Genomic DNA, 57,671 nt, shown 5'->3' with positions numbered 1-57,671 from the left:
GCGCGACTACTACCGCTGGCTGGTCAGCGACGCCACGGCGCGCGCCCAGTTCGGCGCCGCCATCCGGGATGTCGCGAACGCCACCGGGGCGGTGCTGTTCCACTGCACCGCGGGCAAAGACCGGACCGGCTGGATGACCGCGATCCTGATGACGGCACTCGGCGTCCCGAAGGGCCAGGTGTACAAGGACTACCTGGAGTCCGACGACAATCTGGCCGCGGGTAACAAGGCGCTGATGGACGGGTTGGTGGCCAAGGGGCTGGTCACCGACCCCGCACTGTTCGATCCGATCCTCGGTGTGCAGCGCGACTTCCTCGACGCCGCGTTCGACCAGGCCGGTGCGTCCTTCGGGTCGTTCGAGCGGTTCGTCTCCGAGGGCCTCGGCATCGACGGGCCGACGCTGGAGGCGCTGAAAACCAAACTGCTGCCACGGTAGTCGCGAGTAGTCGCGAGGTGAGAGCGGGCCGGGGGGTTCATCACCCACCGGCCCGCTCACTCGTCTCAGCCACCGGGAGTATGTGGCGTTCGCAGGGGTTGCCGGGATGAGCGGAAGTGGATCGGTACCGCGGTGAGCCTCGCATGATCGAGTCGACACCGTCTTCAGGACGCAGTTCGCTTCCCCAGATTCGCGGATTCCGCACCGATCACGTAATCGTGGTAGCCGAACCACTCACACTTCCATGGTGCCGTAGGTGAGGGTGTGGCCGGTACGTCAGCCGCGATCAGGCCGAACGTCCATGTGACGCTCGGCCCGAAGCCGTCGCGGTATCAATCGCACTTGCCAGGATTTTCGGTCATCCGTGGATCACTATTCCGGTGCGATCAGCACTTCCCGTAGTCGCGCCAGTTCCGTGGGGGTCGACCCGCTGGTCAGCAACCATTCGGCCGCGCCGCCGTGGTCGGCGGACAGGTTCGCGAGGAAACGCCGCATCACCTCGGCCTCGACCCCGAGGATGCCGGTGCTGACCGGGGGCAGTCCCGCGTAGGACGGCAGCGTGTCGAGCCGGTCGCGGACCCGGTGCATACGTTCACCGGTCAGCGCGTAATCGGCCGCGATCGCCTCCGGCGGCACACCGACCGCGTCCAGGAGCACCGCGGTGAGGATGCCGGTGCGGTCCTTGCCCGCAGCGCAGTGGAACAGCACCGAATGACGGCCCGCGTCGACGACGAGGCGCACGGCCGCGACGATGGAGTCGGCGCTGCCCGCCAGCAGTTTGTCGTACAGGTCCACCAGATCGACCCGGCTGGAGTCCGGGACCAGATCTCGTGCCGCCAGCGAGGATTGCGGCGACTTGCGCACCGGCAGGCAGACCCGCCGCAGGTCGGCGGTGGTCAGCAGTCCGTAGCCCTCGCGCTCCACTTCGTCGGGCAGCCGCAGATCGATCAGGGTGCGCAGGCCGATCGGCCCGAGCAGTTTCGCCATATCGGCTTCGGTGAGGTTCTGCGGCGTGCTGGAACGGTAGACCACCCCGAAACGGGTAGTCCCTCCGTCTTGCACAGGTAGCCCGCCCAGGTCGCGCACGTTATCGATCTGGGCGAACTCGACCCACCGGTCACCGGGCACGGTGGATTCGCCCGCGAGGTCAGTGGGCACGGCCGGCCGCCGCCTCGTCGGCGCGGCTCAGGCCGCACAGTCCGATCAAGTCCTCGTGCAACTCGAACCACACGGTGTGGTAGCTGTCCAGTACGGGTCGGGCGACCCAAGCGTGATCGCCTGCCGCGATCCGTTCGATCGCCTGCGCGAAACGGCCGCGATAGCGCGCGAGCCGGGGAGCTACCGCACCGATTCGCCGCAGCAACGGTTGCACCGCGCTATGCAGTTCGGTCAGCCGGGTCAACACCGCACCGTCGTACTCGGCATCGGCGTGATCGTTGACAAGGGCCGGATCCTTCATCTGCCAGGCGGTCACGATCTCTTTGAGAGTTCCGTTGAACGCACAGAATTCGGCGTAGACGGAGGCGATCGCGGCACGGTCGACGTCCCGTCGTTCGGTCGCCAGCAGGCCGTCGAGGTGCTGTCTGCCCTCGGGGGTGAGACGCACACCGATCGGTGTCGCCGCGCACCAACCCTCGGCCCCCAACTCCTCGCATCGGGCGGCGACGGCCTCGGCTGACGCGCCTGTGCCTGCGGCGAGCGCGTCGTGGGCGGCGCGGCCTTTGATCCCGATCAGCCGCAGCAGGTCGAGGTCGGGAACTTCCGTCAAGACGGCCGGGGGTGCCGCGTCCGACTTCGCCGAGGCGTCGGTCACCCGCGTGTCCAACCACGCCGCCAATCCGTCGGCGTCGGTGCCCGCCCAGTCGGCCAATCGGGCGACGTCCGCGAGAGTGCTCGCGTCAACAGATTTGCCTTCGACGCGGCCAGGCCATACCGTGCCCGCGCCGCCGTCCACGGTCACCACTTCGCCGGCCAGCGCAGCGACGACATCGGGACCGCAGCCGACCACGCACGGTCTGCCGATCTCACGGCTGACCAGCGCGGCGTGCGAGGTGACGCCGCCCAGTCCGGTGACGATCGCCCGCGCGGCGATCATGCCGTGCAGGTCATCGGGGCTGGTGGTCGGGCGTACCAGAATCACGTCCTCGCCTGCCTCCGCGCGGCGTTCCGCCTCATGCGGATCGATGACGACGACGCCCCACGCCAGTCCGGGACAGGCGGCTTCGCCGCGGGCCAGGGGCGTCCCCGTGTACTCGCTGGTCGCCGGCCGCAGTACGGCACGCACTTGGTCGGCGGTGATTCGGCGCAGCGCCTCCTCGATGCCGATCAGTCCCTCCTCGGCCATCGCCACCGCGGCGCGCACAGCCGCCCGCGCCGAGCGCTTCGCGGGGCGGGACTGCAACAGCCACAGGGCGCCGGATTCGACGGTGAATTCGATGTCCTGCATATCCCGGCCATCGCGTTCCAGCAGGTCCGCCGCCGCGACGAGTTGGCCGTGCACCTGCGGCAACAGGGTGGCCAGCTCGTCGAGCGGTCGCGGGGTGGTCCGGCCGGACACCACGTCCTCACCTTGACCGCCGACCAGCCATTCGCCGAAGATCGCGCGCTCGCCCGTGTTGGGGTCGCGGCTGAACAGCACACCGGTGCCGGACTTCTCGTCGAGATTGCCGAAGACCATGGCTTGCACCGTCACGGCGGTGCCCAGAATTCCGGACACGCCGCGATTACGCCGATACGTCCGCGCGCGAGGCGAATCCCAGGACCGGAACACCGCGCTGATGGCCGCCCGCAACTGCTCCCAGGGATCCTCGGGCACCGCACCGGCCGGATCCCCCAGCACGGTTTCGCGATACTGCGCCCGGAACCGCTCGCGGGTGTCGACCGCATAGTCGTGGTTGTCGGTCTCCGCCGCGAGCGCCCGCGCGACCGCCCCGTTCATGCCGAGGTTGAGCACCGTGTCCATCATTCCCGGCATGCTCACGGCGGCGCCCGAGCGGACCGACACCAGCAGCGGGCGGTCGCCGGATCCGAAGAACCGTCCGGTGCCGCGCTCCAGGGCGGTGATGCCCGCCTGGACCGCGCGCCAGATGTCCTCGCCGATCACCCCGCGCGCCGAGAAGTCGGCCCAGGCCTCGATGGTGATCACGAACGCGGGCGGCACGGCGAGACCGAGCGCGCGCATGCGATTGACGCTCCACGCTTTCCCGCCGATACTTTCCCGGGACAGCGAACAAGCGCCGTCGAGTTCGACGACCGGCGCGGCGCCCGCTGCCTCGTCGTTTCGCTCCACTAGCTCTGCTCCGGCGGTCATATCACTCCTTGGCAATCGCTGATCATTCCGCACCCCAGTGCGATTCGGACCTCGTGCACCCGGCCGGGCCCGAACCGCGGCGCGCACACGTGTGCCTCGTTTCGAGCCTGCCGCGCCACCCGTCACCGGCCGTACCCGTGGTCCCGCTGAGCAGGATCGAAACCCGTCGGAGCGCGGCGTCCACGGCGGGGTGCGGTCGCTGCACGAGAAGACGTTCCCGGTGAGCGGGATATATAGCGGTGATCGGACCGGATGGAGCCTCGGGTGCGGCACTATCGCGGCATGGATCGACGGCGCGCAGCGACCGGTGCACCCGCGACGGTTCCTGCGCTGCTGGCCGACCGGGCACGACGCCACGGCGCGCCGGTAGCGGTGGCGGCGCCGGAGCGCCCGCTCACGTACGCCGAACTCGCCACGGCTGCACGTCACGCAGGCGGTGATAGCGCGATCGGTGGCACCCGGGGATCGAGTGGCGATATGGGCACCCGAGACCGCGCGATGGGTGGTCGCCGCGCTCGGGGCGGGCGCGACGCTCGTACCGGTCAGCACTCGACTACGCGGTCCCGAAGCAGCCGACATCCTCGCTCGCAGCCGGTGCCGCATGCTGCTCACCGTAGGCGATTTCCTCGGCACCGACTACGTGGGGATGCTGCGGCAGACCCGACGCACGCTGCCGAAGTTACAAACCACCGTAGTGCTGGATCGGGCCCTGCGGCCGCAGCCGAACTTCGCGGACTCTCGCTGGAGATCGGTCAAGCGACCTCGTTCTTCATCTGAGCGGTGAGGATCTTCTGGTAGCCAGCGCCGAAAATTCTCGGCAGCCAATCGATCACGTGCGCGTCCGTGCCGATCAAGATCTTCGCTTTGTTCTTGCGGATGCCGTGCACGATGACCCGGGCGGCGTGTTCGGGGGTGGTCTTGGCCAGGCGGTCGAAGTTGGCGGCCAGGGCGTCGCGGTCGCGTTCGCCGCCCGCCCGCGCTTTCCAGGCGATCTCGGTCTTGATCATGCCGGGGTGCACGCTGCTGACGCCTACCGGGTGCCCGGCGATGTTCATCTCCTGTCGCAGCGCGTCGGTGAAGGCTCGGATGGCGAATTTCGTGGCGCTGTAGGCGCCTTGGCTGGGGCAGGCGGCCAGGCCGAACATGCTGGATACGTTCGCGATATGCCCATCACCGGAGGCGATGACGTGGGGCAGGAATGCTTTGGTGCCGTAGGCGACACCCCAGAAATTGATGCCGACGATCCATTCGAAGTCCGCCCAGCCGAGTTCTTCCACGTTCGCGGTCAACGAGACTCCTGCGTTGTTGACGACCAGGTTGATCCGGCCGAAGTCCTCGGCCACCTCGTCGGCGTGGCGATAGACCGCGTCCCGGTCGGTCACGTCCAGCTTGTAGGCGCGAGCCAGCGCGCCCTCCTTACCGCACAGCGCCGCGGTCTCGGCGACGTTCTCCATGTTGCGGCCCGACAGCGCCAGGTCGGCGCCGCGGCGGGCGAGTTCGATCGCCAATGCCCGGCCGATGCCCGCGCCCGCGCCGGTGATGACGGCGGTCCTGCCCTCGAAGTTCTTCACGGTTGATTTCCTTGTCTCGCTCGACGGAGCGTCCGCCGGGTTGCCCTGCCGGACGTCCGTCACAGGGACGTGTAGCCGCCGTCGGCCACGAATTCCGAGCCGGTGCTGAAGCTGGACTCATCGCTGATCAGGAACAGCACCAAATTCGCCAGTTCCTCCGGTCGCCCGGGCCTGCGGATCGGCTGGTTGCCCGACATGCCCTGGGAGCGCGCCGAATCGGCGGTCATCTCCGTGGCCACGACACCGGGGTGCACCGAGTTGACCCGGATGTCGTCGGCGGCGAACTCCTGCGCGGCGGTCTTGGTCATGCCACGCACGGCCCATTTGGACGCGGTGTAGCCGAGGATGTCGGAGAAGGCGATGATGCCGCCGATCGACGAGATATTCACGATGGAGCCGCCGCCGGCCCGGCGCATCGATCCCAGCACCGCCTTCATGCCGAGGAACACCCCGACCTGGTTGACATCGATCACCTTGCGGAAGTCGGCTTCCGACAGCTGTTCGATCGGATCGACGTGCACGATGCCCGCGTTGTTGACCAGACCCGAAACCGGCCCGAAAACCTTTTCGGTGTAGTCGATCACGTCGTTCCACGCCGACTCGTCGGTGACGTCCAGCGGCAGGAAGGTCGAGGCGTCGCCCAGCTCGGACGCCAGCGCCACGCCTTCGTCCACCAGGACATCGGTGATCACCACCGTGGCGCCCTCGGCGACCAGTCGCCGCGCGAAGGCCGCGCCCATCCCCCGGGCGCCGCCGGTCACGATGACGTTCTTACCGTCGATCCGTCCCATCACCGTGCTCCTTCGGTTCGTGCGTTCGCGCGGCGCGCCGGATTCTTCGCCGCCTCGTCCGGCGGATTGTCGGCGAGGTGACCGGCCGCGATGTAGCCGAACACCATGGCGGGACCGATGGTCGCCCCTGCGCCCGCGTAGTCGTTGCCCATCACCGAGGCGGAGTTGTTCCCCGCCGCGTACAGGCCCGGGATCGGCCGGTCGTCGGAGTCGAGAACGCGAGCGTGCTCGTCGGTGACCAGACCGCCTTTGGTGCCCAGATCGCCCGGCACCATCTCGACGGCGTAGAAGGGGCCCTGCTCGATCGGGGCCAGACACGGATTCGGCCGCACGGTCGGGTCGCCGTAGTAGCGGTCGTACGCGGATTCCCCACGCCGGAAGTCTTCGTCGCGACCTGCGCGGGCGAAGCGGTTGAAACGCTCTACCGTCGCGGTCAGCGCCGCAGGCGGCACACCGATCTTCGCCGCGAGTTCGGCCAAGGTCTCGGCCTGTTCGATGATCCCGGCATCCGAGTATTTCTGCGGGAGGGGACGCTTCGGGAAGTTCCCGAGGAACAGATACCGGTTTCGGAAGCGCTGGTCCATGATGAAGTACGCCGGAATATGCCCGACGCCCGTCGCCTCCCGCTCGTACATCGTGTGCACCACGTTCACGTACGGGGCCGATTCGTTGACGAACCGTTCGCCCGCGTGGTTCACCATGATGCCGCCGGGCTGGGAACGCTCGGCCAGGCAGAAGAACGGCGGCCCGTCGGGGTTGCGCACAGACGGGCCCCACCAGGCGTCATCCATGAGATCGACCGCGCCACCGGCCTTCTGGCCCGCGACGATGCCCTCGCCGACATTTTCGACGGCGCCCACCGTCCACTCGGTGGACTGGGGACCGCGCATGTACTGCTCGCGCATCTCCAGGTTGTGTTCGAAGCCGCCCGCCGCCAGCACCACGCCGCGGCGCGCCTTGATCACCACCGGCGTCCCGTCGTGTTCGGCGCGCACGCCGACCACGGCGTTCGCCTCGGTGATCAGTTCGGTCAGCGGCGTGTTCAGCCACACCGGCACCCCCGCGTCACGCAGCGACAGCCACAGCCGAGCCGCGAGCGCCTTGCCCAGGCTCAGCGGCAGCCGTCCGCGCAGCTTGTTCCCCACCGCCTGCATACCGACCTTGATCGCGGTGCGCTTGCCCGCCCAGGTGCGGGCGATCATGTTCAGGTCGTGGAAGTCGCTGACGGTGAACGCGATTCCCTTGGGCCCGGACATAGTGGGCTGATTGATCTTGTGCAGGTCGCCGCCGAGCAGTCGTCCGTCCAGCGGCGCGGGCTCGATGCTGCGGCCCTGAGCCAGACCGCCCGGAAATTCCGGGTGGTAGTCGGAGTAGCCGCGGTCGTAGACGAACTCCCAGAATCTGCTGCGAGTGCCGAGGTAGCGCATCATCTCCGGACCGCGGTCGAGGAACGCGCGCTGCCTGGATTCGGGAACCTGTTCGCCGACAACTGCTTGTAGGTAGGTACGAGCCAGCTCCGGACTGTCGGGCACGCCTTCGCGTTGCAGCACCGGGTTGTTGGGGATCCAGATACCACCGCCCGACCGTGCCGTGGAACCGCCGAAGGATCGGCTCTTCTCGATCACCGTCACCGACAGTCCGCGGTAGGCGGCCGTCAGAGCGGCGGTCATGCCCGCGGCGCCGGAACCGACGATCACCACATCGAATTCGAATTCCTGAGTCATCGCATCGCTTCCGTCAGTAGCCGCAACCGGTCAGCATGCCGCCGTCGACGACGAATTCGCCTCCGGTGCAGTAACCGGCGGCGTCCGAGGCAAGGAACACCGCCACGTGGGAGACCTCGACGGGCTGCCCCCAGCGCGGGATCGGCAGGCTCGCGAAGAAGCCGTCGCCGTCGACGCCGGAGGCTCCGGACACCGCCGCGGTCATGGGCGTGGCGATACCACCCGGGTGCAGCGAGTTGACCCGGATGCCCAAATGCCCCAGCTCGCGAGCGGCCGACTTGGTGATACCGCGGATGGCGAACTTGCTCGCGCTGTAGGCGGACAGGCCGGCCGCGCCGACGAACCCTTCCACCGAGGAGACGTTCACGACCGATCCGCCTCCGGTCTCGGCCAGCGCCGGTGCGGCGGTCTTGATGCCGAGCCAGGTGCCGGTCACGTTGACGTTCATGATCGTCGTGAAGTCCGCCAGGGCCATCTCGGCGATCGGGACGAACCGCAGGATGCCCGCGTTGTTGACCACCACGTCCAACCGTCCGTAGCGGGTGACCGCTTCGGACACCGCGGCGGACCAATCGGCTTCACTGGTCACGTCGTGGTGCACGTATCGCGCGGCGGCACCCAGTTCCGCGGCCAGCGCGGATCCCTCGTGGTCGAGCACGTCGCCGAACACCACACGCGCGCCTTCGGCCACGAACTGCCGCACGTGCTCGGCGCCCATTCCGCGCGCCCCTCCGGTGACCAGCGCCACCTTCCCGTCGAGTTGTCCCACCGATTTCCGTCCTCTCCGACCCGTCGCTTGCTCACCGACGCTAAGTCGCCCATCGGGGGCGCGGCACCGGACGGTCCCGGCCACCGGGACTAGGTCCTGACCTGAGAAGTTGCACCGGCCATATTTCGATTAGGCATACAGCTTCCGGCTGCCCCGCACCGGACGAGCCACCCCGACGAACCGGACACGCCCGATCGGGCGATCGATAAGGAGACCGGATGAAATTCTCGATGATCTTCGAAGCCCAGATGGCCGACCCGTCGCGCGAGCACGAGCACCAGGTGCTGCGCGATTGTGTCGAGCAGGCGGTGCTCGCCGACCGGATGGGGTTCGACACAGTCTGGGCGGTCGAACACCACGGACTGAAGTGGTACGCGCACATGAGCGCCCCGGAGGTCTTCCTGACCTGGGTGGCCGCCAAGACCGAGCGAATCCGGATCGGGCACGGCGTGGTGTGCATGCCGTTCAATTTCAACCACCCCGTGCGGGCGGCCGAACGCGCCGCGATGCTCGACGTGCTCTCCGGCGGCCGGCTCGATCTCGGTGCGGGCCGCGGCGCCACGCCGGTGGAGACCTCCATGTGCGGTGTCGACCCCGAGCGCACCTACCAGGAGGTCGAGGAGTCGCTGCGGATGATCGGCAAGGCGTGGCAGGATCCGGAAGCCGAATTCGAGTACAACGGCGAGCTTTTGCAGGTCTCGCCGCATTCCCTGCTGCCGCGGCCGGAGCAGTTGCCCCATCCGCCGCTGTTCATGGCCTGCACCAAGAAGGACACGCTGAAGATGGCCGCCGATTACGGAATCGGCGCGCTGGTGCTGGGTTTCGCGGGCGTGGAGGAGATCGCGGAACTGCGGCGCACCTACGACGAGGCGATTGCCGCGCGCACGGGTGAGCGTTTCGTGTCGACCGTGGTGAACGATCATTTCGCGGCGCTGTGCCCGACCATCGTTCTCGACGACCGGGAGAAGGCCCAGCAGATCGGCGCCCGCGGGCAGCGCTTCTTCGCGCAATCCATCAAGCACTACTACGGCGCGGGCCCGGCGCCCGACGAGGCCGTCGACCCTCATGCGGACGAGGTCGCCGCGATCAAGCAGGCCGCCGACGACCACGTGGCCTACCTGCACGAGGCCAAGATTCCGGTGAAGACCGGCGCCACCTCGGTCTTCAATGTCGAGCACGCCTACGGCAGCCCCGAGGACGCCATCGCTTACGTCGAGCGTCTGCAGGCCGCGGGCGCGGACGAGATCCTCTGCCTGATCCAGATGGGCACCGTGCCGCAGGAGGCCTGCCTGGAGACCATCCGGCACTGGGGCGAAAAGGTCATTCCCCATTTCCGCGCCAACTGATCCCGGCGATCGCCGACGACATCGAGGAGTTCGACATGGTTGACCTGAGCGGGAAGGTCGCCCTGATCACCGGCGCGGCCCGGGGGCAGGGCGCCGCCGAGGCACGGCTGTTCGTGCAGCGCGGCGCCCGCGTGGTGATCACCGACGTTCTGGAAGAGGAAGGCACGCGGCTGGCTGAATCACTGGGTGCCGCAGCACGTTTCGTGCGGCACGACGTCGGCCGCGACGAAGACTGGGAAGTGGCCGTGGCCGAGACGGTTTCGGCGTTCGGCAAGCTGGACGTCCTGGTGAACAACGCCGCCGTCTACACCGCGAAGCCGCTGACCGAGACAGCGCCGGAGGAATTCGAGCGCATTCTGCGGGTGAATCTGATCGGCGCGTTCCGCGGCATCCGGGCAGCGGTCGGGCCGATGACACGGGCGGGCGGCGGCTCGATCGTCAACATCTCCTCGCAAGCGGGCCTGGAAGGGTTGATGGGTCACGCCGCCTACGGCTCCTCGAAATGGGGCCTGCGCGGCCTGACCAAGACCGCCGCGCTCGAGCTGGGCCCGGCCGGAATCCGGGTCAACTCGGTGCACCCCGGGCCGATCGCGACGCCGATGGTCCCGTACCTGACCACCGGACCGGGCAGCTTCCCGTCCTTGCCGCTGCAACGCACCGGCGTGCCGGAAGAGGTCGCCGAACTGGTCACGTTCCTGGCCTCCGACGCCTCGGCCTATATCACCGGCGCCGAGGTCACCATCGATGGCGGCTTGGCGGCGGGCAAGTTCCTGCCGCCGGACGCCCAGCAGTAGCCGAAGGAGCGAGCCGGATGCCGCTGACACCCGAAGCGCAGATGATCGTCGATGCCGCAAGCGCCGCGTTTCCCGCGTTGGGCACCGACGTGCTCCACGCCACCGAGGCGCGGCGGCTGCTCGCCGCGCGTGCCGCGCCCGCCGTCGAGCCGATCCCCGTCGCGGAGGTGCGGGAGCGGCGGGTCCCCGGTCCACCAGGCGCACCCGAGGTCAGGGTCCGGATCTATCGGCCCGAAAGCGCCGTGGCAGCGGCCCCGACGGTGGTCTTCTGCCATGGTGGTGGGTTCGTGCTCTGCAGCCTCGACAGCCACGATCGGTTCTGCCGGGCCATGGCCGTCGGGGCGGAGGCGATCGTGGTGTCGGTGGACTACCGGCAGGCGCCCGAACACCGGTTCCCCGCGGCGGCCGAGGACGCGTACGCGGCGCTGTGCTGGGTCGCCGACCATGCCGCATCGCTGGGCGGCGATCCCGCCCGCCTCGTCGTGGCCGGGGACAGCGCGGGCGGCAACCTCGCCGCCGTGACGGCGTTGCTGGCACGGGATCGTGGCGGCCCCGAGATCGCCCGGCAGTTGCTGCTATACCCCATGCTCGACCCGGCCTGCGCCACCGAGTCCTACCGGCAGAACGCCGACGGCTATTTCACCACCGCCGCGCACCTGCGCTGGTATTGGCGGCAGTACCTGGGGTCGCACGACGGTGCCGGCCCGTACGCCAACCCGCTCGACGCCGACCTGTCCGGACTCCCGGCCGCGCACATCGTCACCGCCGAATTCGACCCACTGCGCGACGAGGGCGAAGACTACGGGCAGCGACTGCGACAAGCGGGCGTCGCGGCCGAGATCCAGCGATACGACGGCATGTTCCATGGCTTCATGAGCATGGCCGACCACTTGCCCGAGGCGGTACGGGCGAATACCGCCGCCTACGCGGCCGTTCGCACCGCGTCCGCCGAGCGCCGCCCCACACGAGCCCGCACCCGCGCTGTTACGGAGCACTGATGACGATCCAGCGAATCGGCCCCGCCTACCCCACCGACGACTTGCCCGCCACCGTGGCACTGCTGACCGCCGTCTTCGGCGCCGGGCCCACCCTCGTCGACGGCGACCGCTGGGCCCAGTTCGACAGCAACGGCGTCCGCGTCGTGCTCGCGGGCACCGACCGCGACGACGACACGTCGTTCCTCGCGATCAAGGTGGACGACCTGGATCTCGCGCTGAACCGGCTGCGCACCAGAGGTTTCGAGGTGGCGCAGCCGGTTACCGGACCGCACGAACGCCGCGCCGTCATACGGCCGACACCCGATTCTGTCTGGCACATCGCGCTTTACGAACCGATCACTCCGTAGCCGTGACGCGACCGAGCCGACGCGTGCGCCGAAGTAGCGGCGCGAGCGCGACTCGGCCGAGCCCGCTATTCGGCGCGCACCGTCGGTTCCTCGGACTGCACCGGCGGCGCGGATTTCTTCGTCCGTTTCCCGCGTTTCGGATGCTTCCGGTCCGGCGTCGCCGGATCGGATGGGACGAAGCGGAACGATTCGGACGGCGGTCGCCGCAATGCGCGGTCGAAAGTACGGGCCGAGGCCGGCCATGGGTTGGTGACGCGCCCGCTGTCGTGCTTGTACCAACTCGTGCCCACGGCGGGCCACACCGTCTTCGCGACAGCCCGCTCGATCCACTGCTGGTGTGTCCGCATCGCGGACGCTCGCACTTCGATCGTGGACGCGCCGATCCGGTCACGCCAGCGCAGGCAACGAACGATGTAGTCGATCTGGCATTCCTTCATCGCCGGGTTACTTCCCGCGGGATTGAAGCTGTTCGGCCCGGCGATCAGGAAGGCGTTCGGAAACCCGGGAACCGCCACGCCCAGGAGCGCTGTCGCGCCCGAGCGCCATTGCTCGTGCAGGCATTCTCCCCCGCGTCCGCGCACGGTGATCGGAACCAGGAATTCCGGGGCGCGGAAGCCGGTGGCGTAGATGATCACGTCGGCCCGATGGTGCGCGCCGTCGGCGGTGAGCAGTCCGTCGCAGGTGATCCGGGTGATGGGGGCGGTGATCAGCTCGACGTTCTCCCGGGTCAAGGTCGAGTAGTAGTCGCTGTCGAAGATGATGCGCTTGCCCCCCAGCGGATAGTCGGGTGTGAGCTTCGCGCGCAATTGCGGGTCCTCGATCCGGCTGCGCAGATACCGTCGGGCAGCCCACTCGGCTGGACGCGCCGACCAACCCCGGCGCATGATCGGCGCGAGCACGACGTCGGCACCGTAGTACAGGGCTCGGCGGTAGAGGCGGTGGGCGCCGGGCAGCCGCAGCCCCGCGCGGGAGAGCGGTCCGAAATCGGCGGCCGGTTTGGGCAGTACCCAGTGCGGCGTGCGCTGGAAGACGCGGACGCGGCGGGCGGTCGCGGCCAAGGTCGGCAGCATCTGAGCCGCGCTCGAGCCCGTGCCGATCACGGCCACCTCCACCCCGCGTAGGTCCTGGCGGTGGTCCCACCGCGCGGAATGAAAGGAGGGCCCGGCGAATTCCGCCCGCCCGGCGATATCGGGAACGTTCGGCCGGTGCAGCTGTCCCACGGCGAAGATCACCACGTCGGCGAATACACGCTGCCCGTCGGAGGTGGTCAGTTCCCACCTGCCCTCGTCTTCCAGATAGGTGGCCTCGTCGACCGCGGTCCCCAATCTCAAATGCGGTGCCAAGCCGTGGTCGGCGGCGACTTGGCGCAGATATTCCAGGATCTCCGCTTGGCGCGGAAACCGGGTGCGCCGACTGCGGTAGGGGGCGAACGAGAACGAGTACAGGTGGGACGGCACATCACAGGAGCACCCTGGATAGGTGTTGTCCCGCCAGACCCCGCCCACGTCATCGCCCCGGTCGAAGATCACGAAATCGGTGATCCCGGCCCGCCGCAACCCGACTCCCATCCCGATGCCGCCGAACCCCGCACCGACGACGGCCACCTCACAGGTCATCGCGTTCACCACCCCTCCTCCTTCACAGCGCATAGTCAACATTGAGCTACCTGAACTCTTCGTTGGCTGAAGCTCTGTGGATGGCAAGATCGTCGAGCCGCGTACCGAGTCGGCGGTATCAAGCCAGAAGTGCGCGGCCCCATGGTAAAACGCTTCGTGACGCGGTCAGCGGGACGATGTCCGGCGACCCGTCCGCAGCCGCTCGGCTACCCACGGCGCGACGTTCGCCTCCCCCTGCATAAGCAGAACAGCACACTTTTCGCTATTCGGCAGGAGCGGGTAGATGCGCATCGTTCCAGGCCGGAGGAGGTATCGGCATCACAACGGATCGCGAACGATGCTCCCGGCCCCGGCTACCCACGCCATACCGGAACGCTCCGCCGCAGAGGGCGCGATCGCGAGTACGGGTTCGTCGGGGCGCTCAGCAACGGCACATCACAGGACGCGGTCGGAGTGATGGATCCCACCCCGGCCGAGTCCGAAATACGCTGAACCACACCGACAAGACGAAACCGTGACCGACCGGGGACTCGGGCTGGGCGCACGGTGGCGACGCCGCGGGTGCGCAGAAGAAGCCGGCTCCACCCTCGGCGGCCCGAGCAGCGCCGGGTACGCTTTTCGCGTACCCGTGGCCCGGAGTGGGAGAGGCGCAACGGAATTCACTGGCTCACAATCGGGTCCGGAACGGCTGGTCGAAGGTGTGCCGCCGGGAGTGCAGACCGTCCGAACCCGGTCCGACAGCCCCGATCCGGTCCTCACGCCGTGGTGCGAGCGGTCAGGTCGTCGAGCAGAATCATGAGCTCCCCTTCCCGCTTCACCACCTCGCCGAGCCGGATCGTCAAAGCGACGAGGTCGCCGTCGTCCACCGGGTCGGCCGGTTCGTGTTCGAGACGCTGCCATTCTCCGGCCGCGGAGACGCTGCCCAGAATAAAATCGCGCTCGCCTTGTCCGGCGCTGTGCAGTCGCGCGGACACCCGGATCGACGCGTGCGGCGAACGCACCCACAGGCGCAGGGCCGTCAGTCGTCCGGCGATCGAGAACGCCTGCCCGGGCCTGGCCACGAGGTCGACCTCGAGATCGTCGGTCGCCGACCGGATCAGCAGCACGAGCGCCCGATGGTCGGCACCGGCGACACCGTCGGCGTACACGCCGGGCCGCTTGCTCGGCGCGCCTTCGGCGAACGTCGTGAGATGCGTCCGGTCCGCACCGGCCCCGCCGATCTCCCACTTGTCCTTGCTCTCGAAGTCGTCCAGGAGCACCTCGACCGAAGCGTCCGACATCCCCGCCGTCCCTTCCCGCGCGCCGGACATCTTTCCGGCCCCGCCCAAACCCTACAAGTCACCGAATGTGGTTGCCGGGCAGCCTGCTACCACCGGCACCAGGTACGTGCGCGCGAAATCGCCCAGCTGCTCGTCGGTTCGCAGTTCGGTGAGTCCGTGCGGCGCGAGGATCAGCGAGTGGACGATCCGGCACACGATCTCCGCACGAGTGGTCAGATCCGGTGCGGGCAAGAGGATCCCCCGCTCGACGGCGCGCTGTAGCGCGGCGTCGGTGGTGTGCACGGACATCGCGAACGGGCCCGCGCCCTCGACGGTGAGTTTCAGGACCACGCGCGCCGGTTCCAGCGCCAGCATGCGTTCGACCAGTGGATTCGTACGCCAGCGGGTGATGACGGTGACGAAGATGTCGGCGACGAGATCGCCCAGGTCGTCGTGGCGGTCGGCGATCTCGGTGATCTCGGCGAGCACCGCGGCCACCTCGCGGCTGATCACGGCTTGCACCAGGTCGTCGCGACCGCCGACGTGGCGATAGACCGTCACCCGGTCCACGCCCGCCTTTCGCGCCACTTCCTCGATCGTCGTCTTCTTGACACCGACTTGCTCGAAGAGCACCAGGGCCGCGTCCAAGATCCGGGTGACCGGAGTACCGGCGACGTTCTCGCTGCTCGCGGTGGCTTTCGACGCGGTGGGCATAAGGCAACGCTAGCAAGAACGCACCCTCCTGCAACATCCAGACCGCATTGTTGCTGCAACATTGCAATACGATTTGTAGCTATGTATGGTCGGGTCATGGCTGAGCAGGCAGGCGCGACGCAGCGCCGGTATCGAGACGAAGCGCATGCCATCCATGCGCGCGACGTCCATTTCGATTTCGATTCGGTGCCCATGCACTACGTGCCGGGCGAGGCGTTGGCCACCCACATCGTCAATGTGATGCACCTGGTTCTGCCCGAAGGTGAACGAGCCATGGCACAGGCGTTGACCGAGGCCCTCCCCCACATCGACGACGAGCGGCTGCGGGAGGAGGTGACGGGGTTCATCGGTCAGGAGACCATGCACGCGAACAGTCATGAGGCCGCGCGCAGGCATCTGCAATCCATCGGCCTGGATGTCGACTCGTACGTCAACAAGATCGCCTGGCTCGTCGATCGCATCCTCGGTGACCACGGCCTGACCGGGCGCGCCCGGGAGGAGTGGCTCAAGGAACGGCTCGGCCTGTTCGCGGGCATGGAGCACTACACCGCGGTACTCGGGGAATGGCTGCTCAACGCCGACATCCTCGAAGCGAAGGGCATGCACCCGGCGATGCTGGACCTGGTCCGGTGGCACGGCGCCGAAGAGGTGGAGCATCGCAGCGTCGTCTACGACGCGTTCATGCATCTCGACGGCAGCTACGCGCGCAAGGCCCGCACGGCGATCCTGGCCGGCGCCACGTTGCTGCCGCTGTTCATCGTCTCGACCGCCTACCTGTACCGGAAGGACCCGTCGCCGCGGAAGGGCCGGTTCTGGGCGCTCCAGTTCTGGAGCGCGACCCGGCGCGGAGTCATCCCGAAGTGGACGGTCTTCTTCACCGAGATGCCGCGATACCTGCGGCCGGGCTTCCACCCGTCCCAACTGGGGCCGATGGACACCGCCCTGCGCTACCTGGCGCACTCGCCTGCCGCGCGGGCGGCGCACCGATGAGCGGATCGTCTGCCGTGACCGACCGCCCCGCGCCAGCGGGACTGCGTCTGATCGGCGATGTCATGGACATCTATCGGAAGGTGTTCGTCACCGGACGCGCCGCGCCGCTCCTGTCGCGCCCGAACATGGTGCACGGCACGGGATTCGACATCGACACCACGATCGCCGCGATCGATCGCGCGGCCGCCGACGTGGTGAGCTTGACGCTGCGCGCCGCCGATGGCGGTCCGCTGCCCGCATGGCGGCCGGGCGCTCACGTGGACGTCTTCCTGCCGTCGGGACGCCGGCGCCAGTACTCCTTGTGCGGCGATCCGAGCGACCGGTTCCGGTATCGCATCGCGGTGCGGCTCATCCCGGAAGGCGGGGGCGGATCCCGCGAAATCCACCGATCGCTGCGAGTCGGCGACCGTCTGCGGATTCGGGGGCCACGCAACGCGTTCACCCTCGTCGACGCACCGTCGTATCTGTTCCTGGCCGGTGGCATCGGCATCACGCCGATCATGCCGATGGTCGAGGCCGCGGGTGCCCGTGGACGCCTGGTGTATGTGGGCCGCTCGCGCGCGACCATGCCGTTCCTCGCCGACCTACCCGATGCCGAGATCAGGCCGGACGACGAATTCGGCCCACCGGATGTCGCCGCCCTGCTGTCGCGCGCCGAACCCGGCGCCGCGGTGTACGTGTGCGGGCCGCCGCCGATGCTGGAGGCGGCGCAGCGGTGCATGTTCGAGCTCAACCCGACCGGCTCGCTGCACACCGAACGGTTCTCCGCGCTCCCGGTCGCCGACGGCGCGGAATTCGACCTCACCCTGGCCCGCACCGGCACCACCGTCCGGGTCGCGGCCGACGAGACGGCGCTCACGGCGATTCACCGCGCGTTGCCGGACACCCCCTACTCCTGCCGCCAAGGTTTCTGCGGCACCTGCAAGGTCGCGGTCGTCTCCGGCGCCGTCGACCACCGTGACCGCTTGCTCACCGCGGCCGAACGCGAGAACCGGATGCTGGTCTGCGTCTCGCGCGCCGCGGGCGAACACCTCGTGGTCGACCTCTGAGACCGTCGTACGAAAGGGACAGCGTTGTCTATCCGTTGCCGATCCGGCGAGACGACCCGATGAGCGTCTCGACCGAGGACCCCGCACAGTCCGCGGTCTCGACCTTCGACGTGCACGACCCTGCCACCGGCGCGGTGGTCGGCACCTACCCGGTCCACGACCGCCATGCCGTCGATGCCGCCGTCGCCACCGCCCACCGCGCCGCGGCCTGGTGGCGCGGCCTCGGCTTCGCTCGGCGCGCTCGGTACCTGGATGCATGGCGCGCCGAGATCGCCTCGGGCCGTGCGGAACTGGCCGAGGTGATCCACCGGGAGATGGGCAAGCCGATCTCCGACGCCAAGCTCGAGATCGCCATGGCGCTCGAACACTTGCGGTGGGCGGCGCGCAACGCCGAGAAGGTCCTCGGGCGCCGTGGCGTGCCGTCGAGCCTGCTGACGTTCAACCAGGCGGCCACGGTCGAATACCGTCCCCTCGGGGTGGTCGGCGTCATCGGCCCGTGGAACTACCCGGTGTTCACTCCGCTCGGTTCCATCTCCTTCGCGTTGGCCGCCGGGAACGCCGTGGTGTTCAAACCCAGCGAGTACACCCCGGGCGTCGGACTGTGGCTCGCGGAGACGTTCGCCCGCACCGCCCCCGCCGAGCCGGTGCTGCAGGTGATCACCGGCCTCGGCGACACCGGGAACGCGCTGTGCCGCAGCGATGTCGGCAAGATCGGGTTCACCGGTTCCACCGCCACCGGCAAGCTGGTGATGGCGGCGTGCGCGGAGAATCTCACGCCGGTGCTGATGGAGTGCGGCGGCAAGGACGCATTGATCGTGGACGCCGATGCCGACCTGATCGCCGCCGCCGACGCGGCGGTGTGGGGCGGGTTGTCCAACGCGGGGCAGACCTGCCTGGCCGTGGAGCGCGTGTACGTCCATGCCGACGTCTACGCGGAGTTCCTCGCCGAGCTGGTGGCGGCAGCGGCCGAGATCGAGGCAGGCGGGGAGGGGTCGAAGATCGGACCCATCACCATGCCCAAACAGCTCTCGATCATCCGCCACCACATCGAGGACGCCATCGCGCGCGGCGCCCGGGCCGTGCTCGGCGGCCCGGACGCGATCGATCGCCAGTTCGTCCAGCCGACCATCCTGGTCGACGTCCCGGAGGACGCGGCAGCGGTGACGGAAGAAACGTTCGGTCCCACGCTGACGGTCACCAAGGTCCGGGACATGGACGAGGCCGTCGAACTGGTCAACCGCGGCGCGTACGGGCTGGGCGGCACCGTCTTCGCCCGCCGCCGCGGACGTGAGATCGCCGACCGCATCCGTGCGGGCGGCATTTCGATCAACGCGTTCGTCGCGCACGCCACCATCCCGGCTCTGCCGCTCGGCGGTGTGGGCGCTTCGGGCTTCGGCCGGGTCCACGGCCCGGACGGCTTGCGGGAATTCACCTACGCCAAAGCCACCACGCGCCTGCGCTTCCCGTCCCCGCTGCCGCTCACCTCGTTCCGGCGCGACCGTCGCGCGGACACGATCGCCGACCTCCTCGTCGGAATCCTGCACGGAAGGAAGCACCAGTGACATCCGACCCGATCGAGCACATACCCGTAGCGATCGTCGGCGCGGGACTGGGCGGCATCGGCCTGGCGATCAAGCTGCGCGAGGCCGGATTCGACGACCTGGTCATCCTCGAACGAGCCGACGATCTCGGCGGCACGTGGCGCGCCAACACCTATCCCGGTTGTGCCTGTGATGTGCCGTCCCACCTCTACAGCTACTCCTTCGCGCCCAATCCCGACTGGTCGCGCACCTACGGGCGGCAGGGCGAGATCCTCGACTACATCCGCGCGGTGGCCGTCGAACACGATGTCGTGCGGCACATCAGGTTCGGCGCCGAACTGCTGGATGCCCGGTGGGATGAGGGGCAATCGCTCTGGCGGATCGAGACCTCGCGCGGAACGCTCACCGCGAACTTCCTGCTCTCCGCCACCGGGCTCTTCGCGGAGGCGAAGTATCCGCAGTTGCCCGGTATCGAGTCGTTCGCGGGCACGTCATTCCACTCCCTGCACTGGGATCACGACCACGATCTCACCGGCGAGCGGGTCGCGGTGATCGGCACCGGCGCCTCGGCGGTGCAGTTCGTCCCGGAGATCCAGCCGAAGGTGGCTCAGCTGCTGCTGTTCCAGCGATCGGCCCCCTGGATCGTCCCGCGCATGGACCGCCGCACCCGCGACCTGGAACGGCGGCTGCTCCGGCGTATTCCGCTGGCGCAACGCGCGATCCGCGGCGGGTTCTACGCGGCGATCGAGACGTTCGGGCTCATCTCGCTGGTCGATCAACGCTTCCGGCACCCCTACGAAGCACTCGGCCGGTTGCAGCTGCTGCGTCAGGTGCGCGATCGGGATCTGCGCGAGAAGCTCACACCCGACTACGTCATCGGGTGCAAACGCGCCATCTTCTCCGACACCTACCTACCGGCACTCGACCAGCCGAACGTCGACGTCGTCACCCAGCCCATCGCCGAGATCCGGCCGCACTCGATCCTGCTGCGCGACGGCAGCGAGCACCCGGTGGACACCATCATCTTCGGCACCGGCTTCACCTCGATCCCGACCGCCTACGAACGCTACGCCGGACGCGACGGGCAGACACTCGCACAGCTCTACCGCCGGCGACCGCAGAGCTACCTCGGTGTGGCGGTGGCCGGGTTCCCCAACTTCTTCTGCACGCTCGGCCCCTTCGGCGCCGCAGGCAACCAGTCCGCGATCTACATGATCGAATCCCAGATCGCGTATATCGTCGACGCCTTGCGCAACGCACGGTCCTCCGGCGCGCGGCGTGTCGAGGTGCGCCCGGCGGCGCAGGCGGCTTTCGTCGCGGAGATGGCGCGCCGTAGTTCGTCGACGGTATGGCTGACCGGCGGATGCCAGAGCTACTACCAGACGCCGGACGGGCTCAATGCCGGTCTGTATCCGAACTGGAGTTTCGAATACCGGCAACGCACCAGCCGGTTCGACGCCGGAGCCTACGAGGTGAGCCGATGATCCACGACATCTTCTCGATCGGCCGAGGGCGCCGCGGCTGTTCGGTCCAGGGCCGGGTCGCACTCATCACGGGCGCGGGCCGCGGTATCGGGCGCGAATTGGCGGAGGTACTGCACCGCAGGCGGGCTTCGGTCGTCCTCGTCGACGTCGAGCAGGACGCGGTCGACGCCGCAGCCGCGGCGCTGGGCGAGCGCGCCCTGGCCATCACCGCCGACGTCACCGACCGCTCGGCGATGCGCGCAGCGATCGAGCAGGCCACCGACCATTTCGGCCGCTTGGACGTGGTGGTGGCGAACGCCGGCGTGGTACCTCGCCCGGCGACGGTGCGCACGCTCGACGGGCGGGACTTCGATCGCGTCATGGACATCAACCTCACCGGTGTGTTCAACACGGTGCGCCCCGCGCTCGACCACATCGTCACCGCGGGCGGTCACGTCGTCGTGGTGTCGTCGTGCGCGGCGTTCGCCCCCGGCATGGCGGGAGCCCCGTACATGATCAGCAAAGCGGCGGTCGAACAACTCGGGCGGGCACTGCGCGTGGAACTGGCGCCCTTCGGCGCTTCGGCCGGCATCGCCTACTTCGGCATCGTGGACACCCGGATGACGCACGACACCCTCGATCACGACGAGCTCGGCCGGGAACTGGACGATCTGCTGCCGTGGCCGTTGAACGTGCGGATCTCCGCCGCGCAGGCGGCCCGTACCATCGCCGACGGAATCGAGCGGCGTGCGGCGCGCACCATCGCACCGGCGGGCTGGGAGCCCTACGCACTGCTGCGCGGGGCGGTCAACGTCGTACTCGACAGCGCACTCGCACGCGACACCCGCGTACACGACCTACTGCGCAGGGTCGAAGCCCGCGCGATCCCGTCGTAACGACCGAGCCCGTGTCATCTCGCACGCGGTCGCCGTACTCCGGTCACGGCGGCTCGCGGCCTTCCATCTCGGCGCCGCTCGGCATGATCCGGCCGCAGCCCGCGTCACTCCACCCGAAGGAATTCAACCCGTGAGCACCCGACGCTTCGACACACTCCCCGCGGCCTTCCAGCACAACGCGACCGTCGATCCCGACGCGGTCGCACTCCGCATCCCCGGGGACGCCGCCACCCTCACTTGGCGTGAGTACGCGGCGCAGGTCCGGCGAGTCGCCGCCGGACTGTCGGCGCTGGGAGTGCGGCGCGGCGACACCGTGGCCTCGATGATGTCCAATCGCATCGATTTCTACCCCCTGGAAGTCGGGGCTCAGCATCTCGGCGCCACCAGTTTCTCGGTGTACAACACCGCCGCACCGGAGCAGATCGCGTACGTGCTCGGCAATGCCGGTGCGCGACTGGTGATGTGCGAGCCTCGGTATGTCGAGCTGATCCGCGCGAGCGGAGTGGAACTCGACCACATCATCTGCGTCGACGACGCACCCGAGGGCACCTTGCCGGTCGCCGGCGTGATCGCCGCGGGCGAAGAGAACTTCGACTTCGACGCCGCTTGGCGCGCGGTCCGGCCGGATGACATCGCCACGCTGATCTATACGTCGGGGACCACCGGGAACCCCAAGGGGGTAGAGACGACGCACGCGAACCTGATGTTCGAGTGCTACGCCGTCGATCAGGTGCTGGGAATCCGCTTCGGCGACACGATCACGTCCTATATGCCGACCGCGCACATCGCGGACCGGCTGACCGCGCTCTACTTCCAGGAGGTCTTCGGCACCCAGGTGACCTGTGTCGCCGACCCCACCGGGATCGGTGCCGCGTTGGCCGACCTGCACCCCACGATCTGGGGTGCCGTGCCTCGCGTATGGGAAAAGCTGAAGGCGGCAATCGAATTCGCCGTCGCCAACGAACCGGCCGAGGACCGCCGGGCCGCACTGCACTGGGCCTTGGCGGTCGCCGCCCGCCGCAGTGCGCACCAATCGAGCGGGGAGCCGGTCCCGGAAGCGGTCGCCGCCGAGTGGGCACGCGCCGACCGGCTCGTCCTGTCCGGGCTGCGCGCGAAACTAGGTCTCGACCGGGTTCGCTGGGCGATATCCGGCGCGGCGCCCATCCCAGCCGAAACGCTCGGCTTCTTCGCCGGACTCGGGATCCCGATCGCCGAGATCTGGGGCATGTCCGAACTCACCTGCATCTGCAGCGTCAGCCATCCCGGGGAAGCCAGACTGGGCACCGTGGGCAAGCTGCTGCCGGGCATGCGGGCCAGGCTCGCCGACGACGGCGAACTGCACGTGCGCGGACCGCTGGTGATGAAGGGGTATCGCGGAGAGCCCGGCAAAACCGCCGAGGCTGTCGACTCCGAGGGCTGGCTGAGTACGGGCGATGTGATCACCATCGATGATGACGGCTACCTCCGGGTCGTGGACCGCAAGAAGGAGTTGATCATCAACTCCGCCGGGAAGAACATGTCTCCCACCAACATCGAGAACGCGATCAAAGCGGCGACACCGCTGATCGGGGCCATCGCCGTGATCGGCGACGGCCGCCCGTACAACACGGCGCTGGTCGTACTCGACGCCGAATCCGCCGGACCGTACGCCGCGCGCAACCATCTGCCCGATCCGTCGGCGGCGGCCTTGTCGGCCGACGCCGGTGTCATCGAGCGGATCGCCGCGGGTATCGCCGCGGGCAACGCTCGACTCTCGCGGGTGGAGCAGGTCAAGCGGTTCCGCCTCTTGCCCACCTTCTGGGAGGCAGGCGGCGACGAAGTCACCCTCACCATGAAACTCAAGCGGCGAGTGATCGCCGAGAAGTACGCCACCGAAATCGCCGAACTCTACGACGCCGACCGCGGCGCCGCTGTCCACGAACCGAGCGCACCTGTCGCCACCGCGACGGATTCAGCGCTGACAAGGAGTTGAGACCGGGTGGGTGATCACCGCTGCATGACCCAGTACATCCCACGCCCGGACTCCGCGGGCGCGCGTCTCTCGCGTGGCTCGATTCGATCCAGCCGGTAGCCGAGCCGCCGGGCGACCGCGGCACTGCGCACATTGGCCTCGTCGCAATGGATCTCGGCACGGTCGACACCGGGTAGTGCCAGCACGATACGGGTCAAGGCGGCCGCGCTGCGGGTGATCACCCCCTTGCCGGAGTGCGCGGTGTGACACCAGTAGCCGATCTCCACGGCTCCGGAACCGAGTCGGTCGTGCAGACCGATCGCGCCGAGCACGTTGCCATCGGCGTCGAAGATGCCGAAGTTGAAGCTTCCGGCGGCGCTGGGCCAGCTCTCGTCCGTTTCCCGGCTGAACGCACGTTGACCGTCGAGTGTCGCCGGTTCGGCGAGCCAGTCCATCCAGGGGTGGATCTCGTCGAACGACGCGTTGATCGCCTCGAGTCGCGGCAGCAGATCCGCCGGCAGCCAGCGCCGCAACAGCAGATCTCCGACTTCGATTCGTTGCGGTGGCCCCACACCTGGTGCGAGTGCGTAGCGCGGTTCGATGTCCATGCCGATATATGGTGCTCATTCGGCGCACGGCCGGGCAAACCAATATTTCGAGTGCGGCCGAGTCGTCTACCGAGTATCCGCGCTGGTCAACTGCGCGCTGAGCGGCCGGAGACGCCGATCTTCGCGGCCTTGCCCGGGCATCACGCGATCGAGCCGCGGTTTCGGCGGGTGGACGACCGATCGTTTCGGCACATCTCCGAAACATGCCCTCGCAGAGGCGCCCAGCGGCAGCCCGTCGACTGTCCGCCCTGCCCGCCGATGCGCTTCAGGCACCGCGGAGGCGGACCTCGGCGTCCAACTCGGCGGCGGCCGTGGCCAGTGCCGCGGCGTCCGGATCGGCTCCCAGCCGGTCGGCCAGGTCGGCTCGCGAGAGGATGAGCATTCCGCGCGGTTCGGACCCGCAACCGCGTTCGATCCTGATCTGTCCCTCTTCCAGGACCAGGCGCGCGTCCGGTTCGTCGCCGGCCAGTAGCCGGCGCAAGTCGTCGGGCGTGACTCGGCCGGAACCTTGTGCGCTGCTCGGCGTCGTGTCTGCTGTCTGCGCCGGTCGGCTCGTGTTATCGGCATCCATGGTGACCGATTGCCCTGGCGATCCCATGGGAAACCGGCCGGCCACAGGTGTGACCAGCGGGCGAGTCTCGGCCACATCTGCGGACCGCGGCGATTCGGCATGGCGTGCCGACCCCCGCGGCCCGATACTGAGTGCAGTTGGACCGATTCCGAGGTGGATGATGAATGTAATCGGGGTGGGCTCGGACGGCCTTGTCGCAGCCGGTGATACCTGGGGGATCTCCGGGCCGCAGTTCTTGGCCATCTACTTGCCGCTGGTGCTGGTGGCGGTGATCGCCGGGATCTGGCTGCGGTCACGGGTCACCGGCGCCGATCCGGACGCCGACGCGGTCACCGTGCCGGGCGCGGAGTTGACCTCGCCCGAGGTGGGGCTGCTGTTCGGCGACCAGAACGCCGCATTGGCGGCAATGGCGCGGCTGCGGGCGCTCGAGGCGATCGACTCGGCGGCCGCGCCGGTTCGCGCCCTCACGGCGCAGGAGCGTGGACAGCTGGATCCGTTCACCGTGTCGGTGTACGACCGGCTTGCCACAGGTCAGCGCAAGAGCGTCAATGCGATTGTGGGCGGATCACCCGCCGCCCTCGAGGCGCTGCGCGCCAGGATGGTGGATCTCGGGTACTTCCCCGGTCCCGGCATGCGGCACGGTCTGCGCGACGCGGGTATGCCGATCCTGGTCACCGGCGCGCTCGGCCTGGTGCGGGTCATCGCGGGCGCTTCGCACGGAAACCCGGTGGGTGTTCTGGTGGTGCTGGTGATCGCGCAGGCGTTCGGCTACTGGCTGGTGGTACGCAAGCCTCGGCTGACCGCGCTCGGTGTCCGTGCCCGGGACGCCGCGACCGAGCGCAATCGGCATCTCGGGCCGAGCTATTCACCGTCCTACGCGACCTATGGCGCCGAGAGCGCGGCGCTCGCGGCCGCCGTTTTCGGTATCGGCGCGCTGATCGCGCTGGATCCCGGCCTTGCCCAGGCAGTCGTGCCGCCGAGTGCGTCGAGCGGCGGCGGGGGTGGGGACAGCGGTGGCGGAGACGGGGGCGGCTGCGGCGGGGGCGGGGGCTGCGGCGGTTGCGGTGGATGAGCCCGGGCCGCTGCCGCCGGGGGCGCTCGGTATCGGCTGGCGGCCCGAGATCTGCGGGCTCATAGCCGCCTTGCCGGGGCTCGGGTTCTGCGAGGTCATCGCCGAGTCGCTGCCCCCGGATCGTCAGCGCGCCGGGCAGCTCGCCGTGCCCGAGGAGCTGGCCGCACTGCGCGCTCGAGGCGTCGCCGTGGTGCCGCACGGCATTTCGCTGTCGCTCGGCGGTGCCGAGCCGGTGGCAGGCCACCGCGTCGAGCACTTGGCGGCCTGTGCGGCTGCCGTCGCCGCTCCGCTGGTGAGTGAGCACATCGCTTTCGTCCGGGCGGGCGGTCTGGAAGCCGGCCATCTTCTGCCGGTACCGCGTACCCGGGAAGCGCTCGACGCCCTCACCGGCAACATCACCCGCACCCGCGCGGCACTGGATGTTCCCCTCGCCGTGGAGAACATCGCCACGCTGTTCGACTGGCCCGACGACGAGTACACCGAAGCGGAATTCCTGGCCGAACTCGTCGACCGGACCGGTGTGTCGCTGCTGCTGGATCTCGCCAATGTCTACGCGAACGCCCGCAACCGGGGTCGCGACCCCCTCACCGAGCTCCTGCGCCTGCCCGCCGAACACGTGGCCTACTGCCACGTCGCGGGCGGTCACGAATCCGGCGGCCGCTACCACGACACCCACACCGACCCGCTGCCCCCCGAGGTACTCGCACTGGTCGCGGAATTCACCGCCCGGCATCCGGCGCCGATGATGCTGGAGCGCGACGGCAACTATCCGCCCGCGCCCGAGTTGCTCGCCGAGCTGGACGCCATCGCCGCCGCCGCCGGCCGCCGGCCGATCACAAGCGGCGCCAGGGCGGTACCCGCATGAGTTCCCCGTCCGGCCGGGCGCGGGCAACGGACCGCCCGACATTGGCCGAGCGGCAAGCGGCGCTGGTGCGGGCACTCGTCGCGGGGGGCGCGGTGCCCGCGGGATTCGATGCGGACGCCGTCGGCGCGGCAGCGGACGCATTGCTCTCCAAGCGGGCCGAGGAGGTGGCGCGTCGCTTTCCGCTGCTGGTGCACGCGTGTGACGGCGACTTCACCGCACGCTTCACCGCCTGGGCTCGCGCGCACCCGAAGACGACGACCTCCGCTGACGCGGCCGCCTTCGCGGCTGCCGCGGGTATCGACTGGCGCGCCGCGCCTCGACCCCGGGAAAGGCCGCGCTGGTCGCGCCGCCTCCGCAGCTGAACGCCCGACGCCTACGACCGGCGCGCTTCGACAGGCACTACGGCCTCGCCGGCGTCGCGACGCTCCTCGAGCCACACGCTGACCGCCACCGTCGCATACGCAGCGACAGTCGCCATCCCCGGCAGCATGAGCATCAGCACGAGAAACGAAAGCATCGAAGACACAAGCCCTCCCGGACAACGCGATGGAAACTGTCGCACCGGTGCGCCGCGCTGCGTCACCGTCACGCCCGGCATACCCACACTCGGACGTCCAATCTCGCCGGGACCGCCGAGTAGATGTGATAGATATCACTCGGAGAACGCGTCACCCGACCCGCGGATCGACCGGGATAATGCGCCGCCGATGAAACCGCTCGTACGCGAGTCGGCTGATCCGATTCCCGGCGTGGTACACCGGTCATCATGCGGTTGCTCATCATCTCCGATACGCACGTGCCCAAGCGCGCGCGGGATCTGCCGGAGACGCTCTGGCGCGAGGTCGAGGCGGCGGACGTGATCGTGCACGCGGGCGATTGGGTAGAAGTGGCCCTGCTGGATCGGCTCGAAGCGCGCAGCGCACGCCTCATCGGCGTCTACGGCAACAATGACGGGCCGGAATTGCGCGCACGGTTGCCCGAGATCGCCCATGCCGAAGTCGGGGGACTTCGGCTGGCGGTGGTGCACGAGACCGGCCCCGCGAAGGGCCGGGAAGCACGCTGCGCCCGAGACTTTCCCGACACCGATGTGCTCGTCTTCGGGCACAGCCACATCCCCTGGGACAGCGTCACCGGCACCGGGCTGCGCTTGCTCAATCCCGGCTCGCCGACGGATCGGCACAGGCAACCCGAGCACACCTACCTCACGGCACGAATACTGTCCGGTCGATTGGGCCAGGTGATTCTGCATACCCTTCCGCAGCACTGACCCGCAGCGCGGCCCCCTCGATCACTCCAGACTGTGCGGCAACCCGCTACCGGCGACCGCCGCACCCGCCGCCAACGCTTGGTGGCGGTCAGCACTTCCAGGGTGACGGGTTCGGCGAAGCATCCGTCCGAGTCGATCGCGAGCAACGCCTCGGTGACCGCTTGTTCGAAGGCGGACCGCCGGTCACCGAGCAGCCGGTGTAGCGGCAACGAGGTCGAGTACAGGTAATCGATCGCCTGCTGCGGCGGTCTTATGTGGAGCTGTCCGACGGGTCAGTCACCGAAACCGTCGCCGCGGTCGCCCGCCAGCGCCAAGTGGCGGTCACCGGTGGCGGAGTCGGTGATCGCGGTGGAGATCTTCGGCAGGGCGTGAGGGTGGTTGCGACCGAGCCAGTCCAGCATTTCCTCGCGGACCGCGCAGCGCAGGTTCCACACGTCGTCGGCATCGGCCGCCGACATCGTCGCGCGCACCACGATATTCGTCGGCGTGCTGTCGGTGACCTGCAAACTCCAGTCGCGACCGTCCCAGTCCGCGCGGGTGCGCAGATACTCCTGCAGATGCTCACGCAGCAGCGGCACCGGTGTGCTGTGATCGAGGTACAAGTAGACCGTGCCGGTGATCTGCGGCCCGCCGCGCGACCAGTTCTCGTACGGCTTGTTGTTGAAGTAGGAGACCGGCATGGTCAGCCTCCGGTCGTCCCAGATCCGCACGGTGAGAAAAGCGAGGGTGATCTCCTCGACGATGCCCCACTCCCCCTCGACGACGACGGTGTCCCCGATCTTGACCGAGTCGCCGAAGGCGATCTGCAATCCGGCGATCAGGTTGCTCAAGGTCGACTGCGCGGCGACACCGGCGATGATGCCGATCACCCCCGCCGAGGCCAGCAGTGAGGTGCCCAGCGTCCGCAGACTCGGCACCAGCAGCAGGATCGTCACGGCGGCGGTGGTGACCACCAGAACCGAGGTGACGATCCGGCGTACCAAGCCGAGTTGGGTACGCAGTTGCCGCACCCGCGTGATGTCCTGGGTACGCCGCGCATAGGAACGCAGCAGGTTCTCCGCGACCGCGTCGGCGGCACGGATGACGACCCAGGCCGCCGCAATGATCGCCCCGGCGGCCAGGACGGTCCGGATCATCGTGTCCTGGCGCAGATCGAGGTGTGCCAGCGGGTAGGTGGCGTGCAACGCCACCGCGCCGAACAACACCTGCACCGGCAGTTGCACCCGGCGCAACAGTGTGGGTAGTTGGGTATCCGGACGTCTGCCTGCGATGTAACGCAACAATCGGTCGATCAGCAGCCCGGCCGTCACGGTCAGCGCGACCGTGCCGAACACGACGATGAGCGGCCGTAGTACTTCCTCCAACAGAACGAACTCCTTCTCCTCGTCCACCCGATACCGTTGCGCCGCCGAGTTTCGGTGTCTAGCAACGGGATGCGAGGAACGGTGAGCACGATGCTGCTCAGCTCCTGTACACGTGAGTGGAATGCTTGCGGCCCGGCTGCGCGCATCGGCTTTCGAGCCGTTGCGGGGTTCCGGCCGGGCCTTCCTCGGCCGAGGCGGTGTTCTTACAGCAACGCCAGCGCGATACTCAGCACTGCCACCACGAGAACCCATGCCGCGACGGTGTATTCGAAGGGGAATTCGGTGCCGGGATAACCGCTGTCACTGCGTCGGGCGCGATACTGCGAGCGTGAGGCCGAAATGGACATGACATCCTCCTTCGGTCGGTTGCGTCATCCAGGCGCATACCCGCTTTCGCCGCCCATCGTCGCCACATCACTGTGGCGAATACCACCCCATCCATCTGGCTGCGAGCGCTGGCAGCGGTGCCCCGGCGCACCGCTGCGAGGGTCAGCGTCGGCCGGAGTGGCTGTGGTGGTGCAGGTCGTCCAGGGAAAGGGGCGGAACGAAGCGGCTCACCAGCGTGCGATGCCACCACGCTCGGGTGTCAGCCAATTCCCGCGGCGTGGTGAAGCGATACAGATACAGTTGCGCCCGGACGAAACGCGGCGCGACGTCGGGGAACGGATTGCCCCGCAGCAGACGCAGGGTGGCCGGGTCATTTTCCAGCAATCGCGCCAGGAAGGCCCCCAGCCACGACTGCGCGTACCGCGGGGAGGCCGCGGCGAACCACATGAGCCAGTCCAGGCGCAGGTGATAGGGGGCCCATTGGCGGGGCAGCCGCCGCGGATCGCCGGGTTTGCCCTTGAACTCGTATTCCTTCCACTGCGTCCGGTCGGTGACGGTGGGTTCCTCGGTGCCTTCGATGACCACCTCGTATCGGGTGCGGCCGATGCTTCCGAAGGCTCCGTAGGTGTTGACCAAGTGATAAGGGTCGAACGATCGGTTCATGGCCTGGTGACTGGAGATCAGGTTGCGAGCGGGCCGGTAGCTCAGAACGACCACCAGCACGGTGAACGCGATGACCAGGCCCGCGAACCACAGCGGCGGTCCCGGCAGCGGTGGTGGGGCGGGTACCGGCAGCACCGCCGCCACCGTGGACCCGCTGATGGCGCCGCACGCGAGGATGATGGTCAGCCAGTTCAGCCAGGCGAAATTGCCCGACACCACCAGCCACAGCTGCGTGATCACGATGACGGCCGCGGCGATGCTCGCCACCGGCTGCGGCGCGAACAACCCGAAGGGCACCACGAGCTGCGCGACGTGGTTGCCCACCACCTCGGCCCGGTGCAGCGGCTTGGGCAGGTGATGGAAGAACCAGCTCAGCGGTCCGGGCATCGGCTGCGTCTCATGGTGGTAGTACAGGCAGGTCAGATCGCGCCAGCACCGGTCACCGCGCAGTTTGATCAGTCCTGCGCCGAACTCCACCCGGAACGCCAACCAGCGGGCGAGCAGGAGCACCAGTATCGGCGGCGCGGTGCGGTCGTTGCCGAGGAAGATCACCAGGAACCCGCATTCCAGCAGCAGGGACTCCCAGCCGAACGCATACCATTCCTGCCCCACGTTGACGATCGACAAGTAGAGCACCCACAACGTCGCCCACAACAGCATCGCCGCCCATAACGGCACCAGATCGGCCGCGCCGGCGACCAGCGCCGCGGACAGCGCCACACCGAACCAGGAGACGGCCGCGAAGAAACGATCGGAATAGTGGAAATGGAAGATGCTCGGCGCCTGCCGGAAGGACCGCCGGGCCAGCAAGCGCGGCACCGGCAGCATGCCGTGCGCACCGATCAGCGCCCGGAACTGCCGGGCGGCGGCCAGGAAGGCGATCAGGTAGACGGCCGCGACGCCGCGGGTCAGCACCTGCCTGCTCAACCAGTATTCGGATGCGGTGAACCAGTCCATGCCCGCAACTCCTCCGACCGCGGACCTCCGTCCCCACACCGCCGCATACCCAGCCGGAGGGCGGGAAAACCGGCACTACATCGGGTACAGGCTGTGCTTGCGCGGGAGGTACTCGCGGGCCCAGTCGAACGCTTCCTGTTCGGTCGCGGTGACGTGGTGGATCGTGCCGTTGCGGGCCTGCACATGAGCGCCGCCCGATTCCTCCGCCGTCACGTCTTCGCCGCGATCTCGACGAACGTTGGTCCGGCCGTCGACCGCGCACCGAGAGTTCCATTCCGGCCTGGAAAGATTCGGTGCATGAGTTTCACCGGGGACGATGTCCGGTCCGTCGCGCTGTCACTTCCGGAGACATCCGAACAGTTCACCTGGGGGATGCCGACCTTCCGGGTCGCGGGCAAGCTGTTTCTCACCCTCCCGGATGCGGAGACCTCGATGGCGATCCGCTGTCCCATCGCCGATCGCGACGAACTCGTCGTCGCCGAACCGGGCAAGTTCTGGATCGCCGGGCACGAAGCCAACAACGCCTGGGTCCGCGCGCGCCTGATCGCCCTCGACGACCGGGACGAACTGGAAGCCATCGTGCTCGACTCGTGGCGGCAGGCCGCACCCCGGCATCTCCTCGACGACGCCGGGTGACCTGCTCTCCGTCGTCGACGTCAGCGGGCGCGGCGGCGGCGCGGCCGGGGCGCGAGTTTCAGGCCGAAGAGCAGATCGGTATTGCGGACCGGCGCCGGTTGTTCGGACATCCGGAGGAGTCCGGCGTGGCGGATCCAACTGTGGTGCCAGTGGTACAGGTCCGGAAGGGTCACCTCGCATGCCGCGGCGAGCCTGCGCAGGCGGAAGCCCGCGCCGCCGATGGCCCCGGTGAACAGCTTGCTGTTCGGCGTGGGACGCGATTCCTGGTTGACGCGGGCGTCGTAGAGCAGAGTTCGCGCCGGCGGCGGTATCACCCACACGTACAGATCGGGCGCGTGGGTGTAGCCGATCGGGCCGTTGAAGATCAGCGCGTCGGTGGTGAGCGCGACACAGGGAATCGCGTTGAGTTCCATCGCGGTGGCGCCGGTGAAGAGCGCGGTGACGATCGCCGCCGCGTCCACCGGATCGGTGGTCCGGGCGCGGACACGGGCGATCACATCGTGGTCGATCGGGACCGTGGTCAGCCCGGGTCCGACCGAATAGGCCAGATCCGGCGGCAGATCCAATCGCAGACCGTGCAGCAGGAACGCGGCCTGGGCGCCGCGCAGGCGCGTGATGGTGTGCCCGCGACTGGGGCTGTCGGCCGCCAAGCTGCCGAGGAACCGGTACAGGCTCAGAATGTCGTTCCACTCGTCCACCACACCGGCCCCGGCGCCGGGGTGGAAGCGATTCGGTGAGCTGAGCCGAGGTTGCAGCACCGAGAGCATGTATTCGGCCAGACCGGCCCCGCGGGGCCCCAGCCAGCTCCCGACGCCGTTCTGATTCAGGTCGTGCCGGCACTGCCGGCCGGTGTGTTCGGCCAGCCACCGGCAGGTTGTCTGGATCCCTTCGGTGTACACCGCATCGATGCGCGCGAACTCTTCCGGCGGCAGGCTCCGGTAGGCATCGGCCAGGAACGTGGTGACGTCGCCGTCGGAGATCTGCGGCAGTCCGCCTCCGGCCGCTTCGGACAGCGTGATGATGCGCGATGGCCGGTGGTCGACCTGCCCGTACCCCACCTGCCTGGTCGGCGGCTCAGGGGTATTGATACGGGTGGTCGGCGGCTCGGGGACACCGATGCGCGTGGTCGCCGCCTCGGGTATCTCGATGCGGGTAGTCGCTGCCTCGGGAACTTCGATACGTGGGGTCGCTGCCTCCGGAACGTCGGCGCGGGGAGGCGCTGCCTCGGGAACGTCGGCGCGCGGGGCCGCTGCCTCCGGAACGTCGGCGCGCGGGACCGCCGCCTCCGGAACCTCGGCGCGCGGGATCGCCGCCTCCGGCGCATTGATGCGCCTGGTGGGTGCGCTGGCGGCGCGGCGGTCCGCCAGCCATCGCCGCAGGTCCTCTTCCGGCACGCCCAGTCGCTGCGAGGTCGATCGCATCTGTTCGGCAGAAAGTTCGTTGTGTTCGTCGAGCTGGGCCAATCTTTCCAGCTCGGACGGACGCAGCGTGGGCACGCTTGCGTCGACCACAGCAACAACCTCCTGGATTTCCGGACCCACGACGCGGCGCGGCGGGTTCGAGACGTCAGTTGCAGAGCATTCGATCACGTACCCGCCGGTAGGGCGGGGAATTCAACGGAGTTTCGTATGTTGTCTACGTCACCGACAACTTCACGATCTACCGAAATCGCGCGCGCCGAATGCATTGTGCCTAGTCATGATGTCTGTCGGCAGCCGCGACGGAAAGAAGTGGCCGATGCCGACATCCGGAAAATTCCGCGACTGTGTCTACGGTGCTGGACACCATCATTTCGGCACTCGGAACATCGCCGCCCGCGCCTTCCACGTCGCGCGGAGCGCGCGCCGATCCGGCGCATGCCAGGATCACCAAGCCGATACCCGACCACTGCGCCGCCCGCATCTGCTCGCCGAGCAGGAGCAGCCCGACGCCCGCGGCCACGGCGGGCTCCAGGCTCATCATGACGCCGAACACCGCGGGCGTGGTCCGGCGCAGGGCCGCCATCTCGATGGCGTGCGGTACCAGCGACGAGAGCACGGCCAAGGCGACGGCGCCCAGTAGGAAGACCGGGTCCGTCAGCACCACGGCATCATTCGTGATCACCATCGGCAGGGCGAGCAGCCCGCCGAGGCCCATGGCCAACGCCAATCCGTCGTGTCCGGCGGTGTGCCTGCCGACAACCGCGCCGCACGCGATGTAGGCGCCCCATCCCACGCCGGCTGCCACCGCGAACAGCACACCGCCGCATGACACCGGCCCGTCGCCGTCGACCAGCAACAGGACACCCGCTCCCGCGAGGGCCACCCACAGCGCGTCGCGCGTGCGCCGCGACCCGATCAACGCGATGGTGAGCGGACCGAGGAAGTCGATGGTCACCGCCATGCCCAGAGGGATGCGGTCCAGCGCGGCATAGAAACACAGGTTCATGCCCGCGATGGCCACACCGAGCCCGGCGATCGGAAGCAGCGCTGTGCGCTCGATCCGCAACGACGGCCGCCACAGCAGCATGGCGAACGCACCGGCCAGTACGATCCGGGCGCACGCGACCGACACAGGCGAGGCGAGTGCGAACAAATGTTTGGCGATGACCGCGCCGAGTTGGATGCTGATCATCGCGACCACCACGAGTAGCGAGGTGGGCACGCTGCCGCCGGACGGGATCAGCCGCGGGAAGCGCGGGAAAGCGCACTGGGCGGGACCGATTACCACGTGATGCTCCATTTCCGGGCACGCCTGCGACCAGTCGGTGGGCGTGCTTCGCCGGGCGCCGGCAGATCCGGTTGCACGGATTCGGCTCGGTGCGTCGATTGTCGGGTGGCGGAGGATTTTTCGGCCGCGTCAGCGCCGGACCACGGAGGATGTACCCCGTCCAGGCAGCCGTGCTGGGCCGTAGCGAGCCGAGGGCTCGGAGTTTGCAGTCCTCACGGTATCCGGCGCGTCGTTCGGGCTGAGTCGGCCGATCCGCACAAAAGGGACCGGCCTCGGCGAGTTACGCGCTGCGTGCGCCTCTGCTTCACAGCCGAGAACGTAAATACGCCGAGCAACGAACAGTGAGCCGATTGATTGCCAGAACCCGGAAATAATGTTGCGAAATGCGCCGCGATATGTGGAATGCGGCACAAGGTACAGCGGTGATCGATTATTGCGCCGCTTCATCCGTCCACCGTCGGCACCGATTCGAATGCGAGCACGCGGAGGGCGCCGGCGCTTGCCGAAGCCGCTCGGTATGCCGACCGTGACCGGATCGAGAGCGAATTCTCAGCGTCCCCACAACGAACTCTCGACAAGTCCAAATACCGGTGCGGTTCCATGGAAGGGTGCTGGTCGCAGCACTCGAGCCCAGCCAGGAGGAGACCAGTTCATGTACACCGGTACTACTGCAAGCCTGCCGCGGATCGAGATGCCGTGGTTGGGCGCGGCGATGGGCGCCTCGGCCAGTCGGCGTGCGTCACGTTCGATCAACGCGGACGCGGTCGCGATGGAGACCGATGCGGTGAGCGGAGCGACGGCGTTCGTGGTCGCCGACGGTGTGGGAGACCATCTCCTCGGCGCCAGGGCGGCACGCACGGTCGCCGCCGCGGCGGCCCGCGCCGGAGCCCGCGACGGGGCGCTTGCGGGAATTCTCGCGGCGCAGGAGGAGTTGCTGCGGGAGGTTCCGGAACCCTCCGCCGACAGCGTGCTCGTGGTGGCGGTGCTGCCGAGCGCCGGTCGACCCGACGGGCCCTGCGAGGTGGCCTGGGTCGGCGACTGTCGCGCGTATCGCTGGAACGGGCGGGTGCTGCACCAGATCACCACCGACCACACCGTCGCCGAGTCCTACCGGGCTCGCGGGCTCGCGGTCACGCCGCGGATGGGCCATCTGGTCACCACCTCGGCGCGCACGGTTCGGCCGGACGAGATCGGCTACGCCGCTACCGGATCGAGTACGGGCAGACTGCTGCTGAGCACCGACGGAGTGCACAAATCACTGGGCATCGCCGCCGTCAAGGCCATTCTCGCGGACGGCGACGAGACCCACGGGACCGCGAATTCTCTGGTCGAGGCCGCCCTCTCGGCGGGAGGGAGGGACAACGCCACCGCACTGGTGGTGGACTTCCCTTCCCGTACCGCCGACGGCTAGGTCGTGCGAACGGCTGGCGAGTCCCCGAGGGGTGTCCGCGACGCGCGCCGAAGTAAATGTCGAAATGCTATGAATCGACAGCACTGAAGCGCAGTATGTCGCTGTGGAGTTGACAGCCGTACGCATCGACAAGCCGGACGAACTCAACGTCATCATCGGACAGTCGCATTTCATCAAAACCGTGGAAGACCTGCACGAAGCCCTGGTGGGAGTCGGTCCGCACCTGCGCTTCGGGCTGGCGTTCTGCGAGGCCTCCGGCCCGCGCCTGGTCCGCCACTCCGGCAACGACGGCTCGCTCGTCGAGCTCGCTACGCAGAACGCGGTCGCCATCGGGGCAGGGCACGCGTTCGTCGTCTTCCTCCGCGAGGGTTACCCGGTCAACGTGCTCAATGCGGTGCGGCAGGTCCCGGAGGTCTGCGGAATTTATTGCGCCACAGCCAATCCCGTCGAAGTGCTGATCGCCGAGACGGAACTCGGCAGAGGGATCGTCGGTGTGATCGACGGTTCGGCGCCGCTCGGCGTCGAGAATGCCGACGACCAGGCAGCCCGTAAGCACTTGTTGCGCCAGATCGGCTACAAACTGTAGCGACGCGGTCGGCGACCTCCGAGCCGCCGACCGCGCGGTGATCATCCCCGGCCGCAACCCCTACCGCGACAAGTCCATCCGCACCCTGCCGCGAGCACGCGTCCCGCCGACGCCTCAGCCGAGTTCCGCGAGTTGCGGGACGGCCGGCGCCATGCCATCGATCCAAGCCGCCGGTGAGCCGGTGGTCGGAGTGACGATGGCGGTGTGGATGCCGAGTTTCGCATAGTCGGCCATCTGCCGGACGAATTCGTCGCGGTTGTCCGGGCCGGGCCGCGGATTGTTGGCGACGATCGTCTTGCGGATCTCGTCATAGTCCCGGCCGACGTCGTCGCAATGCCGTCGCAGCACATCGAGTTTGTGCTCGACGTCCGCGGGCGAGGAGCCGAACAGGTTGCAGGCGTCACCGTATTGCGCGACCAAGCGCAGCGTCTTGCGCTCTCCCCCGCCGCCGATGAGCACTTTCGGCCGGTTGATGGGCTGCGGCGAGCACAGCGTCTCGGCCAGCTGGTAGTACTTTCCGTCGAACGACCCGTTGTCCTGCGGGTCCCACATCTGCCGGCAGATGCGCAACGTCTCCTCGAGCCGCTCGAACCGTTCGGCGGTCGAGGGAAACGACACGCCGAGCCCACGGTGTTCGCGCTCGAACCACGCGGCGCCGATCCCCAGGACCGCCCGGCCACCCGACAGGACGTCGAGCGTGGTGACGATCTTGGCGAGCAGGCCGGGGTGGCGATACGTCACGCCGGTGACGAGCAAGCCGAGGTCGACGCGCGATGTGTGCGCGGCCAGGTAGCCGAGGGTGGTGTAGCCCTCCAGCATGTTCGCCTCCGCGGGCAGGCCGGTCGGCTCGATCTGGAAATAGTGATCCATGAACGACAACCAGGTCGCGCCGGACGCCTCCGCGGCCGCGCCCGCCCGCGCCAGCTCACCGGCGATAGCGGTCGTACCACCGTCGATATCGAAGATGGGTAGGTGAAAACCGAGCTCCATGAAGCGGTCCCTTCTGCTGGTCAACCGTGTACGAGCGCACACTAGGTGCTGGAGTGCACTCCAGGTCAAGCAGCGGGACAGGGAACCGAGATCAGCCGGCGGTCTCGGGGCGGTCGGACAATCCGAGGCGCAGATGTTCGCTGTGGTAGATCGCCTCGTCCAGCAGCTGGGCAACGTGATTGTCGTAAAGGCTGTAGACGATGCTGCGGCCGGTGCGGGCGCCCGTGACCAGACCCAGATTGCGCAGCAGCCGAAGCTGGTGGGAGACGGCGGACTGTTCCATCCCGATGGCGTCGGCCAGCGCACTCACCGACAGCGGCCCCTGGCGCAGCTGCGTGAGGATCATCAAGCGGCTCGGGGTGGCCAGCGCCTGCAATGTGGTCGCCACATGGTTGGCCGATTCCGGATCCAGGCGCGCGGCGGGGCGATCCCTGCCTTCGACACCGTGTCCCATGAATGAACAGCATACTCTAGGAACAAATGAAGACATGTTCATACTATCTGATATGGTCAGGCCGTCCGTTCGTTGCCGTCTTGGAGGTTTTCCGTGGCCGTGCCGACCCTCGCGCCGACCCGTCCGACTTCGCCGACCCGTAGTGTGCCTACACACCGCACCGGGCTGTTCGCCCTGCCGGAAGTGCGATGGGCCGCAATGGCTATCGTGTTCTTCCTCGCCGGTCTGGCGACGCAGCTGTCCGACGGGCCGCAATGGGTGTGGTGGGGTTTGTACCTGGCTTGCTACGCCGCCGGCGGATGGGAACCGGGGTGGACCGGGTTGCGGGCGTTACGAGACAAGACGCTCGATGTCGACCTGCTCATGGTCGCCGCGGCGATCGGCGCGGCGGCCATCGGCCAGATCACCGACGGCGCCTTGCTGATCGTCATCTTCGCCACCTCGGGCGCTCTGGAAGCGCTGGCCACCGCCCGGACCGAGGACTCGGTGCGCGGACTGCTCGACCTCACGCCGGAGACCGCGAGCCGGGTCGCCGGTGGCGGCGAGGAGACGGTGCACGCCGCCGATCTGCGCGTCGGCGATGTTGTCGTGGTGCGTCCCGGTGAGCGGATCGCCGCGGACGCGACGGTGGTCTCCGGTGGCAGCGAGGTCGACCAGGCCACCATCACCGGCGAACCGCTGCCGGTGGACAAAGCCGCAGGCGACGAAGTGTTCGCGGGCACCCTCAACGGCACCGGCGTGCTGCGGATCCGGGTGGACCGCCGCGCGCAGGACTCCGTGGTCGCGCGAATCGCGGCCCTGGTCGAGCAGGCGGCCCGAACCAAAGCGCGCGCACAGCTCTTCATCGAGAAGGTGGAACAGCGCTACTCGATCGGCATGGTCCTGGTCACCGTCGCGGTGTTCGCCGTTCCGCTGCTGTTCGGGGACACCCTGCGGCGGGCGCTGCTGCGGGCGATGACGTTCATGATCGTCGCCTCTCCTTGCGCGGTAGTGCTGGCCACCATGCCGCCCTTGCTGGCGGCCATCGCCAACGCGGGTCGCCACGGCGTCCTGGTCAAATCCGCGGTGGTCATGGAAAGGCTCGGCGCCACCACGCACGTCGCCTTCGACAAGACCGGCACACTGACCCGCGGCGTTCCCGAGCTCATCGAAATCCACTGCCTGGACGAGAAATTCACCGACGCCGAGTTGCTTCGGCTGGCCGCGGCGGCCGAGCACCCGAGCGAGCATCCCCTGGCGGCGGCGATCGTGCGCGCGGCCCGTGCCCGGGATCTGCGACTGCCCGAGGTCACCGAGTTCACCGCGGATCCTGGTCGCGGCGTCACCGCCCTCGTCGGTGACCACCTCATCGGCGTCGGCTCCCCCACCGCGGCGGAACTCGCCCCCGGCCTGCGAACGACGGTCGAAGCTCTCCAGGCGAGCGGCTGCACGGTTGTGGTCGTCACCCGCGAGCACCAGCCGATCGGGGTACTCGCCCTGACCGACCAGCTGCGGCCCGAAGCGGTGGCGGCCGTGCGCGCGACCACCGAGCTCACCGGCGCCGCGCCGGTCCTGCTGACCGGCGACAACGCCGCCACCGCCGACCGGCTCGCGGCCAGGGTCGGCATCACCGACGTGCGGGCCGAACTCCTGCCCGACGACAAGGTGACCGCGGTGCGTCGGCTGCAGGCCGACGGGCGGAAGGTGACCGTGGTCGGCGACGGTATCAACGATGCCCCGGCCCTCGCCGCGGCCGAGGTCGGCGTCGCCATGGGCGGGGCGGGATCCGATCTGACCTTGCAGACCGCGGACGCCGTCGTCGTGCGCGACGACTTGACCACGATCCCGGCGGTCATCGCGTTGTCCCGGCAGGCGCGGCGGGTAGTGATCGCCAACTTGGCCATCGCCGCCACCTTCATCGGCGTCTTGGTCGTCTGGGACCTCGCCGGAACCCTGCCGCTCCCGCTCGGCGTCGCCGGGCACGAGGGCTCCACCGTCCTCGTCGGGCTCAACGGGCTCCGCCTGCTCCGCAGGACGGCGTGGGAGCGAGCCGCCGGGATGCCGAGCTGACCTCCCGCAGGACCCGCCAGGCAGCGAGGCCGAAAAGCTCACCCTATCGGGAGAGGCGACCTAGTCGGCACGGACCTCGCTGCGGTCATCACTCCAGAGCGTGTGGAACTTGCCTTCGGCGTCGACGCGTTCGTAGGTGTGCGCGCCGAAGAAGTCACGCTGGCCCTGGGTGAGTGCGGCGGGGAGGCGCTCGGCGCGCAGGGCGTCGTAGTAGGACAGGGACGACGCGAACGCGGGCACCGGAATGCCCAGCAGGGTGGCGGTGGCCACCACGCGGCGCCAGCTGTCGATGGCGGTCTCGATCGCCGCACGGAAGTACGGCGCGAGAATCAAGCTCGGCAGCGCCGGGTTCTCGTCGTAGGCTTCCTTGATCCGGTTGAGGAATCGCGCGCGGATGATGCAGCCGCCGCGCCAGATCGTCGCGAGGTCCCCGGGGCGCAGACTCCAGTCGTATTCCGCACTGCCCGCGGTGATCTGGTCGAAGCCCTGTGCGTAGGCGACCACCTTCGAGGCGTAGAGCGCCTGCCGGATGTCTTCGGTGAATTGCTCGACGTCGGTGGGCTTTTCGGCCAACCGGCCGGAGGCGAGACCCTGCGCGGCCTTGCGCTGGTCGCGGGAACCGGACAGCGCACGCGCGAATACCGCTTCGGCGATCCCGGTCACCGGCACACCGAGGTCGAGCGCGGACTTCACCGTCCAGCGTCCGGTGCCCTTCTGCTCCGCCGCGTCGACGATCACGTCGACCAGCGGCTTGCCGGTCTTCGCGTCGACCTGATTCAGGACCTCGGCGGTGATCTCGACGAGGTAGCTCTCCAGGTCACCGGAGTTCCACTGGGTGAAGACGTCGGCGATCTGCTTGGCGTCGAAGCCGAGCGCGTCGCGGAACAGGTGGTACGCCTCGCCGATCAGCTGCATGTCGGCGTACTCGATGCCGTTGTGCACCATCTTGACGAAATGCCCGGAGCCATCGGGACCGATATGGGTGCAGCAGGGCGTGCCGTCGACCTTCGCCGCGATGGATTCCAGCAGCGGCCCGAGCGAGTCGTAGGACTCCTTGGGGCCACCCGGCATGATCGCGGGGCCGTTGAGCGCGCCTTCCTCGCCGCCGGAGATGCCGGCGCCGACGAAGTTCAGTCCACGCTCGCGCATCGCGGCTTCCCGCCGGATGGTGTCGGTGTAGAGGGCGTTTCCGCCGTCGATGATGATGTCGCCCGGCTCCATCGCCGCCGCCAGTTCCTCGATGACCGCGTCGGTCGGAGCGCCTGCCTTGACCATGATCAGCACCCGGCGCGGCGGCTCGAGCGCGGCGACGAACTCCTCGATCGTCTCGGTCCGTACGAAGTCGCCGTCGTCGCCGTGCGCCTCGAGCAGTGCGTCGGTCTTGGCGACGGTGCGGTTGTGCAGCGCGACGGTATAGCCGTTCCTGGCGAAGTTCCGTGCGATGTTGCTACCCATGACCGCCAGACCGGTGACCCCGATCTGTGCACGCGCTGTAGAGGTCGACATCAATCAGCTCTCTTCGTTCGACAGGGCGGCGCGTCCGCGCGAAACCGTTCGGCGGCTGCATCGTGGCGTCCGTTCCACGACGCTTCAGACCTTACTTACCCGCCCCGCCGGAGCGGGCACGGAGGGCATCGCGAGCCCGCCCGGCGGGGTGTCACCGACCGGCCGAACCGGGGCCGGAAATCAGCCGGTCGCCAATCGCGGCGAACGCGCCGGCCAACTGGTGGATGCCCGGCGTCTCGACGGTGTACTGCCCCGCAGCACCCGGTATGACCAGCCACTTGGGCGCGGCGATCCGGTCGAAGAACGCCTGGCTCAGCAAAAGCGATGTCCCTCGGTCGGCGCCGAGATGAACAGTGCGCGCAACACGACTCGGCGTCGCGGCCGGGATAGGCGCCGAGCAACGCATCCGGGCCGCGATCACCCGTAGGCGATCCGCTCGAGCAGATCCAGGGCCTCGTCGACCTTGTGCAACTCACCGGACCGCAGGCTCTCGGACAGCACCTGCGCCAGAGCGTCGTTCGCGGACGCCTGGTGTCCGCACACCCAGGCCCGGCCTTCGTCGGTGAGGGTCAGATTCACCCGGCGCCCGTCGTCGGGATCGCGCACACCGACGATCAGGCCCTGATCGCGCAACCCGTCGACGACGTTGCGCATCGTCTGCGGCCGCAGCATCTCCAGCCGCGCCAAGTCGACCGCGGCCATGGCGCCGTATCGGTGCAGACGTCCGAGCACCGCCCATTGGGTGGCGGACAGCCGCCGTTCATCGGGATCCCGCCGGGCGCGCCGCAGAATCACGGTCGACGCGATGCGCAGGCGGGCCGCCATGCTCGACAGTGCTGTGGCGTCCGCGATGTCAGCGCTCACGGGCGGGCTCCCTCTGCTTACCTGATCGATAACGATCCACGGGCTGTTGATAGCTGCGGGAAGCCTACTCGACAGTAGGACCCGGGCCTCGATTATGACGAAATCGTCATCCAGTTGGATGACCGTGCCGGATCACCCGTGACGAACCGGCGGAGGAATCGCGCGCGGAGGCGGCCCGGCACCGCCGCAGCCCCTCCCATACGCGACACTGACCGCGATGGGCACCCAGGCGAACGGCGGACGAGCACGGCGAAGACCACCCGATCGGCGCGAGATGATCCTGCACGCCGCGGTCGACGCCTTCACACACGGCGGCTATTACGGCACGACGATGGCCGACATCGCGGCGGCGGTCGGCATCTCGGCGACGGCCTTGTACCGGCATTTCCGCAACAAGCAGCAACTCCTGGGGCAGTGCCTGCTGGTCGGGCTCGACGACACCTTGAACCGGCTCGACGCCGCGTATCGCGCCGACGCTTCCGGTGGCGCGGTGCCGGCCGAACTGGTGCGGGTGGCACTGGAACTGCGCGGCTTGCCGCGGCTCTGGCAACTGGAATTCCGCAACCTGACCACCGCCGACAAGACCGCGGTGCTGGTCCGCGCCTCGCGGCTCACCCGCTACCTGCGGCACACGATCCGCACGCGCAGACCCGAGCTGAACGCCGCGGATGTCGAACTGCTGAGCTGGTGCGTGCTGTCGATCACGGTCAGCCCCTCCTATCACCGCGCCGAGCTACCGGCGCAGGCTGCCGCACAGGTGCTCGACGCCGCCGTCGCGGCGGTGATCGCGACCGACATGCCCGCGCACCCGTCCGGCCATGCCCCGAACCGGCCACCGCGCACGGAGACCGGCAACACCGCGCTGGACCGAGCACTACGGTCGGAGCGGATGCTCGCCGAGGCGGCACGCCTGTTCAGCACCCGCGGCTACGCCGCCGTTGGCATCGACGACATCGGCGCGGCCGTCGGGGTCACCGGCCCCGCGCTGTACCACCACTTCTCGAGCAAGGCGGAGCTGCTGGATCAGATCGTCCGGCGTCAGGACGAGTGGCTTCGGCTGCTGCTCGCCCGCGCGATCGCCGAGGGCCGTAGCGCCGAGGAATCCATGCGCTCACTCATGCGCAGTTTCGCGCAACTCGGCGTCGACGAGCCCGATCTGCTGGCGATCACCGTCAGCGAGATCCGGCACCTCCCGGGCGAAGCGGTGCAGCGCTACCGGAGGGTGCGCCTGGACGGCATCGCCCAGTGGGCCCGCATGTTGCAGGCCGTGCGGCCGGACTTGTCCGCTCCCGTCGCACGGGTGCTGAGCCGAGCCGTCACCACCGTCGTCATCGATGCCGTCCGCAATCCGCGGTTCCGGCGCCGAGCCGATCTCGTCGACGTTCTCGTAACCATCGGAGAACGGATCGAAACGGCCGGAAACCCTGGCCGAGTTCCCGCACAGTGATTTATGACACTTAGCCGCAATTAACTTATGCCACCCAATTGGGCGCTATCAGCGCATAGAACGCTGCCGGACATCCGACCATTTACTTAGTGGTCATTAACATAAGATTGCGTTCGGGTGATCGGTGCCGCACAGTGTGCCGTGGGCGATCGCCGCTGCGCGCGCCCGCCGAATCCCTCGCCGGTACACCGGCCGTTTCCCGAAAGGCTTTGGCCCGTGAGCCATTACAAGAGCAACGTGCGCGACCTCGAATTCAACCTGTTCGAGGTGTACGGACTCGACGACATCCTGCGGACCGGAGCTTTCGGTGACCTGGACGGCGACACCGTGCGCTCGATGCTGGCGGAGGCCGCGCGCCTGGCCGAAGGCCCGGTCGCCGCACCGTACGCCGAAACCGACCGCACTCCCCCCGTTTTCGATCCGGCCACCCACTCGGTCAGCCTGCCGGACTCGTTCAAGAAGGCGGTGCGCGTTTGGTACGACGCCGAATGGTGGCGCGTCGGCAAAGCCGAGGGTGTCGGCGGCGTACCCGCCCCGTCGATGGTCAGCTGGGCGATCAGCGAATTCGTCCTCGGCGCGCAGCCCGCGGCCTACCTGTACCTGACCGGGCCGATGATGGCCCACATCACTTACGGCATCGGCACCGAGCAGCAGCGGCGCTGGGCTCAGTTCATGACCGAACGCAACTGGGGCGCCACCATGGTGCTGACCGAGCCCGACGCCGGTTCCGACGTCGGCGCGGGCCGCACCAAGGCGGTCGAGCAGGAAGACGGCAGCTGGCACATCGAGGGCGTCAAGCGGTTCATCACCTCGGCCGACTCCGACGACCTGTTCGGAAACATCATGCACCTGGTGCTGGCCCGCCCCGAGGGCGCCGGCCCGGGCACCAAGGGCCTGTCGCTGTTCTTCGTCCCGAAGTTCCACTTCGACCACGAGACCGGCGAGCTGGGCGAGCGCAACGGCGTCTTCGTCACCAACGTCGAGCACAAGATGGGCCTGAAGGCTTCTGCGACCTGTGAGGTCACCTTCGGCGGCCACGGCATCCCGGCCAAGGGCTGGCTGGTCGGCGAGGTGCACAACGGCATCGCGCAGATGTTCCAGGTCATCGAGGAAGCGCGGATGATGGTGGGCACCAAAGCGATCGCCACGCTGTCCACCGGTTACCTCAATGCCCTCGAATACGCGAAGACGCGCGTGCAGGGCACTGACCTGACCCGGATGGCGGACAAGGCCGCGCCGAAAGTGAGCATCACCCGGCACCCCGACGTGCGCCGGTCGCTGATGATGCAGAAGGCGTACGCCGAGGGCCTGCGCGCGATCTATCTGTATACCGCAGGTCACCAGAATGGCGTTGTCGCGCAACATATCTCGGGTGCCGATGCCGATCTTGCCGCGCGGGTCAACGACCTGCTGCTGCCGATCGTCAAGGGTGTCGGCTCGGAGCGGGCCTACCAGTACCTGACCGAGTCGCTGCAGACCCTCGGCGGGTCCGGCTTCCTGCAGGACTACCCGATCGAGCAGTACATCCGCGACGCGAAGATCGACTCGCTCTACGAGGGCACCACCGCCATCCAGGCGCAGGACTTCTTCTTCCGCAAGATCGCCCGTGATCGCGGCGTCGCGCTGGCCCACCTCGCGGGCAAGATCCGCGACACGGCACAATCCACCGACGGCAACGGCCGGCTCAAGGCGGAGAAGATCCTGCTCGCCACCGCGCTCGAAGACGTTCAGGACATGGCGGGCCGCTTCACCCAGCACCTGCTCGCCGCCCAGGAACAGCCCACCGAGTTGTACAAGATCGGGCTGAATTCCGTCCGGTTCCTGCTCGCCGTCGGCGACCTGCTCGTCGCCTGGCGGCTGATCGTCGCCGCCGAGATCTCCTCGGCCGCGCTCGACGCGGGTCCCGGCGAGCAGGACCGCGCCTTCTACGAAGGCAAAGTCGCCGTCGCGTCGTTCTTCGCCAAAACGGTCCTGCCGCACCTCAGCGCGGAATGGTCGGTCATCTCCGACGTCGACATCAGCGTCATGGATCTCGACGAAGCCGCGTTCTGACCCGCGCCGGACCCCACCGAGGGCCGGGCTCGCGCCGGAACGTCGATCACCGACATCGAGACGCTCACGACTCGGTAGCGCAGCGCGGTCACGAACAACCGTGCCTTCGATGTGCGACCGGGGAGAAGACCGGCACGGGAACAGTCCGCACGTTCAGGACTGTTCCCGTGCCGGGTCGACCATCGTCGATACGGGCGCGACGCCGAAGCGCGGAAACGCGTCAGACGATCTCCGCCCGGATGGCGTAGATCTCGTGCAATTCGGTGCCGCGCAGGTTCGGATCCTGCCGCGTCCGCGCGAACAGACCATGCCTGTTCAGCACCGCGCCGAGCGATCGTCCCGGGTCGCGCACCTGCGCGACGACGGCCCCGATACGGGGCCGGTCCGCCTCGGATATGCCGAGCAGCACGTCCAGCTCCGCTCGCTCGACATCGATCTCGAGCATGCCGACCTCCGTGTTCCGGCCGCGCGCACCGAGTAGTTCAGCATTCGTTCGAGAACCTCTCCAGGATCGGGCCGATGACGGCCAGTGCGTGCGGGTGGGTCAATTCGAGATGTCGTGCGTCGACGACCGTGTTGCGCAGCTCGCCGGTGATGAACGGACGCCACGTCCGCACCACGGCGTCGTGGTCCGCTCGGTCCTTGCCCGCGGTGAAGAAGACCAGGTCGCCGTCGAAGACGTCCGGCCGGTACTCCTGAGCGATGGTGGTGGCGGTCTCGAAACTTTCCATCACCCGGTCGACCTGTTCGGCGGTGAACATGCCGGTGGCGGTCACCTGCGCACGGATCACCGCCCAGGCCTGCTCGTGGGTGTCCGCCGCCACCTCCGCGCCGAGATCGAACAGCTCACGCCAGCCACCGAGCAGATCGGCCATCAATTCACCTGGTGCGGGCTGGTCTGCGGTGGTGCTCATCGATGCGGCCAGTGCCTCGGAGTCGCCCACGGCGCTGTCCATCATGGCCAGCATGCCGACCTGCTGACCCACGCGCTGGAGCCGGACCGCGACGGCGTGCGCGATCGCACCGCCCAGCGACCAGCCGAGCAGGTGATACGGCCCGCTCGATTGCACTCGGCGTATCTCGGCCACATAGCGTTCGGCGAGTTCGTCGACCGAGTGCGCACCTGGTTCGCCCGCCACGACATGCGGATCCTGTAAGCCGTAGACCGGCCGGTCCTTGTGCAGATGCTCGACCACGCCGCCGTAGAACCAGGCCAGCCCGCCCGCGGGGTGTATCGCGAACACCGCGGGCTTGCGACCGTGCGCACGCAGCGGCAGCAACACTTGCAGCCCCGAGCCGCCCGCTGCGCCGTCGGCCCTGGCCGCCAGCGCTCGCGGCGTGGCGTCGTCGAACATCCACGGCAACTGGATCGTCACGCCGCGGGTGCGCAACTCGGTCACCACCATCGTGGCCAGCAGCGAGTTGCCGCCGAGATCGAAGAACCCGTCCGTGACCCCGACGCGCTGGACACCGAGGACCTGCGCGTAGACGTCGCTGATCAGCTTCTCGGTGTGGGTCCCCGGCGCGGCGAAAGCGGTCGTCGATTCCTCGAACTGCGGTGCGGGCAGCGCAGTTCGATCGAGCTTGCCGTTGACCGTCAACGGCAGCGCGGGCAACACCATGATCACCGCGGGCACCATGTAGCCGGTCAGCACCCTGGCGGCGGTCTCCCGGACCTCGGCGGGATCGATTCGCTCGCCGTCGACGCCCACGACGTAACCGATCAGCTGGTCCACGCCGCGTTCGTGCCGGTGCACCGTGACCGCGGCCTGGGTGACGAGCGGGTGGCGCAGCAGCGCCGCCTCCACCTCGCCGAGCTCGATGCGGAAGCCGCGCAACTGTACCTGCGCGTCGGCCCGCCCCGCGTACTCCAATTCCAGTCCGCTCGCGGACTGCCGCCACCGCCCCACGTCCCCGGAACGGTAGAGCCGGGCGCCGTCCCGATCGAACGGATCGGCCACGAAGCGGCCCGCGGTCAGCGCCGCGGCTCCCAGATAGCCTCGCGAGAGCTGGCCGCCGGCGACGTAGATCTCTCCGGCCACGCCGATCGGCGCCGGACGCAGCCGGTCGTCGAGGACGTACACCCGCAGTCCGGGCAGCGCAGCGCCGATTCCGGCCGAACTCGTCCGCGTGACCTCGGAGAACGTCACGTGCACGGTCGTCTCCGTGATGCCGTACATGTTGACCAGCCGTGGCGATCCGGGCGCGTGCGCCGCGAACCAGTCGTCCAACCGGGACGCGTCCAGCGCCTCGCCACCGAAGACGACATAACGGAGAGCGAGTTCCCCTGCGGGACAACCGGCTTCTCGGTAGCGGCGCTCGGCGTCGGCGAATCCGTAGAACGCCGACGGGGTCTGACTCAGCACCGTCACGCCCTCGCGGGCGACGACCTCCACGAACGTCTCCGGTGACCTGGAGGTGTCGTAGTCCACTACGACCACCTTGCCGCCGGACAACAACGCGCCCCAGATCTCCCACACGGCGAAATCGAAGGCGTAGGAATGGAACATCGTCCACACGTCGTCGGGTCCGAGGTCGAATCGCCCGGCCGCGTTGGTGAACAGGGTCACCGCTTCCCGATGGCTGACCGTCACGCCCTTCGGGCGGCCCGTCGATCCCGAGGTGTAGATCACATAGGCGACGTTGCCCGGCCGCACACCCGATACCGGCGCCGGATCGGAGAGCTCCGCGCAGTCCTCGACGAGCAATACCGGCGCGGCGCACTCCGGCACCGCATCGGACATGCCCGCCGAAGTCAGCACCGCGGCCGGACGAGCGTCGTCGAGCATGAACCGCAAGCGCTCCGGCGGATACGCCACATCCAGCGGCAGATATCCCGCACCCGCGCGCAGGACGCCGAGCAGGCCCACCACCAGGTCGGCGGTGCGCGGCAGCGCCACGGCCACCAGCGATTCCGGACCGACCCCGTGCTCGGCCAGCCGGGCGGCCACCGCGGCGGCGCGCCGATCCAGCTCCGCGTAGGTCAGCTGCGACGTGCCGTCGGTCACCGCGACGGCGTCCGGACGCGCGGCGGCCTGGGCGGTGAACAGCTCCGCGAGTGTCGTGTCCGCCACCACGGCCCCGGCGCTACCGGCCGCGTCGAGCAGTTCGCGACGCTGCGCCGGGCCCGCGAGGTCGATGTCACCCACCGCGATCGCGGGATCAGCGGTCACCTCCTCCAGGATCCGTACGTAGGCCTGCGCGAACCGGGTCATCGTCGCTTCGACGAACAGATCGGTGGCGTACGTCAGACGTCCCCGGATGCCGGCCGGCTGCCCGTGGTCGCCGGATCGTTCGACCAGGTTCAGATTCAGGTCGGCCTGTGCCGGTTCGAATCCGTTCTCGACCGGTTCGACCGTGAGCCCGGGCAACTCCAACGCCGCCTTGCTCAGGTTCTGCACATCGAGCGTCACCTGATACAACGGCAGGTGCGCGGTGGACCGCGGTGGATTGAGCGCCTCCACCACTTGCTCGAAGGGCACATCGGCATGCGCGAACGCCGCCAGGTCGGTATCGCGGGTCGCCGCGAGCAGATCGGCGAACGATTGGCGCGACGACACCCGCGACCGGAGAACGAGGGTGTTGACGAACATGCCGATCAGATCGTCGAGTTCGCGCTCCCCGCGCCCGGCCACCGGGGTGCCCACCGCAACATCGCCGACCGCGGCCAGCCGCGACAGCAGGACGGTCAGCGCCGCGTGCACGACCATGAAGACCGTCGCGTTCGCCGCGCGCGCGACCGCGCCGATCCGCTCCTGCAACGCAGCGGAGATCTCGAAATCCACTGTCCGGCCCCGCATGGACGCCACCGGCGGGCGCGGCAGGTCGGTGGGCAATTCGAGCAGTTCGGGCAGCCCGCCGAGTGTGTCCTTCCAGAAGCTCAGCTGCTGGGACATGATCGAGCTCGGATCGTGCTCGTCGCCGAGTACGTCGCGCTGCCACAGCGTGTAGTCCGCGTACTGGACCGCGAGGGCCGGCCAGATCGGTTCCGTCCCTTGCTTGCTCGCCTGGTAGGCCACCGCCACGTCCCGTGCGAGCGGCAGCATGGACTGCCCGTCGGCGCAGATGTGGTGCACGGCGATCACCAGGACGTGCTCGTGTTCGCCGAGCCGGAGCAACTCCATGCGCAGCGGGGGCGCCTGCGTCACGTCGAAGCTCGCCGAAACGGTGGCGAGCACGCGCTCCAACAGGCGCTCCGCCTCGACCGGGACCGCGGTCAGCTCGGCCGGGACCTGCTCAGCGGGGACCGCGACCTGATGCGGGACCCCGTCGGTCGTCGGGAACACGGTCCGCAGGGACTCGTGCCGATCGATGACCAGCTCGCACGCGTGTCGCAACGCGTCGATGTCGAGTTCACCCGTCAGCCGGATCACCAGCGGGATGTTGTACGCGCCGACGGAGGTGTCGAGCTGGTTGAGGAACCACATCCGCTGTTGCGCCAGCGACAACGGCACCAGCGCGGGACGGGAGCGCGGCACCAGCGGCACCCGGACCGTCCGCTCGGACGCATCCAGACGGGCGGCGAGTTCGGCGACCGTCGGCGCTTCGAACAAGTCACGAACGCCGACACGCACGCCGAGCGCGGTACCCAACTGGGCGGTCACCCGCGTCGCCGACAGCGAGTTGCCGCCGAGGTCGAAGAAGCTGTCGGTGGCCCCGACCCGATCGATGCCCAGAACGTTGCCGAAGACTTCCGCGACGTGCCCCTCGGTCTCCGTACGGGGAGCGGTCCAAGCCCGCGCCGCCGAGAATTCCGGCGTGGGAAGCGCCAGGCGATCGAGCTTTCCGGTTCGGGTGAGCGGGAATTCGGCGAGCACCATGCACAGATCGGGCACCATGTGCGCGGGCAGCCGCAGCCGTGCGCCGGCCCGCACCTCCTCCGGATCCAGGTCCTCGGAGCCGACCAGGTAGCCGACGAGCCTGCCGACGCCGCGCTCGTCTTTGCGCAGCACGACCACCGCGTGTTCCACACCGGGCTGTCCGGCGAGAACGGCCTCGATTTCCCCGAGCTCGATGCGCTGACCGCGGATCTTGACCTGGAAGTCGCCGCGGCCGAGGTATTCCACGGTGTGTTCCGGGGTCCAGCGAGCCAGGTCGCCGGTGCGGTACATGCGTGATCCCGGCGCGCCGAACGGATTCGCCACGAACGCGCCCGACGTCGCCGCCGGACGGTTCATGTATCCGCGGGCCAGTTGCACTCCGGCGAGGTACAGCTCGCCGACCACGCCGACCGGCACCGGTCGCAGCCACGCGTCCAGCACGACGGCCTCGACCCCGCGGATCGGACCTCCGATCGTGACGGTTTCACCGGGATACAGCGGATCACTGATGCCGGCCAGAATCGTCGTCTCGGTCGGACCGTATCCGTTCAACAGTCGCCGTCCCGGTGACCACTGCGTGACGATCTCCGGTGTCACCGCCTCGCCGCCCGCCATCAGCACCCGGAGGGAATCCAACCCCTTCGGGTCCATCGTCGACAGCACGCTCGGCGTCATGAACGAGTGCGAGACACGTTGCGCACGAATGAACTCCGCCAGTTCCGGGCCGCCGAATACCTCCGGTGGCGGCACCACGAGCACCGCGCCGCTGGTATGGGCCAGCAGCAGCTCGAGGACGACCACGTCGAAACCGGGAGCGGACGCGTTCAGTATCCGCGACCGGTTGTCCACGCCGAAGCGATCACGTTGCACCGCGGCGAAATTGGCCAGGCCCTCGTGGGTGACGGCGACGCCCTTCGGCGTGCCGGTCGAGCCCGAGGTGTACAGCACGTAGGCCGTGTCGCGATGATGCGGCTTCCGCACCCTGTCCCGGTCCGTCACCGCGGCGGAGGACCGCGCCTCGATCGCCTTCCGGGTTTCGGGATCATCGAGCGCCAGCCGCCGGACAGTGTCGGGTACCAACTCTCGCGACGCGCCCACCGTGATCGCGACCCGCACCTGCGAGTCGGTGACCATGTGCCCGACGCGTTCTGCCGGATTCCGCGGATCCACGGGCAGGAACGCGGCGCCGGTCTTGGCCACCGCCCACATGCCGACCACGAAATCCACCGACCGCGCCATCGCCAGCGCCACCTGGTCGCCCGGGCCGACACCCAGGTCGATCAGCTCGCGCGCGACACGGTTGGACCGGGCGTCCAGCTCGGCGTAGGACATCGTGCACTCGTTCGAGACCAGCGCCGCCGCTTCCGGATCCACCGCGACAACCGCGGACAGCAACTCCCAGAGCAGTCGGGGTGATTCGGCGCGCCCGCCGCTGGCGGGCACCAGATCACGGCGCTCGGCGGCGGACATCAGGTCGACCGCATCCAGCCGCGCCCGCGGATCGCTCGTGATGGCGCGCAGCACGGTCTCCAGGCGGGCGGCGAGGCCTGCGGCCGTCCGGTCGTCCACGCGTGCCCGCTGGTAGCGGATCATGACGTGCAGCTGGTCGGTCTGGTGGGCTTGCACCGTGATCGGATAGTGCGCGGCGTCGCTGCCGTCCGCCGCGACCACCCGCATGCCGTCGATGTCCGCGTCGCCCAAGCCGCTGCTGTCGACCGGGTACGACTCGAACACCACCAGTGTGTCGAACAGCTGCGCAGCGCCTGCGGCCGACAGGATGCGGGACAACTCGACGTCGTGATGATCGAGCAGGCGGGTGTTGTCGGCCTGCAGCCGCCGCAACGCGTCCTCGACGGTCGAGGCCCGCGGGACGTGCACGGCCACCGGGATCGTGTTGATGAACAAGCCGATCATCGACTCCACGCCCGGCAGGTCGGCGGGACGTCCGGAGACCGTGCTGCCGAACACCACGCGCTCGACGCCGAGCAGGTTCCCCAGGACCACCGCCCAGGCGAACTGCACGATCGTCGCCATGGTCACCGCTCTCGTCCGGGCGAATTCCACCAGTTCGGTGGTGGCGGCGCGATCCAGTACGACCGCCAGGTCGACCGGGATGCCGACCGTCGTGTGCGTCCGCGCATCGGCGACCACCGTGGGTTCGGTGAACTCGCGCAGAGCCTCACGCCAGGCCTCGATACCGACGGACGGCTCACGCCGGTCCAGCCATTCCAAATAGCCGCGGTAGGACGCCGCGGCGGGCAGCAGTTCCGCCCGCCCGCTCACCGCGTACAGCCCGATCAGCTCCCGCCACAGCAACGGCAACGACCAGCCGTCCAGCAGCAGGTGGTGTGCCGTCAGCACGAGCCGGAAGTCCTGCGGCGCCACGGCGATGAGCAGGAACCGCAGCAGCGGAGGATCGGCGGGATCGAACGGGACAGCCCGCTCGGCCGCGATCAGCTCCTCCGGAGTCTTCGTGCCCTCGCGCAGATCGATTCGTCGCCAGCTCACCACCGCGTCCGCCGGAATCACTTGCGCGGGAACGCCGTCGGCCGTTCGGACGAAGGCGGCGCGCAGGTTGGGATGACGCTCCAGCAACGCCGCCGCGGACCGCTCGAGCCGATCCTCGTCGATCACACCGGCCAGGGCGAGTGTCGATTGCGCCGTGTAGACGTCGAGATCACCGGCGGCGAGTTCGGCGTGGAACAGCAGGCCCGCCTGCAGCGGCGCCAGCGACCAGACATCGCCGAGGGTTCCGTAGCGCCCGGCGAAGGTATCCAGGTCGGACTGCGTGACCTCGACGAGCGGAACGTCGGCGGGTGAGAAGCCCCAGTCCCCGTCGGCGCGGGCCGCCGTGGCGATCGCGGTCACCGCGTCGACCCATGCGTCGACGAGTTCGGCCACGTCGTCGTGCTCGAGCAGCCGGGACGCGTAGCCGACATGCGCGGACAGGCGTGGTCCCGCCTCGGTGTCCACGATGTTCACGTCGATCGTGACGGCCGCCGCCGCGGGCATGTCCGGATCGAAGGCGCCCCGCCGGTCGAACGGCTCGTCGGTCGGAATCCACGCCAGGTCAGACAGCGTGGTGAGATCGACGCCGATCCGGCCGAGGTTGTTGAAGCTGATCTGCGGCTCCGGCAGTTCCGCGAGCCGGTCGGAGGTGCCCGCGTGCAGGTAGCGCAGCAGACCGTAACCGATTCCCTTATCCGGAATCTCGCGCAGCTGGTCTTTCACCGACATCACCGCGGCACGCGGATCATCCGGTGCGACGCCGCTCAGATCGAGCGCAACCGGATAGGTGTCGGTGAACCATCCCACCGTGCGGGAGACATCCGCGCCCTCGGCGATCTGCTCCGCCCGGCCGTGCCCCTCCAACAGGACCTTCACGCCCGCGTGCGCGACACCGCGCCGGCGACGCCAGCGTGTCGTCGCCACCGCCAGACCGGCCAGCAACGCGTCGTCGACGCTGCCGTGCGCGGCCCTTGGCACCGCGTCGAGCAACGCCGCGGTGACCTCCGCCGGCAGCGACACCGTCAGATGCCGCACGGTCGCGTGGGTGTCGAGGGCGGGGTCGAGTGGCGCGCTGCCGAGCAGCGGATCGGGAGCCGCGGCCATCCGGTGCCACAGTTCGAACTCCTCGGCGCGGGCCGCGGCGGCGTCGGCCACCGCGTGCGCCCACCGGCGCATGGAGGTGCCCTGTGCGGGCAATCGCACCGCGCGTCCCTGCGTGACCTGCTGCCAGGCGGTCGCGAAGTCGGGAATCAGGATCCGCCACGACACACCGTCCACCGCCAGGTGATGCACGACGATCAAGGCGCGCGCCTCGGCGTCGACACCGGTTTCCGGCAGCAGGCACACCACCTGCGCCATCCGGCCCGCGGCCGGGTCGAGGCGGTCGGAGGCCTCGGCCAGCGCCGCTTCCACCACCGCGGTGAAACCTTCGCTCCCCGGACGCTCGTCGGAACCGAAGGTATGGGTGAACACCGCGCTCGCGGCATCCGCGGCGCTTACCGGCGGCACCTCCAGGCACTGCTCGCGCAGCCTCGCGCGCAGCATGTCGTGCTGTTCGAGCACAGCCCGCACCGTCGCGGTCACGTCGTCGACTCGCGCGCCGCGCGGCAAGCGCACCAGCATCGACTGAGCGAATCGCGGGGCGGCGCCGAGGCGCTCGGTGAACCAGGAAACCACCGGCGTGAACGGGACCTCGCCCACGCCACCGCCCGGCAACTCCGCGAGCGAGACCCGTTCGGCGGCCGCGGCGACCCGCGCCAGGCCCCGGACGGTCTTCTGCTCGAAGATGTCGCGCGCCGTCACGATGACGCCTGCCGACTTCAACCGCGAAGCGAGCTGGATCGACAGGATGGAATCGCCACCGAGGGTGAAGAACGAGGTGGTGACACCGACCGACGCGATACCGAGAACGTCCGCGAACGCGGCCGCGATGATGCGTTCCGCCTCGGTCGACGCTGCCTCGTCGGCAGCGGCGGCTCGGAAGACCGGTTCCGGCAACGCTTTCCGATCCACCTTGCCGGTCGAGGTGATCGGCATGCGGTCGAGCACGGTGATCACCGACGGCACCATGTGCGCGGGCAATGCCGACGCGACGTGATCGAGCACGGTGTCCGGGTCCACGGCCGTCGCGCCCTCGGTCACGATGTACGCGGCCAGCAGCGGCTGCCCGCCCGGCCCGGTGCGGCTGATCGTCACCGCGGCGGCCACCTCCGGATGCGTGAGCAGCGCGGCGTCGATCTCGCCGAGTTCGATGCGCTGGCCACGGATCTTGATCTGGAAGTCGCTGCGGCCGACGTATTCCAGGGTGCGCTGCGCGGACCAGCGCACGATGTCGCCGGTCCGGTACATGCGCTCCCCCGGCTCGCCGTAGGGATCGGCGACGAACGCACCGGCCGTCACCGCCCGCCGGTTGAGGTATCCGCGCGCCAGCTGCGCCCCCGCAAGGTACAGCTCTCCCGCGACGCCGACCGGCACCGGGCGCAAGCGCGCGTCCAGCACCAGTGCCTGCGCGCCTCGAATCGGGCCACCGATCGCGATCGGATCGCCGGGCCGCACCGGATCGCTCATCGTGATCACGATCGTGGTCTCGGTGGGGCCGTAGATGTTGTGCAACCGCCGTCCGGGCGCCCAGGTGGCGACCAGCTCCGCGGGCACCATCTCCCCGCCGACCGCGAGCATACGCACCGACTCGAGACCGGCGGGTGACATGGTCGCCAGCACGCTCGGCGTCAGGAACGCGTGCGTCACCTGGTGTGTCCGGATCAATTCGGCCAGATCCGGGCCGCCGAACACCTCCGGTGGCGATACCACCAAGGCCGCGCAGGCCGCGTGCGCCATCAACGCTTCCAGCAGCACCGCGTCGAACGCGGGCGCCGCCACTTGCAGCACGCGGGAGGCGCCGTCGACCTCATAACGATCACGCTGCTCGGCCGCGAAGCTCGCCAACCCGGCATGCGTGACCACCACACCCTTGGGCGTTCCCGTCGAGCCGGAGGTGTAGATCAGGTAGGCGGCGTCCTGGATCCGCAGAGCACGTCCGCGGTCCGCGTCGGTCACCGGCCCGCCGGACCGCGCCGCGATCTCGTCGGCCGTGCGTGAATCGTCGAGGGTCAGCCACCGCATGCCATCCGGCAGCGACGGGCGGGCGGTCGCGAGCGTGATGCCGATCTCGACACCGGAATCGCTGATCATGTGCGCGATCCGCTCGACGGGGTAGCGCAGATCCACCGGAACGAAAGTGGCGCCGGTCTTGGCGATCGCCCACATGGCGACGTGATAGTCGACCGACCGTGGCACCGCCAGCGCGACGAACTCGCCCGGCCCGGCGCCCCGGGCGAGCAGATGGCGGGCGAGCCGGTTCGCCCTGCGGTCGAGTTCGGCGTAGGTGAGGGTCCCGGTGTCCCCGATCAGGGCCACCGCTTCCGGGACCGCGGCTACGGCCGTGGCCAGCAGGTCCGGAAGCAAGCAAGGCCGCGTGGCGTCCTCGCCCCGCGCGGGCACCAAGCGTGCGGTGTCGGCGGCGCTCAGCAGACCGATGCGGCCGATCGGCCGCGCCGGCTCGGCGGTGACGGCCTCGAGGACCCGGACGAATCTCTCGGCCAGCGAATGCGCTGTCGACTCGACGAAAAGATCGGTGGCATAGATGATCTCACCGTCGATCCCGGCGGGCCGATCCCCCGCACGGCGTTCGGTCACCAGCACGGTGAGATCGGCTTTGGCCTGCGCGATGCCGGGATCGAGAACCTCGACACCGATGCCGGGCAGCTCGAACCGGGCCGCCCGGGTGTTCTGCAACCCGAACATCACCTGGAACAGCGGCGAATACGCCGTCGCACGCGGACGGCCGATGACGTCGACCAGCCGCTCGTAGGGCAGGTCGGCGTGCGCGAGCGCTTCCAGGTCGGTATCGCGCACCTCGGCGAGGAATTCCCGGAACGATCGGTCGTCGTCGATACGTGTCCGCAGCACCACCGTGTTCACGAACATGCCGACCAGATCGTCGAGTTCCGGCCTGCCGCGCCCGGCGACCGGGGTGCCGACCGAGATGTCGTCGCTGTGCGCGGTGCGTGCCAGCAGGATCGCCAGCGCCGCGTGCAGGACGACGAACACCGTGACGCCCTCCCGGTGGGCCAGTCGCACGATGTCGTCGGGCAGCCGCGCGGGCAGTTCGAACCGGACGTTGCCGCCGTCGGTGGAGAGGGTGGCCGGCCGCGGGCGGTCCGTCGGCAGGGCAAGCAGCTCCGGGGAACCGTCGAGCGCGTCGGTCCAGTAATCGATCTGGCGCGCGATCAGCGACGACGGGTCGTCCTCCGCGCCGAGCAGTTCCTGTTGCCACATCGCGTAGTCGGCGTACTGGACTTCCAGTGGTTCCCACCGCGG

46 protein-coding genes (2 of these 46 cut by a window edge) are annotated in these 57,671 nt (G+C 68.8%); 22 read left to right on the top strand and 24 right to left on the bottom strand.

Going from position 1 to position 57,671, the window contains the following annotated elements; all coding sequences use genetic code 11:
* Positions 1–436, top strand: the final stretch of a protein-coding gene (locus ACFU5M_RS03645; protein WP_379043112.1) for a tyrosine-protein phosphatase. 470 nt of this gene lie to the left of the window's left edge; 436 of the gene's 906 nt are visible here — the last part of the coding sequence; the start codon falls outside the window, past its left edge; the stop codon is at positions 434–436.
* A 372-nt stretch (positions 437–808) separates the two neighbouring features.
* On the opposite strand, the gene ACFU5M_RS03640 is transcribed toward ACFU5M_RS03645, so the two are convergent.
* Together ACFU5M_RS03640 and ACFU5M_RS03635 are read right to left on the bottom strand one after the other, a co-directional pair.
* Positions 809–1,594: a tyrosine-protein phosphatase gene (locus tag ACFU5M_RS03640; RefSeq protein WP_379043109.1), complete on the bottom strand. Its 786-nt coding sequence runs from the start codon at positions 1,592–1,594 to the stop codon at positions 809–811.
* On the bottom strand, positions 1,584–3,746 hold the full coding sequence (locus ACFU5M_RS03635; protein ID WP_379043106.1) for a pyruvate, phosphate dikinase: 2,163 nt from the start codon (positions 3,744–3,746) through the stop codon (positions 1,584–1,586). Before ACFU5M_RS03635 ends, ACFU5M_RS03640 begins: the two co-directional genes overlap by 11 nt.
* Positions 3,747–4,182: 436 nt before the next feature.
* On the opposite strand from ACFU5M_RS03635, the gene ACFU5M_RS03630 reads away from it, so the two are divergent.
* Positions 4,183–4,530, top strand: a complete 348-nt coding sequence (locus tag ACFU5M_RS03630) for an AMP-binding protein (RefSeq protein ID WP_379043103.1) — start codon at positions 4,183–4,185, stop codon at positions 4,528–4,530.
* Here the strand turns inward: ACFU5M_RS03630 and ACFU5M_RS03625 are convergent.
* The 4 genes from ACFU5M_RS03625 to ACFU5M_RS03610 are packed head-to-tail and all read right to left on the bottom strand — an operon-like array spanning position 4,499 to position 8,601.
* Positions 4,499–5,317, bottom strand: coding sequence for an SDR family NAD(P)-dependent oxidoreductase (locus ACFU5M_RS03625; RefSeq protein ID WP_379043100.1), 819 nt, complete (start codon positions 5,315–5,317; stop codon positions 4,499–4,501). The two genes, ACFU5M_RS03630 and ACFU5M_RS03625, sit on opposite strands and share 32 nt — an antisense overlap.
* 59 nt (positions 5,318–5,376) lie before the next feature.
* A complete protein-coding gene (locus tag ACFU5M_RS03620) occupies positions 5,377–6,108 on the bottom strand; it encodes a glucose 1-dehydrogenase (protein WP_379043097.1) in 732 nt (243 codons plus the stop codon).
* Complete coding sequence (kstD, locus tag ACFU5M_RS03615) at positions 6,108–7,832, bottom strand: 3-oxosteroid 1-dehydrogenase (RefSeq protein WP_379043094.1); 1,725 nt, start codon at positions 7,830–7,832, stop codon at positions 6,108–6,110. The genes ACFU5M_RS03620 and kstD overlap by 1 nt, the downstream gene beginning before the upstream one ends.
* 13 nt (positions 7,833–7,845) lie before the next feature.
* A complete protein-coding gene (locus tag ACFU5M_RS03610; protein WP_379043091.1) occupies positions 7,846–8,601 on the bottom strand; it encodes a glucose 1-dehydrogenase in 756 nt (251 codons plus the stop codon).
* A gap of 218 nt (positions 8,602–8,819) precedes the next feature.
* Here ACFU5M_RS03610 and ACFU5M_RS03605 point away from each other — a divergent pair, with 218 nt between their 5' ends.
* From ACFU5M_RS03605 to ACFU5M_RS03590, 4 genes are read left to right on the top strand one after another with little or no spacing between them, the layout of a single operon-like run.
* Positions 8,820–9,947 carry an LLM class flavin-dependent oxidoreductase gene (locus ACFU5M_RS03605; RefSeq protein WP_379043088.1) on the top strand — a complete coding sequence of 376 codons (1,128 nt, stop codon included), beginning with the start codon at positions 8,820–8,822 and terminating at the stop codon, positions 9,945–9,947.
* A 35-nt stretch (positions 9,948–9,982) separates the two neighbouring features.
* Positions 9,983–10,741 (top strand): glucose 1-dehydrogenase, encoded by a 759-nt coding sequence (locus tag ACFU5M_RS03600; RefSeq protein ID WP_379043085.1) that lies wholly within the window; start codon positions 9,983–9,985, stop codon positions 10,739–10,741.
* A gap of 17 nt (positions 10,742–10,758) precedes the next feature.
* Positions 10,759–11,739 carry an alpha/beta hydrolase gene (locus ACFU5M_RS03595; protein WP_379043082.1) on the top strand — a complete coding sequence of 327 codons (981 nt, stop codon included), beginning with the start codon at positions 10,759–10,761 and terminating at the stop codon, positions 11,737–11,739.
* Positions 11,739–12,086 (top strand): VOC family protein, encoded by a 348-nt coding sequence (locus ACFU5M_RS03590; RefSeq protein WP_379043079.1) that lies wholly within the window; start codon positions 11,739–11,741, stop codon positions 12,084–12,086. Before ACFU5M_RS03595 ends, ACFU5M_RS03590 begins: the two co-directional genes overlap by 1 nt.
* 65 nt (positions 12,087–12,151) lie before the next feature.
* Here the strand turns inward: ACFU5M_RS03590 and ACFU5M_RS03585 are convergent, their stop codons facing one another.
* The 3 genes from ACFU5M_RS03585 to ACFU5M_RS03575 form a co-directional block, all read right to left on the bottom strand.
* Positions 12,152–13,702: a flavin-containing monooxygenase gene (locus ACFU5M_RS03585; RefSeq protein ID WP_379043176.1), complete on the bottom strand. Its 1,551-nt coding sequence runs from the start codon at positions 13,700–13,702 to the stop codon at positions 12,152–12,154.
* A gap of 755 nt (positions 13,703–14,457) precedes the next feature.
* Positions 14,458–14,982 (bottom strand): hypothetical protein, encoded by a 525-nt coding sequence (locus ACFU5M_RS03580; protein WP_379043075.1) that lies wholly within the window; start codon positions 14,980–14,982, stop codon positions 14,458–14,460.
* 51 nt (positions 14,983–15,033) lie between these two features.
* A complete protein-coding gene (locus ACFU5M_RS03575; protein ID WP_379043072.1) occupies positions 15,034–15,675 on the bottom strand; it encodes a TetR/AcrR family transcriptional regulator in 642 nt (213 codons plus the stop codon).
* A 96-nt stretch (positions 15,676–15,771) separates the two neighbouring features.
* Between ACFU5M_RS03575 and ACFU5M_RS03570 the strand changes: the two genes are divergently transcribed.
* The 6 genes from ACFU5M_RS03570 (at position 15,772) to fadD11 (ending at position 23,586) form a co-directional block, all read left to right on the top strand.
* Positions 15,772–16,665, top strand: a complete 894-nt coding sequence (locus ACFU5M_RS03570; RefSeq protein WP_379043069.1) for a metal-dependent hydrolase — start codon at positions 15,772–15,774, stop codon at positions 16,663–16,665.
* Complete coding sequence (locus tag ACFU5M_RS03565; RefSeq protein WP_379043066.1) at positions 16,662–17,714, top strand: PDR/VanB family oxidoreductase; 1,053 nt, start codon at positions 16,662–16,664, stop codon at positions 17,712–17,714. The genes ACFU5M_RS03570 and ACFU5M_RS03565 overlap by 4 nt, the downstream gene beginning before the upstream one ends.
* Before the next feature lie 59 nt (positions 17,715–17,773).
* Positions 17,774–19,276: an aldehyde dehydrogenase family protein gene (locus ACFU5M_RS03560; protein ID WP_379043063.1), complete on the top strand. Its 1,503-nt coding sequence runs from the start codon at positions 17,774–17,776 to the stop codon at positions 19,274–19,276.
* Positions 19,273–20,739, top strand: coding sequence for a flavin-containing monooxygenase (locus tag ACFU5M_RS03555; protein ID WP_379043060.1), 1,467 nt, complete (start codon positions 19,273–19,275; stop codon positions 20,737–20,739). Before ACFU5M_RS03560 ends, ACFU5M_RS03555 begins: the two co-directional genes overlap by 4 nt.
* Positions 20,736–21,614, top strand: a complete 879-nt coding sequence (locus ACFU5M_RS03550; RefSeq protein ID WP_379043057.1) for an SDR family oxidoreductase — start codon at positions 20,736–20,738, stop codon at positions 21,612–21,614. The genes ACFU5M_RS03555 and ACFU5M_RS03550 overlap by 4 nt, the downstream gene beginning before the upstream one ends.
* 130 nt (positions 21,615–21,744) lie before the next feature.
* Positions 21,745–23,586, top strand: coding sequence for a fatty acid--CoA ligase FadD11 (gene fadD11 / locus ACFU5M_RS03545; protein WP_379043054.1), 1,842 nt, complete (start codon positions 21,745–21,747; stop codon positions 23,584–23,586).
* Between the two features lie 14 nt (positions 23,587–23,600).
* On the opposite strand, the gene ACFU5M_RS03540 is transcribed toward fadD11, so the two are convergent.
* Positions 23,601–24,173 (bottom strand): GNAT family N-acetyltransferase, encoded by a 573-nt coding sequence (locus tag ACFU5M_RS03540; protein ID WP_379043051.1) that lies wholly within the window; start codon positions 24,171–24,173, stop codon positions 23,601–23,603.
* A 265-nt stretch (positions 24,174–24,438) separates the two neighbouring features.
* A complete protein-coding gene (locus ACFU5M_RS03535) occupies positions 24,439–24,744 on the bottom strand; it encodes a hypothetical protein (RefSeq protein ID WP_379043048.1) in 306 nt (101 codons plus the stop codon).
* A 160-nt stretch (positions 24,745–24,904) separates the two neighbouring features.
* Here ACFU5M_RS03535 and ACFU5M_RS03530 point away from each other — a divergent pair, with 160 nt between their 5' ends.
* The 4 genes from ACFU5M_RS03530 (at position 24,905) to ACFU5M_RS03515 (ending at position 27,948) form a co-directional block, all read left to right on the top strand.
* The gene (locus tag ACFU5M_RS03530; protein ID WP_379043045.1) at positions 24,905–25,816 is read left to right on the top strand and encodes a TIGR04222 domain-containing membrane protein; all 912 of its coding nucleotides are present in this window, start codon (positions 24,905–24,907) and stop codon (positions 25,814–25,816) included.
* Complete coding sequence (locus tag ACFU5M_RS03525; RefSeq protein WP_379043042.1) at positions 25,809–26,681, top strand: DUF692 domain-containing protein; 873 nt, start codon at positions 25,809–25,811, stop codon at positions 26,679–26,681. Before ACFU5M_RS03530 ends, ACFU5M_RS03525 begins: the two co-directional genes overlap by 8 nt.
* Positions 26,678–27,043 (top strand): hypothetical protein, encoded by a 366-nt coding sequence (locus tag ACFU5M_RS03520; RefSeq protein WP_379043039.1) that lies wholly within the window; start codon positions 26,678–26,680, stop codon positions 27,041–27,043. The genes ACFU5M_RS03525 and ACFU5M_RS03520 overlap by 4 nt, the downstream gene beginning before the upstream one ends.
* A 404-nt stretch (positions 27,044–27,447) precedes the next feature.
* On the top strand, positions 27,448–27,948 hold the full coding sequence (locus ACFU5M_RS03515; protein WP_379043036.1) for a metallophosphoesterase family protein: 501 nt from the start codon (positions 27,448–27,450) through the stop codon (positions 27,946–27,948).
* Between the two features lie 272 nt (positions 27,949–28,220).
* On the opposite strand, the gene ACFU5M_RS03510 is transcribed toward ACFU5M_RS03515, so the two are convergent.
* The 4 genes from ACFU5M_RS03510 to ACFU5M_RS03495 form a co-directional block, all read right to left on the bottom strand.
* A complete protein-coding gene (locus ACFU5M_RS03510) occupies positions 28,221–29,339 on the bottom strand; it encodes a mechanosensitive ion channel family protein (RefSeq protein ID WP_379043033.1) in 1,119 nt (372 codons plus the stop codon).
* A 176-nt stretch (positions 29,340–29,515) separates the two neighbouring features.
* A complete protein-coding gene (locus tag ACFU5M_RS03505; RefSeq protein WP_379043030.1) occupies positions 29,516–29,659 on the bottom strand; it encodes a hypothetical protein in 144 nt (47 codons plus the stop codon).
* Between the two features lie 142 nt (positions 29,660–29,801).
* The gene (locus ACFU5M_RS03500; protein WP_379043027.1) at positions 29,802–31,259 is read right to left on the bottom strand and encodes a lipase maturation factor family protein; all 1,458 of its coding nucleotides are present in this window, start codon (positions 31,257–31,259) and stop codon (positions 29,802–29,804) included.
* 75 nt (positions 31,260–31,334) lie between these two features.
* Positions 31,335–31,472: a hypothetical protein gene (locus ACFU5M_RS03495; protein ID WP_379043024.1), complete on the bottom strand. Its 138-nt coding sequence runs from the start codon at positions 31,470–31,472 to the stop codon at positions 31,335–31,337.
* 84 nt (positions 31,473–31,556) lie between these two features.
* On the opposite strand from ACFU5M_RS03495, the gene ACFU5M_RS03490 reads away from it, so the two are divergent.
* On the top strand, positions 31,557–31,895 hold the full coding sequence (locus ACFU5M_RS03490; protein WP_379043021.1) for an MmcQ/YjbR family DNA-binding protein: 339 nt from the start codon (positions 31,557–31,559) through the stop codon (positions 31,893–31,895).
* 20 nt (positions 31,896–31,915) lie between these two features.
* On the opposite strand, the gene ACFU5M_RS03485 is transcribed toward ACFU5M_RS03490, so the two are convergent.
* Together ACFU5M_RS03485 and ACFU5M_RS03480 are read right to left on the bottom strand one after the other, a co-directional pair.
* Positions 31,916–33,406 (bottom strand): hypothetical protein, encoded by a 1,491-nt coding sequence (locus tag ACFU5M_RS03485; protein WP_379043018.1) that lies wholly within the window; start codon positions 33,404–33,406, stop codon positions 31,916–31,918.
* 181 nt (positions 33,407–33,587) lie between these two features.
* On the bottom strand, positions 33,588–34,604 hold the full coding sequence (locus ACFU5M_RS03480; RefSeq protein ID WP_379043015.1) for a DMT family transporter: 1,017 nt from the start codon (positions 34,602–34,604) through the stop codon (positions 33,588–33,590).
* Positions 34,605–35,256: 652 nt separating this feature from the next.
* Here ACFU5M_RS03480 and ACFU5M_RS03475 point away from each other — a divergent pair.
* Together ACFU5M_RS03475 and ACFU5M_RS03470 are read left to right on the top strand one after the other, a co-directional pair.
* A complete protein-coding gene (locus ACFU5M_RS03475; RefSeq protein WP_379043012.1) occupies positions 35,257–36,015 on the top strand; it encodes a PP2C family protein-serine/threonine phosphatase in 759 nt (252 codons plus the stop codon).
* A gap of 103 nt (positions 36,016–36,118) precedes the next feature.
* Positions 36,119–36,601, top strand: coding sequence for an adenosine-specific kinase (locus ACFU5M_RS03470; RefSeq protein ID WP_379043009.1), 483 nt, complete (start codon positions 36,119–36,121; stop codon positions 36,599–36,601).
* A gap of 114 nt (positions 36,602–36,715) precedes the next feature.
* On the opposite strand, the gene ACFU5M_RS03465 is transcribed toward ACFU5M_RS03470, so the two are convergent.
* Together ACFU5M_RS03465 and ACFU5M_RS03460 are read right to left on the bottom strand one after the other, a co-directional pair.
* Positions 36,716–37,591 carry an LLM class F420-dependent oxidoreductase gene (locus ACFU5M_RS03465; RefSeq protein ID WP_379043006.1) on the bottom strand — a complete coding sequence of 292 codons (876 nt, stop codon included), beginning with the start codon at positions 37,589–37,591 and terminating at the stop codon, positions 36,716–36,718.
* Between the two features lie 91 nt (positions 37,592–37,682).
* Complete coding sequence (locus ACFU5M_RS03460) at positions 37,683–38,045, bottom strand: metalloregulator ArsR/SmtB family transcription factor (protein WP_040866835.1); 363 nt, start codon at positions 38,043–38,045, stop codon at positions 37,683–37,685.
* Positions 38,046–38,138: 93 nt separating this feature from the next.
* Here ACFU5M_RS03460 and ACFU5M_RS03455 point away from each other — a divergent pair, with 93 nt between their 5' ends.
* Positions 38,139–40,094 carry a heavy metal translocating P-type ATPase gene (locus ACFU5M_RS03455; protein WP_379043002.1) on the top strand — a complete coding sequence of 652 codons (1,956 nt, stop codon included), beginning with the start codon at positions 38,139–38,141 and terminating at the stop codon, positions 40,092–40,094.
* A gap of 60 nt (positions 40,095–40,154) precedes the next feature.
* Here ACFU5M_RS03455 and gndA read toward each other — a convergent pair whose 3' ends face one another.
* The 3 genes from gndA to ACFU5M_RS03440 all read right to left on the bottom strand — a co-directional run bounded on the left by gndA (position 40,155) and on the right by ACFU5M_RS03440 (position 42,464).
* Complete coding sequence (gene gndA, locus ACFU5M_RS03450; RefSeq protein ID WP_379042999.1) at positions 40,155–41,600, bottom strand: NADP-dependent phosphogluconate dehydrogenase; 1,446 nt, start codon at positions 41,598–41,600, stop codon at positions 40,155–40,157.
* A gap of 151 nt (positions 41,601–41,751) precedes the next feature.
* Positions 41,752–42,021 (bottom strand): hypothetical protein, encoded by a 270-nt coding sequence (locus ACFU5M_RS03445; protein WP_379042996.1) that lies wholly within the window; start codon positions 42,019–42,021, stop codon positions 41,752–41,754.
* On the bottom strand, positions 42,018–42,464 hold the full coding sequence (locus ACFU5M_RS03440; protein WP_379042993.1) for a MarR family winged helix-turn-helix transcriptional regulator: 447 nt from the start codon (positions 42,462–42,464) through the stop codon (positions 42,018–42,020). The genes ACFU5M_RS03445 and ACFU5M_RS03440 overlap by 4 nt, the downstream gene beginning before the upstream one ends.
* A gap of 217 nt (positions 42,465–42,681) precedes the next feature.
* On the opposite strand from ACFU5M_RS03440, the gene ACFU5M_RS03435 reads away from it, so the two are divergent.
* Both ACFU5M_RS03435 and ACFU5M_RS03430 read left to right on the top strand, forming a co-directional pair.
* On the top strand, positions 42,682–43,911 hold the full coding sequence (locus ACFU5M_RS03435) for a TetR/AcrR family transcriptional regulator (RefSeq protein WP_379042990.1): 1,230 nt from the start codon (positions 42,682–42,684) through the stop codon (positions 43,909–43,911).
* Between the two features lie 216 nt (positions 43,912–44,127).
* Complete coding sequence (locus tag ACFU5M_RS03430) at positions 44,128–45,963, top strand: acyl-CoA dehydrogenase (RefSeq protein ID WP_379042986.1); 1,836 nt, start codon at positions 44,128–44,130, stop codon at positions 45,961–45,963.
* Positions 45,964–46,183: 220 nt separating this feature from the next.
* Here ACFU5M_RS03430 and ACFU5M_RS03425 read toward each other — a convergent pair whose 3' ends face one another.
* Positions 46,184–46,408: a hypothetical protein gene (locus tag ACFU5M_RS03425; protein WP_379042983.1), complete on the bottom strand. Its 225-nt coding sequence runs from the start codon at positions 46,406–46,408 to the stop codon at positions 46,184–46,186.
* Positions 46,409–46,445: 37 nt separating this feature from the next.
* Positions 46,446–57,671, bottom strand: the 3' portion of a protein-coding gene (locus ACFU5M_RS03420) for a non-ribosomal peptide synthase/polyketide synthase (RefSeq protein WP_379042980.1). Its footprint extends 13,269 nt past the window's final position; only the last 11,226 of its 24,495 coding nucleotides appear in the window; its start codon lies beyond the right edge, outside the window — the gene reads right to left on this strand; its stop codon occupies positions 46,446–46,448.

The sequence above is a fragment of the Nocardia sp. NPDC057455 genome (genome assembly GCF_042802775.1).
Classification (GTDB): domain Bacteria; phylum Actinomycetota; class Actinomycetes; order Mycobacteriales; family Mycobacteriaceae; genus Nocardia.
Note: the sequence above shows the minus strand (reverse complement) of the source record. Positions and strands in the feature narration are given on the sequence as shown.

Bases quoted from the DNA above. Each gene is read 5' to 3' on its own strand.
- ACFU5M_RS03600 (WP_379043085.1), top strand. From the start codon at position 9,983: ATGGTTGACCTGAGCGGGAAGGTCGCCCTGATCACCGGCGCGGCCCGG.
- ACFU5M_RS03460 (WP_040866835.1), bottom strand. From the start codon at position 38,045: ATGGGACACGGTGTCGAAGGCAGGGATCGCCCCGCCGCGCGCCTGGAT.
- ACFU5M_RS03475 (WP_379043012.1), top strand. From the start codon at position 35,257: ATGTACACCGGTACTACTGCAAGCCTGCCGCGGATCGAGATGCCGTGG.
- ACFU5M_RS03585 (WP_379043176.1), bottom strand. From the start codon at position 13,702: ATGACCTGTGAGGTGGCCGTCGTCGGTGCGGGGTTCGGCGGCATCGGG.
- ACFU5M_RS03635 (WP_379043106.1), bottom strand. From the start codon at position 3,746: ATGACCGCCGGAGCAGAGCTAGTGGAGCGAAACGACGAGGCAGCGGGC.
- ACFU5M_RS03500 (WP_379043027.1), bottom strand. From the start codon at position 31,259: ATGGACTGGTTCACCGCATCCGAATACTGGTTGAGCAGGCAGGTGCTG.
- ACFU5M_RS03505 (WP_379043030.1), bottom strand. From the start codon at position 29,659: ATGTCCATTTCGGCCTCACGCTCGCAGTATCGCGCCCGACGCAGTGAC.
- ACFU5M_RS03515 (WP_379043036.1), top strand. From the start codon at position 27,448: ATGCGGTTGCTCATCATCTCCGATACGCACGTGCCCAAGCGCGCGCGG.
- ACFU5M_RS03435 (WP_379042990.1), top strand. From the start codon at position 42,682: ATGGGCACCCAGGCGAACGGCGGACGAGCACGGCGAAGACCACCCGAT.
- ACFU5M_RS03570 (WP_379043069.1), top strand. From the start codon at position 15,772: ATGGCTGAGCAGGCAGGCGCGACGCAGCGCCGGTATCGAGACGAAGCG.
- kstD (WP_379043094.1), bottom strand. From the start codon at position 7,832: ATGACTCAGGAATTCGAATTCGATGTGGTGATCGTCGGTTCCGGCGCC.
- ACFU5M_RS03575 (WP_379043072.1), bottom strand. From the start codon at position 15,675: ATGCCCACCGCGTCGAAAGCCACCGCGAGCAGCGAGAACGTCGCCGGT.
- ACFU5M_RS03565 (WP_379043066.1), top strand. From the start codon at position 16,662: ATGAGCGGATCGTCTGCCGTGACCGACCGCCCCGCGCCAGCGGGACTG.
- ACFU5M_RS03580 (WP_379043075.1), bottom strand. From the start codon at position 14,982: ATGTCGGACGCTTCGGTCGAGGTGCTCCTGGACGACTTCGAGAGCAAG.
- ACFU5M_RS03605 (WP_379043088.1), top strand. From the start codon at position 8,820: ATGAAATTCTCGATGATCTTCGAAGCCCAGATGGCCGACCCGTCGCGC.
- ACFU5M_RS03520 (WP_379043039.1), top strand. From the start codon at position 26,678: ATGAGTTCCCCGTCCGGCCGGGCGCGGGCAACGGACCGCCCGACATTG.
- ACFU5M_RS03550 (WP_379043057.1), top strand. From the start codon at position 20,736: ATGATCCACGACATCTTCTCGATCGGCCGAGGGCGCCGCGGCTGTTCG.
- ACFU5M_RS03490 (WP_379043021.1), top strand. From the start codon at position 31,557: ATGAGTTTCACCGGGGACGATGTCCGGTCCGTCGCGCTGTCACTTCCG.
- ACFU5M_RS03560 (WP_379043063.1), top strand. From the start codon at position 17,774: ATGAGCGTCTCGACCGAGGACCCCGCACAGTCCGCGGTCTCGACCTTC.
- ACFU5M_RS03530 (WP_379043045.1), top strand. From the start codon at position 24,905: ATGAATGTAATCGGGGTGGGCTCGGACGGCCTTGTCGCAGCCGGTGAT.
- ACFU5M_RS03595 (WP_379043082.1), top strand. From the start codon at position 10,759: ATGCCGCTGACACCCGAAGCGCAGATGATCGTCGATGCCGCAAGCGCC.
- ACFU5M_RS03425 (WP_379042983.1), bottom strand. From the start codon at position 46,408: ATGCTCGAGATCGATGTCGAGCGAGCGGAGCTGGACGTGCTGCTCGGC.
- gndA (WP_379042999.1), bottom strand. From the start codon at position 41,600: ATGTCGACCTCTACAGCGCGTGCACAGATCGGGGTCACCGGTCTGGCG.
- ACFU5M_RS03620 (WP_379043097.1), bottom strand. From the start codon at position 6,108: ATGGGACGGATCGACGGTAAGAACGTCATCGTGACCGGCGGCGCCCGG.
- ACFU5M_RS03540 (WP_379043051.1), bottom strand. From the start codon at position 24,173: ATGGACATCGAACCGCGCTACGCACTCGCACCAGGTGTGGGGCCACCG.
- ACFU5M_RS03535 (WP_379043048.1), bottom strand. From the start codon at position 24,744: ATGGATGCCGATAACACGAGCCGACCGGCGCAGACAGCAGACACGACG.
- ACFU5M_RS03590 (WP_379043079.1), top strand. From the start codon at position 11,739: ATGACGATCCAGCGAATCGGCCCCGCCTACCCCACCGACGACTTGCCC.
- ACFU5M_RS03465 (WP_379043006.1), bottom strand. From the start codon at position 37,591: ATGGAGCTCGGTTTTCACCTACCCATCTTCGATATCGACGGTGGTACG.